This window comes from Mycobacterium sp. 1164966.3 (genome assembly GCF_001665395.1).
In the GTDB taxonomy this organism is placed as follows: Bacteria; Actinomycetota; Actinomycetes; order Mycobacteriales; family Mycobacteriaceae; genus Mycobacterium.
The window spans coordinates 1-56792 of record NZ_LZSG01000060.1; the positions used below are offsets into that span (position 1 = coordinate 1).

The window sequence follows — 56792 nt, forward strand, 5'->3', positions numbered from 1 at the left end:
AGCATGATGATGAAAATCAGTGTGGCCGCGGCGATTCCGGCGATCAGCAGGTCGATGTTGGAGCCGTCGTGCATGTCCTTGTACGTCGCGGCGGTGCCGCCGAGGTAGACCTTGGCGCCCTCCCAGGGTGTGCCCTTGAACGCTTCGGGCGGAAGGTAGAACGTGTCGTCGTTCTTCGCTCTGTCGAAGGCATCGCCGTGGGCGGTGGCGTTGTCGGACTGCGCTTTCGTCTGGTCGTTGAGGCCCTTGGTGATCGCGTAGTTCGACATGATGGTGTCGAGATTGCGCTGCTGGCTCTCGATCTGCGGCGGTATCAGCGCCACCAGCTCGGACTGGATCTGATCCAGCCTATCCAGGTTCGCGCTGAGGTTCACAATGTTCTCGGCCACTTGGTCGATGCCGTCGAGCGCGTTGAAGATCGACCGAAGTGCCCAGCACACCGGAATGTCGAAACAGTGCCTCTCCCAATAGAAGTAGCTGCGGATCGGCCGAAAGAAATCGTCGAAGGTCGCGATATCGTCGCGCAATGCCTCGGTGATCTGCACGGTTTCTTTTGTCTTGCTAACACCGCCCTGCCGCATCTCACTCCGGCGTCACCCCGAGGTCCGAGGGCGATTCGTATGCGTACCGAGGCCGTACCGTAATCGCGCGCCGGGAACGGTCAATTTCACTGTCTTACGGGCGATTAGATCCGTCTCAGCGAACTGTTTCTCCTGGTCGCGGTGACGCTGGCTAGGGGCTCAAAATCCGTTGGTCGCGGGTTCGAGCGCCGCCCGCCCCACCGCTTATGTGTATTGCCTCGGCTGATGCTTGACATTTCGGCTTCGGCTGATGCTTGACAGTTACTTCGCCTGATCCTTGACACTCCCTGACATTGGCCTGTAGGCCAGCACCACCACAGCGGCACAAATTTAGCAAACGTTGTCCAGTGGATCGACGGCCATCGAAATTAGGTTGAATTGGCTGCGCTCAAGTCAGCCGAAGACGTGGTCGGGCGGGTTCGCAGGGGCGGGAAGGCGTTGGGCAGATCGGGATGGCATAGCTGAACCACGCGCTCCGGGCGGGAAAGATCGCGAAGCGCATGGCGGCCAAAGTCGATCAACCACGCGTGCTCAGGAAGCGACTCATAAACGAGGTAACTTGTCGTGCCGGATAGTAGGGTTTGGCCTCCGTGCCCGAGCTCGCGCAATCGGGCGGCGCGGTTAATCGTCGGCCCCATGTACTTGCCCTTGTCGCGCAACTTAATCTCGCCGGTATGCAGGCCGATCCGCAGGCGGATGGGGGACAGGTCAGCCTGTTGTAGGGCCAACGCGCACGCCACCGCATCGCTAGCGCGGGCGAACGCCACCACAAAGCTGTCGCCCTCACCTTGCTCAATAGGGCACACGCCGTTATTTATATGCACAAGCTCGGCGAGCGTGCGATCCATGGTGGCCAGCGCGGCCGTCATTTCATCAGGCTGCGTTTCCCAGATCAGAGTTGAGCCCTCGATGTCAGCCATTAGCAGAGTCACGGTGCCGGTCGGCAATAACCGGTTTGCAGAGTGACCGGTGAAGTCGTTCAGTGCCACGTTGAATCGCGGCGGAAAGCTTCGCCTTTTCAACTCCGATGCCCACGACATTGGCCTGACGGTTATCGACATGCGTGCCCCCATTTTCTCGAAAGACCTCGCCAATCGAGGGGTTTGCGATGGCGACATTCATCCTGCTGCGCCGAATCCTGCTTGACTACCGTGTGCGCAACACGGTTGGCGTTGGTGCGTACACCCCAAAGCGCCCTAGAAGGCCTGCTAGAGGCGCGATGTGCACCTCGCCGGCTCGAAATCTATCGGTTGACGTACGCGGCGTGTACGCGAGGGGGCTGCGTAGTCCCCAATGCCCGCGGCCGGGTGATCGCCGAGGATGGGCGGCCGATCACAGGCGACTACGTCGCCAAATGGATCAAGCGTGGCGCTAATGGCACGATCGGTACCAACAAGCACTGCGCCCACGAGACGGTCGCAAATATCATGGAGGACTTCATCTCCGGCAGGCTCCGCCGCCCCGACGGCGACCGGCGCTCGCTGCAGCAACTGCTCGCCGTGCGTTAGCCGAAGCTGATTTCGGGCGACGGCTGGCACGGCATCGACCAAGCCGAACGTCGCCGCGGTCAAGCCTCCGGACGTCCGCGTTTCAAGTTCACCGACCCAGCCGAAATGGTCGAGATCGCCAGGAAGCTCTACCAGGTCGTCGTGCGGCCTGCGCCAGGCGTACACAGCGAATCGTAAATCTCACGGATTGGCCAATGGCCACTTCCGCGCGTCCAGGTAACTAGCTACGAATGGAAATCACTCGAAGGCAATGACGCCTCGGATATTCCTTCCGGCGCGAAGGTCTTTCATCGCTTCATTGATGTCATCGAGCTTGTACTTCTGCGTGATCAGCTCGTCAAGCTTGATCAGGCCCGCCTCGTACATGGACAGCAGTTTCGGCATGGCTTCGCGTGGGTTCATCTCGCCGTAGAGCACGCCTTTGAAGGTCTTGCATGAGCTAACCATGTCACCGAGACTCATCGGCACCATCAGGTCGCTCACCTTTGCCATGCCCGTCAGCACGCAAGTTCCGCCTTTGCGTAAGAGCATCATTGCCAACAGTATGAGATCAACCGGAACTACCCCGGCGGTCAGAATGACCCGGTCCGCCATCACCCCCCAGGTGATGTCTTTGACCAATTCGATTGCGGCTGCTGCATCTACGGCGGTATGCGTGGCACCGAACGACGGTGCGACCTCTCGCTTGAACTCGTTGGGATCGACCGCGACAATATGCTTTGCCCCAGCAACTTTGGCTCCCTGAACAGCGTTCATGCCGATTCCGCCGACACCGATCACCACGACGGTGTCACCAAGCTCGGTGCCCGCCGCGACGGAGCCGGAACCGAATCCGGTCGTTACCCCGCAGGAGACCAACGACGCTGCATCCAGCGGAATCCAATCGTGGATCTTGACCAACGAGCGTTCCGACGCGACAACGTATTCCGAGAAGGTCCCAACCTGCATCATCGCCATCAGGTCTTCATCACCCAGATGGCGTCGTCGGCTTCCATCGGTTGTCATGGCCTTGCTGTAGATATCGGCTCCTACGTCGCACAGGTATGTGCGGCCGGTGACGCACCAGCGGCAGTTGCCGCAGGCAGGCAGGAACGAAATCGCCACGTGGTCACCGGGTTTGAGTGTCTTGACTTCTGGACCGACAGATTCCACGACGCCTGATCCCTCGTGACCACCGAGCATGGGAAACCACTCAGGCACCGGAAGGCCGGATGCCCGCATCAGCTCTTCCATTTCCTTGCTGGGAACGCTGTCGCCGGTGTAGAAGTGCTCGTCGGAGTGACAGACGCCGGCGTACGCCATCTTGACCAGGACCTCGCCCGCATGTGGTGGATCCAGTTCGACCTCGGTGACTTCCCAGTCCACACCCACACCGCGCAACACGGCCGCTTTTGATTTCATCGCGGATTCCTTCAGATGTTCTTCACCACTGTCGAAGTTCCTTGACCGCGTCGGCCGGCCGGGGAGCAAGGGTCAGATAAGGAATGAAACTGCTACTGCCGCAATCGAGTACGGAGTGCACGACGCCGACGAGGTGGTCGGCGTTCACCAAGCCGCCCTGCATAAAGCCGTGGTCCATCCAGTACCTGATCGCGGCCTCCAGAGCTTGTGGATCCCAGTTCTTGTTGAACTCGGTCTGTGAGTCGCCGGAACCGCCGAAGCTGTCACCCACCGCAAGTCGGGTGAAGCCGATGTTCGGGTGCTCGATGCGCCATGCCTCGACGAGTTTGTCGAGCGCGGCCTTTGTGACGGCATAGGCGCCGAGCATTGGCCAGGGCGTCGAATACGACGCGCTCAAGGACGAGAGGTATACCGCGGATCCGGCCGACGCGGCGAGGTGCGGCGCCGCGGCGGCGGTGACGAGCGATGCGCCGGTCACGTTGGTGGCGAACAGTTGCGCCCATTGCTCGCCGCTGACGTCGGCCAGCGGTGCGAGAATGCCCATGCCGGTGGCGTAGACCAGTGCGTCCAAGCCGCCGAAATTGTCGACCACTTCCGCGACGGCACGTTGACAGCTCGGCGCGTCGGTGACGTCGCAGGCGACGGCCGCAGCACCGTTCTGGGCTTCTTTGGCCGCGTTGACCAACCGGTCGTGGCGGCGCGCGAGGAATGCCACCCTGGCACCGCGCTGGGCGAGGCCGATGCCGATGCAACGCCCCAGTCCCGCCGAGGCTCCGACAACGGCGACTCGCAGGGCGGGCTCGTCAGTCATGGTTTCCCTTACCCGAGGTCGAGAGCGAGGTTAACAGATAATAAGAGTGACTATATGCGATAGCCGATAACGATCATTTCCGCACTGCCTTTCGCGACTCTGCGGCGAAGCTCACCAGCAGACGATCAAGCACCTTGGCCGCTCGCTGGCGGGCCCGAGACGGTTGCCGGGCGTGCGCGACCAGAAGCGCGCCCTCCTCCAGCGCGGCGACGACCATGTGCGTCAACTCCCCGACGGGCTGGTCGTCGATGACGCCCTCGGCAATTGCTTCCCGAACCATTTCATTGATCAGTGCGATGCTGTTGTCCTCCTGGATGGCGCGCAATGTCTGCCAGCCCAGCACCACAGGGCCGTCAAGCAGCATCACGCGCTGAACCTCGGGTTCGAGTGCCGATTCGAGAAAGCCGTGCAGACCTGCCGAAAGCCGCGCCCACGAATCGCCGCCGCGCGGTGGCGAGGCCAGCGATCGCAGTGTCAGGTCGCGCTCGACTTCTTCGAAGACCGCGCGAAATAGTTCGGCCTTGTCCTTGAAATGGTGGTAGAAGGCGCCGCGGGTGCCGACGCCGGAAGTAGCGACAAGTTCGCCGATGCTGGTGTTGAAGTAACCCTTCTCCACGAACAGGATCCGGCCGGCGTCGACCAGATTCCGTCGGGTCTGGTCGCCTCGTGCCCGGCGCTCCGTGTCGGTGCCACCCCGTTTGGCCATGTTCGCATCCTAGCAACATGCATCCTGTATGTTGCCGGTATGTCTGACGAGAAGGTTCGCGCGTACGGATCGGTAGCGCCGTTGAAAGTGGGCTTGCTCAACGATTATCCGACCAAAGCCGGTACCGATAATGACACTCTCGACACCCTTCGGTTGGTCTTCGACGATGCCGTCGCCGCCGGACTAGTCGATCGGCCCATCGAGCTGGTGGAGCGCCATGTGATCGGCCTACCCAACGGCACCTACCATGCTGTGGAGACCGCCTACGACGAGCTGGTCGCCGAGGGGTGTCTCGCGATCTACGGTCCGTATGTCTCCGACAACGCGGTGCCATTGGCCGCGCACGCCGATCGAGTGGCCAAACTTCCCAACATCATCCTGTCGGGCTCCGAGGGGGCGCTCGGTGAATGGACATTTGCGCTCAACAACGGATCGATGCCCGAAGAGCCAGTGATGCTGGCTGCCGTGCTGCTCGGCGACGGCCGGACGCGGATAGCGATCGCCTACGAAGCATCGCTGATCGGCAAGGAATACCTGGCATTCGCCGAAAAGGCTTATTCGGCTGCCGGATTGAAGGTCGTTACCACGGTCGCGATACCGCAGGTGGAAGCCGACAAAACTAAGGTGGTCAACGAGCTGCGGGCTGCTGAGCCGGACGCGCTGGTGCACGTCGGGTTCGGCCACGGGCTGTGGGGCTTCACCGACGCGCTGGTGGCCGAGGGCTGGGATCCGCCGCGCTACACCACCACAGCCTTCGAGATGGCACACATCAACGCCGAGTGGATGCGGCAGCTGTCGGGGTGGATCGGGTTGGACAGCTATGACGAGCGCAACCTGGTCGGGCAGGCGTTTTTGGATCGGTTCGAGGCCCGGTTCGGCCGACGGCCGGCACATTCGATGCCCGGGCTCACTCACGATGTGGCAACGGTGATCGCGCGGGGCCTCGCGGCCGCGCGCCCGTTGACCGGCGAGGGCGTCAAGCGCGGCATCGAGCAGGTCAAGCTCGTGCCGTCGGCCAGTGGCGCGCCGGGGACGTTCTTGCGGTTCGGACGCTACATCCGGCAGGGCTGGATGGGGACGGACTACCTGATCGCCCGCCGTGTGCTGCCCGACGGCTCGGCGCATGTATTTCATGCGACACCCAGCGACCACATCTCACGCGCGGTGGGTGTCGGCTCCTGCTAACTGGATCGCCCCGAACACCGGCGCGGTGACAATGCCCGGTGGCTGCGCCAGCACATAGGGAATCGCCCGGACCGCGCCCATCGCGATCATCAGGTGTCCAGGCTGGGCGTGCTGCCCTGTCGGCGCATGGCCGTCCCACCCGACGTCGAGCTGCAATTCGAAGCTGGGGACGCCCTTGATGACGGCGCGGATCAGCGGCGCCTTCTCGTCGGGGGCCAGCGGTTTCAAACCCCACTGCGGGAGATCGCGAGTGAGCACCCATTCCTCGTGAATGGCGAGCAGTGGCCGGCCCGCCCAGTGGCCGACCCACGAAAAACGCTGTCCCACTATTGTTCCCGCCTCGATCGTGCCTGCGAGCACATCGAGGTCGTGGGCGAGCGTGGTTGCGTCCACTGACACCTCGATATGCGAGAGCGTGATGCCAAGGACGTCGGCCGTCGCGTTGAGGGCCTGCCGGTAGGCCATGTCGAGCTTCTTGATGATCGGCGAGTCGACGCTGACATCTTCGGGTGGCCGTCCCATGCCCATCAGGTCGACGAGCATGGGCCGACTGTCGACGGCGGACACGTCGGTCGCCTCGTACAGATCGATACGGTCGACCGTCTTGCTCAATCCCGTCACCGTGGCGACCAGGCGCTCGAACATGAAGCCCGGGTTCTCCCCGGCGGCGTGGAAACGCGACGCGCCCGCGCGGCAGGCTGTCACGAACGCCAACTCGGTCTCCGGCCCGTAGGTTGGCAAATGGTTGTACGACGTCGTGGAGATGACGTTGGTGCCCGCGGCAAGTAGCCGGCAGATGTCCTCGGCATTGGTCTCGACGGCGTGAGCCTTGCTGGCGGCATGCACGACGACATCAGCTCCCAACGCGACGATCTCCTCCTTGCTTGCGGTGGCCACCACTCCGGTGGTAGGCGGTAACCCGCACAGCGCGCCGGCGTCCCGGCCGGCCTTGGCAGGGTCGTAGACCAGCACCCCGACCAGCTGGTAATCAGGATTCTCAATCAGTTCCTGCAGGGCAGCGCGGCCAACGGCGCCGGTCGCCCATTGCACCACTCGAATCGTCAATCGAACGCTCCTGGTTGCTCTTTCGCGATTGACCCATTACGGCGTCCATTCAACCTACATCATGTAGGTTTTCAACCAGCAAGGTGTATGTTGAGCGAGCCGATGCACGAGTGAGGAGCCGTCACATGTCAGAGCCGGCGACTGTCGAGGAGCTCGAACAGAGCATTCGTGACGCGCAAGACAGATTCAACCAAGGCATGGGTGCCGACGGCGACGCATCGCCCTATCCGTTGCTCAAGAAGCTTCGTGCGCAGAGCCCGGTGCACGCGGGCTGGCCGGAGATGGGGATGGTCGGCAATTCGGGTGACGGCCCGCGAACCTTCACCGCCTACACGTTCGACACCGTCAAGGCAATCTTCACCGACAACATCACCTTCAGCACCCGCTGCTACGAAGATGTTGTCCGGCCGCTCCAAGGTCCGACGATCCTGGAGATGCAGGAACCTGAACACGCGGTCTACCGCAAACTGCATGAGTTCGCCTTCGCCCGCTCTTCGATGAAGCGCTGGGACGCCGAACTCGTCGGTCCCTTGGTGGACAAAACCATCGCGAAATTCAAGGACGCCAAGCGCGCCGACCTCGTCGATGCGGTGTTCATGCCGATCCCGGTGCGGGTGATCGCGGCGCTGCTGGGGCTTCCGGATGCCGATGTGTTGCAGTTCCACCGACTCGCCATCGACCTGCTGGGCTTCCGCGGGGACATGGAACGTGCGTTGCGCGCATCGGCCGAGATGAAGGAGTACTTCGTCGGGATACTTGCCGACAAACGCAAAGCCCCCAAGGACGACATGGTTTCGATCCTGGCCGGTGCCGAAGTCAACGGCGTGAAGATGTCCGACGAGCAGATCTTCGGTTTCATGCGCAACCTGCTGCCGGCCGGCGCGGAGACGACCTCGCGGTCGACCGCAAATCTTGCCCTGGCGCTCTTGACGCATCCCGACCAACTCGACGCCGTCCGCGACGATCGCACCTTGCTACCTCAGGCCATCGAGGAAGGAATCCGCTGGGAAACCCCGCTGCTCAACTTCATGCGCGAGGTCACCTCCGATACCGAGATGGGCGACGTACACCTTCCAAAGGGAGCGACCATGATGCTCAGCCTGGGCAGCGCGAATCACGACGAGACACGATGGGAAGAACCGGAGAGGTTCGACATCTTCCGGGAACGCAAGCCGCACATCGGCTTTGCTCACGGAGCGCATGTGTGTCTCGGTATGCACCTGGCCAGGCTTGAGACCACCAAAATTTTCAATGCGCTGTTCGATGAACTCCCCGGTCTGCGGCTCGACCCGGACGCACCGCCGCCGTACATCACCGGCACGATGTTCCGTTCGCCGCCCCGCCTCGACGTGGTTTGGGACTGAAAGCGGTATGCGATGACACGTGTGATTCAGTGGGCCACTGGCGTTACCGGGACGATCTCGCTTCGTCACGTCATCGAACGAGCGGATCTGGAACTGGTCGGGGTGCGCGTATACGACCGCGCGAAGGCAGGGGTGGACGCAGGCACGCTATGCGGTGGCGGCGAGATCGGACTTCGCACCACCGCCGATCGCGACGAGATCATCAGCATCGACGCGGACGTGGTGCTCTACATGGGCAAAGTCGAAACCGATACGCCCGGGTGTTTTGTTGACGTCTGCGAGCTGCTCGCGTCGGGCAAGAACGTCGTGGCCACCGGAAGCCGATTCATCCATCCCCGCTCGCTGCATGATTCTTTGGCTGATGGCATCGAGAACGCTTGTCGCACAGGGCGATCCTCGTTCCTCGGACTCGGTTTATACCCGGGATTCGTCGGCGAATCACTGGCGCCCATCTTGTCGCGGCTCACCGCACGTGTCGGGCGGATCAGCATCCGTGAAGTGCTCAATTACTCCACCTACGCCAGCCATGATCTGATCTTCAATGCCATGGGTTTCGGGCATGCGCCCGACGACACGACGCCGCTACTGAGTAACATCGATTATGCGGCGAGCGCCTGGATCGGCAGTGCCACGGTGCTCGCGCAGTCGTTGGGACTCAAGATCAGGTCGGTGCAGGGGTTCCGTGAAGTCGAGACCACGCCGCGCGCGCTGACGGTGGCTGCCGGGGAGATCCCCGCCGGCACGGTCGGTGCGATGCGGTTCGGTGTGGAGGTCGATTGCGGCGCAACCACATTAGCGGTCGAGCACCTCACCCGCATGGCCGATGATCTCGCACCGGACTGGCCGACGGAAATCGGCTACGAGGTGACCTTCGACGGCGAGCCCAACCTGAGGTGCCACCTGGTGATCGGTTCACACGACGAGGATCACTCCGAACAGGCCTGCTTGGCCACCGCCATGCATGCGATCAACGCGATACCGATGGTGATGGCGGCCGAACCGGGCCTGTACGACCTTTCCACGATCGCACCATTCGTCGCCCATTGGACACACGGCTAGAGCGCTTCTGGGGGCCGGTTGCCGAAACCCGTGTAACTGCGAATCAGTGGGAGGTCGGCCATTGTCGCGAACCCTGCCGGCGCGGCGCACACGGCCGGAATGGCGTTGACGACCTGCATGGCGACGGTGATCAGTCCAGCTCTCACGTGCTCCTCGATCGAGGCGGCCCGGCAAAAACTGGCCAACGGCAAAAAGTGCGTGCGCATGGATGGATCGCCCTCGATGGTCAGCGTCCAGCCGTCGAGAGGTTTGGGCCAGTGCTCCGGGTATTCACCGCCGACGGTCCACAGCGTCTCGAACTCGACCAGCGTCTCACCGTTGCGATGGCCGACGAAGTTCCATCGCTGCCCGGCGGTAGTGCCCTCCGCGACAACATAGTCGAAGATCTGCAAGTCCTTTGTCGCGGCGACGGTTTCGAGCGTGACCGAGACATCGTCGATGTCCGCATTCAGGGTGTCGGAGATGAACCAGGTCTGCTCGACGAACAGTCGTGTCAAGAAGCTGAGGTAGTCGTTGGCGGACGGCGTGATTTCGTCGGGTGGTCGACCGAACCACATCCCGTCGAAGGTGATCTCGATGCTCTCCCACAGCGTCCAGTCGGCCCGCTCCTGCAACGTGATCCGATCAATGGTGCGGCTCATCCCAGACAGCGCCAGCGGCAGCACCCCGGACAGGTTGCCGGGGTTCAAGCCGCTGCCATGGATGGTGCTGTTGCCTTTGTCGCATGCGGCCTGCAGGCGCACGCGGTCGGCTTCGGGGCTGCGTCGCGGGTGGAAGAGGAATGCCGGCGTTGCCACATTCTTTCCGCTCTCCAGCACCGCACAGACGTCGTCGATGCTGGTGAATGACGGCGCGTACAACACTAGGTCGGCGTCGAGCGCGAGGATCTGCGCGACGTCGGTGGTCGCGGTCACGCCGATCGGGTCTCTGCCGACAAGGGTCCCTACATCGACGCCGTTCTTGGCATCGGAATAGACCCGCGCGCCCACCAGTTGGAGGTCTGACCGGTGATCGAGGATTGTCCTGACCATCTCGGTGCCCACGGCGCCGGTGGCCCACTGAATGACTCGTAGCGGACGGGTGCTGGCGGTCAACCCTCGCTCCCTTCACGTCCCATAGCGGATCTCCAATGTCTCGGCAGTGCTGATGTATGTGAGGCAAAAAGCAGTTCCGGCAGTCGATAACGTCTATTCTCATCCTGTGACATACAGGGTGAAGGTTGACCCATACTACGACCCTTTCGACTTCAAGATCGATGACGACCCGTATCCCGCGTGGAAACAGCTGCGTGATGTCGCGCCGCTCTACCACAACGACAGGTACGGCGACAAGGCGAAACGCGCTTACCCCACGAGTGTCAGAGGCTGGGCCAGCCTGCCCGCGGGGGTGACATGACGAATACCGTGGACTTCGAGCCGGATTCCGGCGCCGGCGAGGTGGCCGAATGTTCGTCGTCAGCATGGCCCGCGCGGGTGGGGTGGGGGCTGTTCATCGTCGGCTACCTGGCCTTTGCGATCGTCACCGTCGCGACAATCCAATCCGGCCTGCATGGTGACCCGACGAGGACCAGCCCGGATCCGGGCCTGGCGCCCTATCCACCCTTCCTTGGCTTCGACAACTGGCCGCTCGCCGTGTCCATCAGCTCGATTCCGATGGCGATCGGCCTGATCGCCACGCTGGTATGGCTGTCTTTTAGACAACGGAAAGTGCACTGGGCGGTGGTGATCGCCTTCGCTGGATTGATCACTGGCGCGCTCGATCCTCTGGCCAACTGGGCAACGTTCGCGAGCTTCGATCCGCGCATGCTGCACTTCCCGCTGACCTGGCCGTATGTCAACATATCGCCGAATCTTGAACCGGCGCTGGCATTCCTGGGCGGCTATGCGGCCTACTATCTGCTCACCGGGCTCGTGATCCTGAAACTGCACAACCGGTTCGTCGCACCGCAGATCCCGCGCACGAGTTGGCTTGCGCGCCATCGGCTTGTCGCGGTGTTCCTCGGCGCGGCCGTCATCGCGATTCCCATCAACGGGCTGGTTCAGTTCACCTGGATGAGGTGCGGCATCTTCTTCTACACGGAAGCTGTCGGCCCCGTGCTGCACGTCGGGCACGTCTTTTTTCCGCTGATCATGGCGGTGTACGACTCGTTCATCTTCGCGATGGTCGCGGTGATGTGCGTGCGCGACGACGATGGCGAACTGGTGCTGATCAACCGGATTGCTCGCTGGTTGCCCGCGCGGCGAGGACGTCCGACGTTGACCCGACAGTTGCTGATCTCGGTGACGGTGGGTCTGGTGTCGTTCGCAGTGCCGCTGGCTGTGCTCGCGGGTTTGCGGGCGGCGGGCCTGAGCGAGCCTGCCTACGACCAGAATCCCTATCCGAGTATGAAGGTCTACGATCCGTACGGCCATCTGCAGGATGCGGGCAAGCCGGGGCCGTTCTACAGGTAATGCTTCGTGCCGAAAATACAAGGAGCAATGAGACATTGGAGACTCAAGGTAAGCGGCGCTACCGCGTGGTCCACGTCGGTACCGGGCTGACCGGCCGCGAGGCGCTGAGGGCAATCATCGACGATCCTGTGCTGGAACTCGTGGGCGTCAAGGTGTCGACACCGGAGAAGGTCGGGGTGGATGCCGGCCAACTCTGTGGGACGGCGGATGTCGGCATAGCGGCGACCGACGACATATCAGCGGTCTTGGCTTTGGCTCCGGACTGTGTCGCCTACTGCGCGACAGCAGTCCGACGCGAAGACGAAGCCATCGCCGACATTGCCTGCTACCTCGAGGCGGGCATCAACGTGGTGACGTTCTCCATCATCCCGATGGTCTATCCAGCCGCGGCCCCCGCCGAATGGCGCGACGTCCTCGAAAGTGCCGCAGCCAAAGGTAACTCGACGTTCTACGCGACCGGCAGTGAGCCTGGTTTTATCAGCCTGAACATCCCAACCGCTCTTTTCGCGGGGGCAGGTCAGGTCGACTCGTATCGAATGGACGAGTACGCGCTCGATCTGGACGAGGCCTATCCGATCTGGGACGTCTTGCACGAGTCGATGGGCTTCGGGAAGCCCGACGGTCATGTGCCGCTTCGCATCGCCTCGGGGAAGGTGAGCAAGGACTGGGACACGGTGGTGCGCTACATCGCTGACATCCTCGGTGTCGAGCTGGACCGGATAGAACTGGATTGGGAGACGCTGCTTGCACCGTCGGATCTGGCGACCGCGTTAGGTGTCATTCCGGAGGGGACGATTTGTGCCCACCGCTGGCAACTTGCCGGCATAGTCGGTGCGAGACCGGTTGTCGCCGTGCAATACTTCGCGACAGTCAGCAGCACGCCATGGCCCGATCGCTGGCCCAAGCCGGCCCGTGAGGGTGAAGGCGGCATGGTGTTCCGCGTTGAGGGCAGTCCGAGTATGAGCCTGGAGTTGCATTTCGAGCAGTCGGCAACCGACCGGGTAAACCCGGGTGTGGCCGTCACGGCGATGGCCGCTGTCAATGCGATTCCCGACGTCATCGACGCCCCGCCCGGCGTGATCGCCAATCCGCTGTCGGGACGTTCGATCGTGAGCCGTCAGTCGCGCGTCTAGCGGAGGTCAAATGCGTTGAGCGGTGCGGTGATCGGCAGATCCAGCGACGTCGCGATTCCCGGTGCGGCATCGATGACGTAGGGAATGGCGTTGACGACGCGCATGGCGGTCGCTTCCATTGCGTTGTCGTTGGCCGACTCCGGCGTGTCCTCGGTGCCGAGCCTCAGGTCGCACTGGATATGAGGTTGGCCCTCGATGATGAGGCGGTATGTGCCGTTGGGTGCCGTCGCCCACTCCGGCGCCAGGTCGGGAGCCATCCGGTTGATGTGTTCAATGGTGATCACCGGCTGGCCGTTGACCACGCCGGTGGCTTCGGCGCGAACGGCGCCAACCGTGCCGGCAGGAATGGTCCCGCATGCCACATGGAGATCACGTGGGGTGATCAGGCGTTCGTACTTCTCGGCGACCTCGTCGAGTTCGACGCCGAGCGCTTTGGCGACCAGGCCGATGGGCGGGCCCCAGGCGAATTGCTGGGCGCCTTCGAGTTCGAGCAGCGGAGTGAAGTCGAGCGGCTTGCCGAATCCCATCGCGGTGACCATCAGGTCCTGGTTCGGATAGGCCGAGTAGTCGAAGATCTCCTGCGCGCGAATCGACCGGATGGTGTTTGACAGTGTGGTCAGCAATACCGCGAACTGGTCGCCGGCGAAGCCGGGCTCGATACCTGAGGTGTAGATGGTCACCCCGGCGGCCAGGGCGGCTGCGCGTACCTGGTCGGCGAGTTCGGGAATCCATTTGTCGGGGAACATCATTCCGGGTGTGTTGGTGGTGACCACGTTGAGTCCGCCGCCGAGCAGACGCAGGTAGTCGCGCACCGCGGCGGCATCCATCTCAGCGCTGGCCGCGCCGTAGACGACGCAATCGGGCTTCAGCGTGATGATGTCGTCGAGATCGTTGGTGGTGGTGATGCCGAGCTGGCCTAGCCCGACGATTTCGCCGGCGTCACGACCGGTCTTGTCCGCGCTGTGCACCCACACCCCAACCAGCTTGAGGTGCGGCCGCCGCATTATCGCGCGTATCGCCAGACTGCTGATCCAACCGGTGGAAATGACGGCTACCCGTAACGGCTTGGCGTTCATCGTCTTTGCTTCTTCGCCGATCAGCTGCCGGTCGCAGCCGGCTGGTTCTTGATGATTCGGGGCGCGAGGTGCACGATTTCGCTGACCACCGTGGGGTTGGCGCGCGAAATGGCGATCAGAGAAAGCATGGCATTGGCCACGTCTTCGACTGTGGACATCTCGTCTGGAATCTGGCCGTGTGCCACCCAGCTACGGTACAAATCGGCCAGTAAGTCGCGGTCGGCTCCGCGCAGAATTTCGGTGTCTGCGGTAGGCCCGACGCTGACCCGGATCACGGCGAGATCGGGATGCTCGGCCCGCCAGGACCGCAGGATCTCGTCGAGTGCCGCCTTGCTGGCGTGATAGGCGGCCACACCTGCGCGAGGCCGGCCAACGTCGTGGCTCGACGCGACGATGATCACCGCGTCGTCGGCCAGATGGGGGAGGGTCGCACGCAGAACATGGGAGGCGCCAACGGCATTGACGGCGTACGCATGCAGCCAGGTCTCCACTTCAGTCTCTTCAATCAGCGCGAATGGCACTACGGCACTGGTGAACACCACCACATCGAGCTTGCCGAACATGGCCACGACGTCGCCGACGACGGATTCGATATTACGCGGGTCGGACACGTCGAGCTCGTGCGCCGATCCGTGAAGCTGATTGGCCAGTTCCGAGAGGAGGTCCATCCGCCGCGCGGCAAGCGCCACGGTAGCGCCCCGGGAGTGGGCGCTAACGGCCAATGCCTGTCCGATGCCGGAGGACGCGCCGATAATCAGCATTCGTGTCCCTGCAATGCTGGGCTGGCGGTCCCTCATAGTCGCTCCCTCTGCGGCGTAGTTGAGGTAATTCTGACATGTGAGAATCAGGATTCTCCGCGAGGGTATCGCGACCGCTCGTGGGCCTGGAGGCGACGTGCTAAACCTCGCCGCGCACCATCAGTCCGCTGAGCTGCTGCGCCAGCTCCACCTTCTTGACCTTCCCGGTCGCGGTGAATGGAAGATCCTGCTTCGAGGTAACCCAGATGAACTTCGGCACCTTGTATGCCGAAAGTCGGCCCCGCAGTTGCCGCTGCAATATCTCGTTGTCGAGCGTCGATTCGCCGCGCGGCACCACCGCGGCCGCAACCACCGTTCCCTCCTCGGGGCTCTCGGCACCGACCACATAGGCTTCGAGTACGCCGTCGCACTCGACAAGTGCCAGCTCGACTTCGCTCGGTGTGACGTTAGTTCCGCCGCTTGTCTTGATCAGATCGCCCAATCGGCCGGTGAATCTGATCCAGCCGTCGTCGTACTCGACGCCGCAATCACCGGTCCGGTAGTACCCCTCCGCGGTGAACACATCCTCGCGCTCACGCTTATAGAGGCGCTGCATCAATGAGTAGCCGCGAACCCAGATCTCACCTTCCGTCCCGAGCGGGACCGGTACACCGGTCCGAGGATCGACCAGGACGTGGCTGAGACCCTCGACCGAAAACCCTCCGGTCTCAGCTCGATCCGGCGGCTGCGGCGGATAAGGGTCCACGCCGATGTGATTGCCGCACAGTTCGGTCATGCCTAAGGCATTCGGTCCTTTGGGGCGCCTGTCGGGCGGCACCATCGCAGGCATGCTGGTGCGCTGCACCGAACTCAGGTCGCGTTTGATGAAATCGGGGTGCTCGGACACAGACTTACCCTGTTGTGGCCAACCCAGCGCGATGGTCGCGCGATACCGCTCCATCAACTCCAAGGCGTCCGCCGCATCGAACGCAGGCTGGGTGACAAGCGTGGCGCCGTGGTGAATCACGCCGTGCAATCCGGTGATCAGTCCGCCCACCCAAAAGAACGGCATGGCGGTGAACAGGACACTGTCGGGCCTTAAACCGTATTGGAAGGTGAGGTTGTAGGTGTGGCGAACCAACGTGCCTTGTGTATGCACCGGTGCCTTCGGGTCACCCGTGCTGCCCGAGGTGTAAATGATCATCGCCTCATCGGCCGGGGTTACGCAGGACTCGACATCGAGAAGGAAATCAGCATAGACGCCGGCCGGTACTTCCATGTCCTCGAATGCCGTCGCCCAAGACCGATCACACGGTCCCCACACCCTGATCGTGCGCAGAAAAGGCGTCTGGCGCAGGACGATGCGGCCCGGTTCACGCTGATCGGCGAGACCGGGTAGCGCCTCTTCGAGCCGCTCGACGAAATCGTGGTTGCGGAAGGCCGACCAGGCCAGGATCGCTTTCAGGTCTGCGTGACGGGCAGTCCATGCCAGTTCGGATGCCTTGTAGAACGTGTTGAGCGGAACGGCAACCGCCCCGATGCGGGTGGCCGCGAACCAGGTGAGCGCCCACTCCACGCTGTTGGGCATCAGAATCCCGACGTGGTCGCCCTTTACGATGCCCTCAGCGAGCAGCGCCATCGCCAACCGCGACGAACGCACGTCGAGATCGTGGTACGTCAGCGCCTGTCCGTCGGCGATGAGGAACGGCTTGTCGCCGAAACTCGCCGCGCACGATCTCACCAGTCGCGGGATCGTGGGGACGATGGTCGGGAAGGGCATGTGGTCGGGATCCTCGTGGGACGTTCATTGGGCCTCAACAGGATAGTTCCCTTTTCGTCAGACGAGAACACCGGTTCTCGTTCGACCTGCCTGCGAACTACACTGCAGCCATGGCATCGCCGGACCGTCTGGATCGGATCGAGTCCAGTTTGGCGATCAGTCAGCTGCCCAGCCGCTATGCCATGGCCTTGGATGCCCGCGACCTGAACACACTGGTGGCGCTTTTCGTCGATGATGTCGACGCCGGCGCGCAGGGCCGTGGCCGGGACGCATTGCGGCGCTGGTATGACGGGGTCTTGCGGCGGTTCTACCGCAGCATTCACCTGATCTGCGGACACCAGTTCGACTTCATCGACGCCGATCACGCGACGGGATCGGTGTACTGCCGAGCGGAGCACGAGGACGGTGACGGGTGGTACGTCATCGCGATGCGCTACGACGATGTCTACGAACGACGCGACGGCCGATGGTACTTCGTCAAGAGGCGTGAGCATCCGTGGTATTCCGTCGATGTGACCGAACGGCCCGGGCCGGAGTTCATCCGGTGGCCGAAGGAAGTACCGCTTCGCGCGGCCATGCCGCAGCGGATGCCGACTTGGCGGGCGTTCTGGGAGCACGGAGATCCCGAGCAACCCGGGCGGCTCTCACGGCGGCCGTAGCCCGTTTACAATGCAAAGCGAAAGTGACATTCTCATTTACGTAAATGCCAGTTATCGCAAGTTGGGGAGGGCGTCATTTCCGACGACAAGGTGCTCAGCGGGGTTCGTGTGCTTGAGGTCGCCGCGTGGACGTTCGTGCCCTCGGCCGGCGCGGTCCTTGCAGAGTGGGGCGCAGAAGTCATCAAGGTCGAGCCGCGTGACGGCGGTGATCCGCAGCGCGGCCTGGTCACGATGGGGATCGTCGACGCGGGCGGCGAGTCGGTCAACTACATGATCGAAATCCCAAATCGAGGAAAGAAATCCATCGGGGTGGATCTGAGCACGCCGGGCGGTCAGGAAGTAGTGCGCGAGCTGGCCAAGACGTGCGATGTGTTCTTGACCAGTTACCTGCCCGAGCGCCGCAAGAAGCTCGGCATCGACGTCGAGGACATCAGAGAGGCCAACCCGAGCATCGTTTATGTAAGGGGATCAGGGCATGGGCCGAAGGGGCCCGATGCCGACAAGCCCGGCTACGACGGCGTGTCCTACTGGGCGCGTGGCGGAATCGCCAACGTTCTGACCGAGGAAGCCGACGAGTTGGTGCGCTCGCGGCCCGCGTTCGGCGACCTGCTCGGCGGGATGACAATCGCGGGAGGGATCGCCGCCGCGCTCTACAAAAAGGCGACGACTGGGAAAGGCTCGGTGGTCGATGTTTCCCTCCTCGGGTTGGCCGCATGGAACCTCAGCCCCGACGTCGCGGTGAGCCAAATACACGGTGGCAGCGCCATTCCCAAGTACGGACACGCCGACTCTCCCAATCCGCTGGTGGCTACGTACCGCACGAAAGACCATCGCTACGTGCAGTTGATGATGCTGCAACTCGACAAGTTCTACGCCGAGGCGATGCGGGTGATCGGTCTTCCCGAATTGGTGGACGATCCGCGATTCGCGGATCCCGCATCGCGCTTCGAGAATCGAGTCAGTCTGGTAGCGCTGCTGGACGAGGGGTTTGCCAAACGCACCTTGGCCGAGTGGCGCGATACTCTGGCGGTGCTCTCAGGAGCGTGGGGAATCGTGCAGACGCCGGCCGAGCTTTGTCAGGACCCCGCCGTCGTCGCGAACGGGTACGTCGCGCATACCGAAACCATGAACGGGGTGCCATTTGTATTGCCCACCAATCCCGTTCAATTCGACGAACAGGCGGTCATCCCACCCGGAGCGCCCGAGCACGGCCAGCACACTGAGGAAATCTTGATGGACGCGGGCATCGACTGGGAGATGATTACGAAGTACAAGGAATCCGGGGCGATCCTGTGAACTCGGCGATATCCACCGAATTCGACCCGTTCTCGACCGAATTCTTCAACGGGGCCTATGACACCTATCGACGGCTTCGCGACGAGTCACCCATCTATTACAACGCGAAGTGGGATTTCTGGGCGCTCACGCGCTACGACGACGTAACACCCGCGACAAAAGACCACGAAACGTTCTCATCGGCCAAGGGTGCCACGCTGGACATGGTCAAGGCCCATGACGACGCCATCCCGGTGCCGAAGGTGATCATCTCGATGGATCCGCCTGAACATCAGAAGATGCGCAGGCTCGTCAGCAATGTGTTCACCCCCCGGGCGATCGCCGCATTGGAAGACATGGTGCGCGAGAAGGTTTTTGAGCGTATCGAGGCGTTGAATCCAGTGTCCTTCGACGTCGTGGCTGACTTTTCGGCCTTTTTCCCCAACGAGGTCATCACGACGATGCTCGGCGTGCCGAAACAGGACCGCGATCAGATCCGCGTCTGGCTGGATTTGCTCCTAGAGCGTCATCCCGGCGAGATCGCCACCACCAAGCGGGGTTACCAGGCGTCGGTTAACACCGGTCTCTATTACTACAACCTGGTGCAGCAGCGGAGGGCCCACCCCGAAGACGACATGATCAGCCGTCTGATCGAGACGGAGATCGAACGTGACGGCGTGGTGGAGAAGCTGACCGACGTTGACATCACCGGTTTCGCAACAATGCTCGGCGGGGCGGGCGCCGAAACGGTGACCAAACTGGTGGGCAACGCGATGGTCGCGTTCGCCGACTTTCCCGACCAGTGGCGCAAGCTTCGCAACGACCGCAGCAAAATCCCGGCCGCGGTAGAGGAGCTGCTGCGGTACGAGGCGCCCTCGCAGTATCAGGTCCGGACCGCCACACGCGATGTGACGTATTACGGGACAACGATTCCGGCGGGCAGTGCAGTGCTACTGGTTACCGGCTCGGCGACCCGGGACGAGCGAATGTTCGACGATCCCGACCGGTTGGACATCGATCGAGACCGCAGGATGGGTTTCAACCTCGCGTTCGGGTACGGGATACACAGTTGTCTCGGTGCGGCTCTGGCGCGCATGGAAAGTCGGATTGCGCTCGACGCGTTGCTGGACCTACTCCCCGAATATGAGGTCGACCGCGACGGGCTGCAGCGGGTGGCGATGACGAATGTCTGCGGCTGGTCCAATGTTCCCGTGCGTAAGGTCGGCTGAGGCCTGACGTCTAGCGGCGTCGCGAACGGCCGTCGAGGAATCCATTCACGACATAGGCCCGCACGAATTCGGCGACCGCGTCGTCGTCACGCATATCGATCGTCGGCGACGGAGTCGTGAACAGCGAGAACAGAATTCGAGCGAACCATTCGGTCGCAGTGGGTATGTCGAGGTCACTTCGGACCTCGCCGGTCAGCCTGGCGGCGGATACGTACGGCGCCAGGAACTCGGTGCATTCCTTGAGAAGCATGGCGGCGTTCTTCGTCATCATCAGGTTGACTTCCGCCTCGTCGAAGTACGCCTCGGGCTCGACGACCCGGCGTGCCTGGGTGACGAAGACGGCGGCTTCCACGAGCCGGCCCTCCAGCGTGCTACCGCCGCGCCGGTCGATCGCCTTGGCCATGTTGCGGTAGAACCGCTGCGATGCCGCCTCGGCACAGGCCTCGACGATTGTCTCCTTGTCCCGGAAGTATTCGTAGAACGTGCTGCGGGACACATCGGCGGCCCGCGCGATGTCGACGATGGTCGTCTTGGCCAGGCTCTGGGTCCGGAAGCAGGCGAAGGCCGCCGCGATGATGGCAGCGCGGGTGTCGGTCGCCGTTGCCTGCGTCATTGAGGACCCCTTTCTAGTTCCCGATCAGAGTAGCCGGGGCTACGGCTCACCTGTCGGGCGCGAGGATCAGTCCGCTGGTCGGGACGCCGGTGCCCGACGTGACCAGTACGTGTTCGACGTGATCGACCTGGTTGTGGGACGTGCCGCGTACCTGTCGCACTCCTTCCGTGATGCCGTTCATCCCGTGGATGTAGGCCTCGCCGAGCAGTCCGCCGTTGGTGTTGATCGGCATCCGCCCGCCCAACGACAGCTCGTCGATCGACACGAAATCCTTGGCCTCGCCGCGTCCGCAGAACCCGAGTTCCTCGAGTTGAGTGAACACGAACGGCGTGAAGTGGTCGTAGAGGAACGCCGTCGAGATGTCATTCGGTTTCAGTCCGGAGTCGCGCCACAACTTGTCGCCCACCACGCCCATTTCGGGTAGTCCGGTGATCTCTTCCCGGTAGTAACTCGTCATCACTTCGCCGTCGTAGGCCGCGCCTTGGGCGGCCGCGGTAATCACAGCAGGAGGGTTGGGCAGATCTCGCGCCCGCTCGACGGTGGTCACCACCATCGCGACGCCGCCGTCGCTTTCCTGGCAGCAATCCAGCAGGCGCAGCACCGGCTCGATGATCCAGCGCGACTGCTGGTGGTGCTCAAGGGATATCGGCTTGCCGTAAAACCAGGCGTCCGGATTATTGGCGGCATGTTTGCGGTCGATGACCGAGATTTTGCCGAAGGCGGCGTTGGTGACCCCGTACGTCGACATGTACCGCTGGGCGTGCAAGGCGACCCACGCGGCCGGCGTCATGAACCCGAACGGGGCATACGGAGCCATCCACAACGGCGTCACACCGGGTTGGCGTCCAGCCCCGCCGAAACGGAAGCCGGAGCGCTCGTTGAACGCGCGGTAGCACACCACTGCCTCGGCGGCACCGGTCGCGACCGCCATCGCGGCCTGCATCACGGTGCCCGCTGCTGCCCCGCCGCCGTGCGGCACCCTGGTGAAAAACGTGAGGTTCTCGATGCCCACGTTGCGCGCGACCTCGATCTCCTCGTTCTCATCGACGGTGAACGTCACCATGCCGTCGATATCGTGCGGCCGCAGGCCCGCATCGTCGATGGCAGCCTTGACCGCCTCGCAGGCAAGCTGCATTTCGGTGCGGCCAGACTCCTTTGAGAATTCCGTCTGGCCGATACCGACGAGAGCGGTTTTCCCGCCGATGCCTGCGCTCATGCATCGACCCCGTCGAGAAGACTGAGCACAGCGGTGCCGGAGACGTGGTCACCCAAACTGTTGCTGCCCTTGAAGGTAACCTCCACCAAGCCTTCGCCGTCGGCCGACGATTTGTCGGTAACGCTGCCTTCGAAGTGCAAGGGATCGTTTGGGTATGCGGGAACACCGAGGCGAACAGAAAGCTTCTTGATCATTGCTTCGGGTCCGGCCCAGTCGTGCAGAAATTTCACACATAGCCCGTTGGTGGTCAGGATGTTGAGGAAAATGTCCTTGGAGCCTTGGGAATTGGCGAAGTCGCGGTCGTGGTGCACTGGCATGTAGTCGCGCGAGGCGATGGCGCCTGCGACGATCAGTGTGGTGGTCACGGGCACGTCCATCGGTGTGACCTCGTCACCCACATTGATGGCGTTCCACGCCAGGGTCGTGGTGCGCTTGATGGTGGAGGTCATTTGCCACTTCCTTCCGCATATGCGTTGCCGAGCCGGGCCAGCTGCTGCGACGCCGAGCCCAGTGCAAGTTCATTCTGCTTGGCCCACAAGAAATAACGGGACAGCGGGTAGGTGATGTCGATCCCCATGCCGCCATGCACCTGCTGGGCCGAGGCCGCGACGCGGGCGCCTGCCTCGGCGGCCCAGAACTTGGCGATGGCGGCCTCGCGATCAGCCGGTCGTCCCTGGGCGATCAGCCATGCCGCGTGCCACGTGGTCCACCTGATGGCTTCGACGTCGATGAATGCGTCTGCGAGGCGCTGCTGCACGGCCTGGAAGGACCCAATGGGGCGGCCGAACTGTTCACGCTCGCCGGTGTAGGAGGCTGCCAGTTTCAAAGCCCTTTCCACGACGCCGATTTGGATTGCGGACAAGCCGACGAGCGCCCGGATATAGAGCGAGCCGACTATATTCCCGGCGTCGTGTTCGGCGAGCCGGCGGCCGGACGCTCCCGTCAACTCCACATCGGCGTGGGGTTCACCGTTGGTAGTGGACACCGGTGTGATGGCCACGCCATCGCTTCCGCTGTCGACGATGAAGAGTCCCGCACCGTCCTCGGTACGCGCCGACACCACGATGGCCGATGCGAGTTGTGCCGCGGGCACAAGCTCCTTGCGGCCGTCGAGCCGCCAGGCGTCGCCGTCGGATCGTGCGGTGGTGCGCGGTATTGTCGGGTCGGAGTTGCCCGGTTCGACGAGCGCAGCGGTGAGGATCGTGCTGCCGTCGACCACGCCCGGCAGATACCGTTGCTGCAACACGGAATCACCGTGCCGTGCAATCGTATCCGCGCCCAGAACAAGCGTGGCGTAGACCGGTACCGGTGCGACGCTGAACCCGACCTCGCTGAGCAGGACACCCAACTCCAGGAATCCACCGCCGCTGCCGCCCACGGATTCGGGCAGTGCAATGCCGAGCAGGTCGGCGGATGCGAGTTCGTTCCACAGCGCGGCGTCGTAACGCACGTCGCCGGACTCATGTTCGGTCAGATGTTCGGGCGTGGCGCGGTGCTCGAACAGCTGACGCGCCACTTTGCCGACTGTCTCTTGTTCTTCGGTGAAGGTGAAATCCATTGCTTTCCCTCGCCTTTGCTCAGCCAGCCGGCCGGAATTGGTGCAGCACCAACTCGTCGCCACTCGGGAGAGCTTCAAAAGTCTCGTAAAAGACTTCGACGGGCATGCCGACCTCGATGGCGGAGGGCTCGATGTCGCGGAGGTTCGAGACGATGCGGACACCCTCTTCGAGTTCGATGAGCGCAACGACATATGGGTACTGGAGGAACGGCAGCGGCGGGTACTGCGGCATCACGAAGCTATACACCGTGCCGCGACCCGATGCGACGACATGGTCCCACTTTAGCGACTGGCAGTTACCGCACATCGGTCGTGGTGGGACGCGCAACCTCTGGCAGTCTGCGCAGCGCTGGATGCGAAGTTCGTTGTCTTTCAAGCCCGACCAGAAGAACTCGGTGTCGGGACTGATTGAAGGGGCGAGTCTGCTGGCCATCAGTCCCCGGCCGTTCCGGCGGGGGCCCCACTCGTCTTGAATCGCAGGGTGCGGAACCACTGGCGGCCGATGATCTCGTCATTCTGGTCGCGGTAGGTGGTCACCCAGGTGACGAAGAAGCCGTCGCCCATCGCCGTCTTCTTTTCGTCGGAGATCGAATCGAACACCGTTTCGGCGGTGATCTGGTCTCCGACTCGGGGATAGCGTTCGATCTCGAACTCGGAGTTCGTTGCGATGATGCCGGTGTAGCCCGCGTCGGACAGGAACTGCAGTGGGTTGCTCTTGATTTCGATCGGCACACCGCCGCGCTCGCGAATGCCGGCCAGCTTCGGTGGGGGCATCGTCCAGCTCTGCAGCATCACCGGCGGCGAGACCAAGCCGCCGTGGCGAGAGTTGCGGGCGAACTCCTCGTCGAGGTAGGCCGGGTTCATGTCGTCCAACGCATGCGCCCAGTGCCGGATCATCGCGGGGTTCACCGGATCGGGTGCGCGGGCAGGTTTGCCGACTCCGTCGGTGGGCGTGCCGATCAGCGCGTCGAGTCGCTGGCGCAGTTCGCCTTTGGCCATTTCGGTCATAGGTGCCGACATTCCTTTCAGGAGGCTCGCATGTCGCGGGGCGCGCGCGGCATTCCGAGACCAGCCATGGCGATGATGTCGCGTTGCAGTTCGTTGGCGCCGCCGCCGAATGTGTTAATGACGGCGAGTCGGTAGGCGCTCTCGAGTTCGCCCTTGAGCGGGGCCGACGCATCCTTGCGCAGGCCGGCCTGGCCCACCACGTCGAGCAGCTCGCGGGCCACCTGCTGGGTGAGCTCGGTACCGAAAACCTTTGCGGCCGAGGCCTCGCCCATACCCAGACCGCCGGAGCTGATGTTGGTGTTCACCCGCAGGTTGAGCAGTCGGTAGGCCGCGACCTGTGCCTCTACCCGTGCCAATGCCTGTTGCACCCACGGCTGGTCGATGACGAACCCGTCGTCGAGTTCCGTGGTCTTGGCCCACTCCAACGTCTTGTCGAACAATGGCTCCAGCGCACCCAGGTTGCCGAGCGCCGCACGTTCGAGGTTCAGCTGGTTGGTAATGAGCTTCCAGCCCTGGTTCTCGCCGAGCACGATAGCGCTCTCCGGCACCCGCACGTCGTCGTAGAAGGTGTAGTACGTCGAAACACCGGGCATCGTAGGCAGGGGCTTCCAGGAAAAGCCGGGCGAGTCGGTGGGCACGATGAATACCGTGATGCCCTTGTGCTTCTTGGCGTCTGGATCGGTGCGGGCGGCCAGCCAGATGTAGTCGGCGAATTCCGCGCCGCTGGTGAACATCTTGGAGCCGTTGATCACGAATTCGTCGCCGTCGCGCACTGCGCTGGTCCGCAATGAGGCCAGGTCGCTTCCCGCGCCGGGCTCGGAGTAGCCGATTGCGAAATCGACGGTGCCCTTGAGGATCGCGGGGAGGAACTTCTGCTTCTGCTCCTCGGTTCCGTACTGAATCAGCGTGGGCCCGACAGTGTTCAGCGTGATCATTGGCAGCGGTGCGTGCACGCGTCGTGCTTCCTCGCCGAAGATGTACTGCTCAAGCGCCGTGAGGCCGCTACCGCCGTATTCGACCGGCCATGCGACACCGAGCAATCCTGCCTCGCCGAGCGCACGCCGGCACTCGGCGACCGCCGCGCCGCCCTCCAGCATCCCCGCGACGGCCTTGCGCCGTTCGGGAGTCATGACAGCCTCAAGGCGTTCGCGGTAGTTCTGTCGCAGCTGCTTCTGTTCAGGGGTGTAGTCGAAATCCATCAGACACCAGCTCCCATCCGTACCGGCATGCGCTTGACGCCCGGCACCATCGTGGCGCGCAGCCGCGTCACATCGCCGGTCAGTTCGATGCTCGGATAGGCGCCTAGGAGCACCTCGAACATCACCCTTGCCTCCAGCCGTGCCAGTTGCGCCCCCAGACACGCGTGTTCGCCGGCGCCAAAGGCTATGTGGGGGTTCGGGTTTCGGGTGATGTCGAACTCCTCGCTGGTGGGGCCGAAGATCTCCTCGTCGCGGTTGGCCGCACCGTAGAGCATGACCACCGTTTCGCCGGCCATGATCTGCTGGCCACGAATTTCGACGTCCTGGGTGGCTTCGCGCGCCATGTGGGTCACCGGGCTGGTGAACCGCAGCATCTCTTCGACGGCCAGCGGCAGAAGCTCGGGCTTCGAGCGAAGTAGGGCGAACTGATCGGGATGGTCCAGCAGCGCCAGCGTGCCCAGCGCGATCAGGTTGCGTGTGGTCTCGTTGCCGGCAACCAGCAGCAGGAACGAAAAGTTGAGCAGGTCGGCATCGGTGAGGTGCTCGCCGTCGACCTCGGCGGCCGCCAAGATGGACAGCAGGTCGTCTTGGCCGGTGACCTTGCCGGAGCGCCGCGCGTCGATCAGCTTGGTGAAGTACTCGTACAGCTCACCGAGTGCCACCATGTTGTCCAGCTCGATGTCGGGGTCGGCGGTACCCACCGCCGCGTCCGACCATGCCCGGAACTGCTCCCAGTCCTCGGCCGGCGCGCCGAGCATCTCCGCGATCATCCGGGTCGGCAGCGGCGCGGCAATCTCCTCGGCAAACTCGTAGTCCCGTGACGGGTCGACGCCGTCGAGAATGCCCTTGACGATCTGCCGCACCTTGGGTTCCAGCAACGTGACTTGCCGCCGGGTGAAGCCCGAGTTGATCAGCTTGCGTAACTGCCGGTGCCGCGGTGGATCGGTGAAGATCAGATTTCCCTCCTGCACCGGGCTCGGCATCGCGGGATCTGGAATCGAGATGCCCTTCGTCGACGTGAACGTCATGGGGTGACCGGAGACCTGTCGGATGTCCTCGTACTTGGTCAGGGCCCAGAAGTTCGTCACGTCATTCCAGACGACCGGCGTGCTGTTGCGCAGCTCCCGATAGCCCGGGTACGGATCGCCGGCGTAGAAGTCCGGAGAGTGCAAAGGCAACGTGGACGTTGGCCTGGGGGTGGAGTTAGCGGGCACTACGGGCCTTCCTCGACACCGACGACTTGGACAGATATTTCAAAAATGTCCGGTAGTGCTGTGTCTACAGCACAGGCAGCATTCATGTCAATCACTATTCACCCAGTTGAAATCGATATCGTTGACGGTGATGTATTAGTGGGTGTACACAATTGGAAGAACTGTCGGGCATCCTCGTATCCACATCCGAGGAGTGCGCAGTTCGGCGACCGACCAGGAAGGTCCAGTGATGTGATGGCCGAGTCGAGTCTCATCGACAGCTATGGCGTCTACATCGACGGTCAATGGGTCGAACCGGACAGCGGGCGATACGACGTCCTCAACCCGGCAACAGAGCATGTGATCGCCTCGGCGCCGAACGCCGGCGCTGCACAGGTCGAGCGGGCGATTGGCGCAGCGCGCACCGTCTTTGATTGCGGGCCGTGGCCGGCGGCAGATCCCGCCGAGCGGTCTCGCTGCCTCCAACAGCTCAGCGACGCGCTGCTCGCCCGGGGCGACGAGATCTACGCGCTGGCCCAAGCCGAGTGGGGCTGCACAGCAAACGAGCGGCTGATCCACGTCGAGGGGCCCGCGTTCATGGTCGGCCGCGTGATGGGGCTGCGGACATACATGGAACCCAAGGCGATCGGAGTGCCTGCGTGACCGGATCCCTGTCGGGGCTTCGAGTCGTCGAGGTCGGAACCGACATTGCGGCGCCGTATTGCACGAAATTGCTCGTCGATCTGGGCGCCGACGTGTACAAGGTTGAGTCGCCGGCGGGGGATCCGCTGCGAAGCTGGGGCCCGTCGAGTGGGCTGTTTGAGTATTTGAACGCCGGAAAGCGCGGTCTGACAATCGATCTCGAGACGCATCCCGATGCGCTCGGTGGGTACACTGCTCAAGCAGACGTGGTCGTCGAGGATCTGCCAGCCGGATCCGCCGACAGGTTCAACTGGGGGCTCGATCGTGAGGCTCTCCAACGCCTCAATCCGAATCTCGTGGTCGTCCGGATCTCCGACTACGGCCAGGAGGGCCCGCGCCGGAATCGCCAGTCGACGTCGCTGACCCTGCAGGCCGCGTCAGGGTGGGTCAACGCTCGCGAATTCGGCCGGCCGCCGGTGCAGGCCGGCGCCCGTATTCCCGAGTACATCGCGGGCAGCTACGCCGCACTCGGGGCGCTGACGGCCCTGCGGGTCGCGGATGCCGGCCTTGAGCGCGTGATCGAGGTTGATGTCTCGGCGTTCGAGTCGCTCTTGTCGACTTTGGCGTATCCGATGCTGATGGCTGAACGCTTGAAAAGCCTTGGTCTTCCGCCGAATTCAAAGGCGGGTCCGATGCTCGGCATAGTGCGCGCCGCCGACGGTTGGGTCGGGATCAACTGCTTGACCGGGCAGCACTGGCTGGACGTCTGCGCGATGGTCGGACTGCCGGAATTCGGAGATCACCAGATAGCCATCATGCTGGGACGCCCTGAACGCGAGGAGTTTTTCGCAAAGGCGCAGCCCTGGCTCGATTCGATGACTGTGGCCGATCTGGTCGAGTTGAGCCAGGCGATGCGCATCCCCGCGGCGCCGGTCAACGACGGAGCATCCATCCTCGACTGTCCCCAGTACCGCGAACGGGGATTCTTTATCGCAAGCGAAGTGGGGGGCCAACGCTTCCTGCGACCGGGCGCACCGTTCCGGTTGGCCCGCACGCCGGTTGAGCCACCGAAACCAGCGCCGCAGCTCGGCGACAGAGCGGCAGCTTCTTCGCACGATCGCCGGACGATGCCCGCCGCATCCGCAGTCGACGATGTGACAATGCCGTTCGCAGATCTGAAGGTCTTCGACCTGAGCACATTCTGGTCCGGCGCCTACCTCACCTGCTATCTGGGTGCATTCGGCGCTGACGTCGTTAAGGTCGAATCGATCCAACGTCCGGACGCACACCGGTATTCGGGCTCGCTGCTGCGCAGCAGCGATGACTGGTACGAGATAGGACCGATGTGGCAGGGCACTAACCTGAACAAGCGCGATATCACGTTGAATCTCAGCACCGAAGCCGGCCGTGAATTGGCACTGAAGCTGGCCGCCGAGGCGGACGTCGTGGTGGAGAACTTCTCACCGCGCGTGGTCGAGCAGTTCGGTTTGGATTACGCGTCGCTGTTGACGGTGAATCCGGACGTCATCATGGTCCGTATGCCGGGCTTCGGGCTCGAAGGTCCATGGCGCGACTACGTCGGATGGGCACTGAACTTCGAGCAGTTATCGGGGATGTCGGCAGCCACGGGCTACCCCGATGGTCCACCGTGCAACCTGCAGGGGCCTGCCGATCCGATCGTGGGTGTACACGCCACCGTCGCACTGCTGGCCGCACTCGAGCACAAGCGCAGAACCGGTGAAGGCCAACTGATCGAGGTCGCACAGATCGAGGTCGGCGCGGCCGTCACCGCCGAGCCCGTCATCGAATACTCACTGGCCCATCAGGTGCGCGAACGAGAGGGCAATCGACACCGCAGCTACGCACAAGGTGTCTACCCGGCCAGTGGCGATGATGAGTGGGTGGCCATTTCGGTGCGTGATGATCCCGACTGGGCCGCCGTCGTCGAGGTGATTGGTCGACCCGAGCTACGCGACGACTCCCGGTTCGCCTCACCGGAGGCACGGCTGCACAACCACGACGCACTCGACGAGGTGCTCGCAGAATGGACTGTGGCCCGAACCTCGGACGAAGCCGCCGACTGTCTGCGGCGGGCCGGAACACCCGCGGAGCGGATCCTCACTGCGGACCGGATGTACGACGTCGACCAGCTTGACGCGCGCGGCTTTTACGAGGAGCTCGACCATCCGCTCTCTGGGCGACATCGGTTCCCGGGCTGGCCATTTCGGATCGCGCCGGGACCCCTGCGGCATCACCGCGCACCATCGCCGACGCTCGGTCAACACAATGACGAGGTGCTAGGCGCCCTCGGACTATCGGCCGACGAGTTGGCGAAGCTGCGTGACGATCAGGTTATCGGCGAACGGCTGCTGAACGCATAGGTTCAGGCATCGACCATGGCCGCGATGGTGTCCACCACGCATGCCGGTCGGTCGGACCCCTCAACCTCGACGGTGACCCGCACGGTGGCCCGGCCGCCCTTGTCGTTGCGCTCCACCTTGATCAGTTCGGCTCCGGCGCGGATCCGGGAGTCCACGGGCACTGGGGCCGGAAAGCGAAGCTTGTCCGAGCCGTAGTTCACCTGCATCGACAGTCCCGTCACCCGGTAAATCTGTTGCACCAGAATGGGAACCAGCGACAGCGTGAGATATCCGTGCGCGATCGTCTTGCCGTACGGTCCTTTGGCCGCCCGCTCCGCGTCGACGTGAATCCACTGGTTGTCACCGGTCGCCTCGGCGAACAGGTCGATCTCTTTCTGCGTGACCTCGTGCCACCCGCTGTAGCCGAGGTGCTGGCTGACGTGCTTCTCGAACCCGGAGATGCCCTCGTAGACGGTGGGGGAGGCCTGCGTCATACCGGGACCTTGAGCCCCAACTGCTCAATAGCGTTGCCGCCCATGATCTTCGCCTTCGCCGTATCGGAGATGCCGTCGAGCCGGTCGACGAAGCTCAACGGATCGCCGATGCCCTCGGGGTGGGGAAAGTCGGAGCCGAACATCACGTGATCCTCGCCCATGATGTCGACGATCCCCTTGACGTCGTCCTCGAGGAACGGGTGGATGTAGATGTTGCGTTTGAACACCTCGACAGGGTGCTCGTCGAACTCCTTGGGCATGATCTTGTACGCCGTGTTGAGCTGTTCGAGAAGGTTACGCACCCAACCGCTGCCATTCTCGACGCAGAAAATCTTCAGGTCGGGGAAGCGGGACAACGCACCATGACAGATCATCGCGGCCAGGGTGTCCTCGATGGCGCGGTGGCCCATCACCACCTCGCGCAGCGCGCTCGGCTTGAACGAGAGGTATTCGTCGCCACCCTCCCATTCCATGAGGTGCTTCTGGTATCCGCTGTCTGACGCGTGCATGGTCACCGGAATGCCCGCGTTGACCACTTCTCTCCAGAACGGGTCGAACTCGGGCAGACCCATCGACCGGGAGCCGCCGAAGCGGCTGGGCACCGGAGCGGGCCGCACCAAGAACGTCTTCATTCCCCTTTCGAGGCACCAGTGCAGCTCCTTGATGGCCTCGTCGACCAGGGGCAGACAGATGACCGGCGTCGCGAAGATGCGGTCGTGGTAGTTGAACGTCCAGTGTTCGTGCATCCACTCGTTGAGGGCGTGGATGATTGCGTGGGTCAAGATGACGTCGTCGGTGGTGCGCTCCTCGATGAGACTGGCGAGGGTGGGGTACATGACGCACTGATCGATGCCAAGCTCATCCATCAGCTCCAGCCGAGGACCCGGATACTGGTATGCGGGAATGACATCCATTGCTTCACCGATGAACTCGCGAAAATTGAGCCCCTCCGGATTGTTGCCCAAGAAGTAGTCCTCGGCGCTGCCCGGCCTCGCGACGCGCGCGAACGTCGGGTTGGGAATCATGTGGCTGATGTGGTCCTTGACGACAAGCTTCGGCCGTCCGTGGACCTCGACGTAGCCGACCTTGCCACGGTGCTCTTTGGGCAGGTACTTGGTGAGCGCGTCCGTCGTCTCGTACATGTGGTTGTCGATGTCGAAGACCGGATAGGGCAAGGACCGGGTAGACATGTGACTGATCCCTCCAGAGCAGCGAATATGGCCGTTTACGCTATATGGAAATGACGTTATCACCAACGCTCCGGCACATCTATCGGGGGCCGGGTCCCGAGAGTTCGTTCCACGCTTTCACGACCGCTTCGGTGGTGGTCACCGTAGCCAGCAGGGCCAGCGTGTTGTCGATGATTGATTCCGCATATTCGCGTGGGTAGCCACTCACCGCATCACGGGGAAGCACGAACTGGTAACTGCGATTGACCGCGTCCATCACAAAGTTCTGAATCGCGATGTTCACCGAGACACCCACGCCCACGATGGTTTGAACTCCGAGGTTACGCAGTACCGAGTCGAGGTCGGTGCCTGTCATCGGTCCGACACCGTGCGTGCGGGTCAAGACGAGATCGCTTGGATCCGGGCCGAACTCAGGCAGTAGCGAGCCGCCCGGGCTGCCCGGCGTCAAATCGGCGGTAAATGACTTTCCCGCCATGAACAGCCTGGCGTTGGTGTTGGACCCACGGTTGTCTGGGCGCTTTTGCATCAGGCAATGGACGACCGATACGCCAGCATTGCGAGCGGCCTTGAGGAGCGTGGCGATGTTCGGGATCGCTTCTCGTCTGGCTTCTTCGGCGAGCATGGGCAGACCGGCCTGGGGACCGATCACGCCTCCCTGGCATTCCTGGGTAACCAGGGCGGTGGTGGCGGGGGTCAACAGATCAAGCAGGCTGGGTTGCGGCATGAGAATAGACGTTATCGTGTGCGAGAACGCAATTTCCAGCCAAGTCTTGAGGGAGAGCAGATGGATACCTGGGAGCTTGCGATCCGTGAGTCGGTACGCCAGACGCTCGCCGATTACACAGCGGCCACCGACCGGTTTGATCTGCACGGTCTGGCGGCCTGCTTCGGGCCCGATGGTGTGCTCGAATTCACCGGAGGAGCGCAACCGCTCACCGGGCCCGCAGAGATCGAGACCGGGCTCGGCGCTGCCATGGCCAAAAGTCCCGATCTGGCGAGACCGGTGCCAACACATGTGCGCCATCACGTTTCGAGCATCCGGTTCGGGTCTGTTGCCAAGCACCGGGTTGAGGTCAGTAGCTATTTCGCCGTCCATACTGACATCGGTCTCGACCACTGGGGACGCTATCGCGACGTTCTCGTTCCGCTGGACGGGCGCTGGCTGTTCGCGCATCGGCGCATCAGCGTGGATGCCTTCGCAGCCGACAGCCTTATGCGATGAACTCCGCTGCGAAGGCCTGCGCGTGATCGATGACCTCGGACCGGGTAGCCCCCTGAGGTGCGATGGTCAGCCAGGTCACGCCCATCGCTTCGAGCTTGGCGATCGTGGCGTGCCGTTCGTCGGTCGACTTGCTTTCGTCCAGCAGGTTGCCTGCCGAGAAACAGATGTCCAGAGGTTCCGTACGGCCGATCTCGGCCGCGTACTTCCTCGCCCACGTGATTGCTGCCGCTAATTCGTCGAGCGTCGAGATCTCTGCGGTCCGTGACGCGGTGGCGTAGCCGAACGTGTTAAAGGGCGCCCACCCTTGCCCACGGCCAACCGCGCGGCGGACGGCGGGCTTGCTGTTGCCGCCAACCCAGATCGGAGGGGGAGTCGCCGGTACGGGATACAGGCGTACACCGCGGGCGGCGAACGAGGTGCCCTCATAGGCGACATCCTCACCGGTGAGCACCTTGACCAGTACATCCAGCGCCTCGTCGAGCAACGCGCCGCGGTTGTGGAAATCTATTCCCAGCGCTCTGAATTCGGGCTTGAGGTACCCCGCGGCGGTGCCGAGTATCAGCCTGCCACCAGAGAGGACATCAAGGCTCTGGATCGACTTCGCGCCCAGGAAGGGATTGCGGTAAGCGGCAATGTAGACGTTGGTGAGCAGCTTCACGTTCGTCGTGGCGGCTGCTGCGAATGACAGCGCGACGAACGGGTCCAAGGCATGGTGTCCGCCGTAATCGAGCCATTTCGCATCGGGGGCGGGGTGGTCGGTGACATGCACGGCGGCGAATCCGCTGGCCTCGCCGACGCGGGCGATTTCGGAGATCGCTTCGGCGGTGACGAATTCAGATACGGCGTCGACACGGTGGGTCGGCAGTTCCAGGGAGTACGAGATGGTCACGATTGTCCTTTCAGGTGCTGACGAGTGATGCCAAGCGCTGGGCATGGTGGTCGGGGCTGCCGAAGATCATTTCGGTGACCTTGGCCCGCCGAACGTAGAGATGTGCGTCGTGCTCCCAGGTGAATCCGATGCCGCCGTGGATTCGCATGTTGTCCAACGCGACTTGCAGAAAGGCTTCCGAGCAGGCCATCTTCGCCACTGACGCAGCGATCGGCAGGTCGTTGCCGTCGGCGGTTTCCGCAGCATGGACGGCGGCTGAGCGGGCGCCCTCGACGAGCACCAGCATGTCGGCACACCGGTGTTTGATGGCCTGAAAGCTGCCGATGGGTCGCCCGAACTGGATTCGCTCCTGGGCGTAGCCCACGGCCATGTCGAGGCAGCGTTGGGCGGCACCGACCTGCTCAGAGGCCAGTGCAGCGATCGCGAGGTCGCAGGTGCGGGCCAAGCCCGCGGCTGCGTCACCCTCGGTTCCGATCAACCGGGCGGGGACGTCGTGGAACTGTAAACGTGCGATTTTTCGCGTGCGGTCCAGAGTCGTGAGCGGTGCACGGGTGAGCCCGTCGGCGTCCCCCGACATCGCGAACAGCGACGTGCCTGCGCTCGTATTCGCCGCGGCCAGAACAACATCGGCGCTGTGGCCGTCGAGGACGAGAGCCGTTTCGCCCTGAATCCGATGACCGGGACCGTCGGTGTGTGCCGTCAGCGTGACGGCTTCCGCATCCCAGGCATCGAGCTGGCCGTTAAGGACGAGCGTCGCGGTCGTGGATCCGTCGACGAAACCCGGTAGGTAGTCGCCCATTGCGCTGGTGTCGCCACTGCACAGGATCGCTTGCGTGGCCAGTGCGACGGTGGAGAAGAACGGTGCACATAACAGCGCGGCGCCCATCTCCTCGAACACGACTGCGAGTTCGGACAACGTGGCACCGGCGCCGCCGAACTCCTCGGGAACGGCGATGCCGTGCAGTCCGAGCTCGCCGGCCATTTGACGCCACTCGGCCTGGTCGTATCCCGGCTCGGTGGCCATCAGTTCGCGAACCCGCCCGGTCGGCGACGTGACCTCCAGAAACCCCCGCACCGCCTGCCGGAGTTCGTCGGTCTCATCGATCGCCATGCGCTGCCTTCCGGTGCGCCCAGCCCGACCCGGGATAGGCATTCCCGGACGAGGATAGTATCTTTTCTGAAATAGGAGAATCATCATTCTCGCATGAAGGAGCCGCGCGGTGACGACCAAACTCGACTACGGGATCATCGACTGCGATACGCATTGCTACGAGACTCGGGATGCGTTTACCCGCCACCTGCCCAAAGAGTTCCAGGATCGCGCCATCACTACCGTGCGCGGAGCGGACGGGGTCGAGGTGATCCTCGCCGGCCATCGTGTCGCAACCTTCAACAGTGAAGGGGGGCTGGGTCTGGACGTCGCATACCGCCCCGGATCGCTGAAAGAGATGCTGAGGCAGATGGGAACCGGCAACCCGGAGGAGTCCTACGAGCCGCAGCCGATGCAACCCGAATACATCGAGCGTTCAGCACGGCTCGCGGTGATGGAGAAGCAGAACGTCGAGCGGATGGTGATCTATCCGAGCGGCATGGCCCTGTCTGCCGAGCACTACGTTGATGACACCGCGGCGCTGTATGCCAATCTCCGGTCGTTCAACCGATGGTTCGACGAGGAGTGGGGGTTCAACTACCAGGACCGCATCTACGCGACCGGGCTGCTTTCACTTCGCGACCTCGACTCGGCCGTCGCCGAAACGGACGCATTGATCGCGCAGGGCGCAAAGTTTGTCCTGCTGCCAACGGGCCCGGCATACGGTAGGTCTCCAGGCGACCCCTACTTTGACCCGATTTACGCCAGGCTTCAGGAAGCCAACTGTGTCCTGGTGTTCCACATCATGCCTTTCTGGTACTTCGATGCGATCTCACCTGCTTGGGGCCACTGCGCAGATCCTGCCTCGTGGCACATGTCGGCCTGGCAGTGGATGAACATCTACGGCCAGCGCCCAATCGAGGACACCCTGTCAGCCCTGATCTTCGACAACCTGTTCGGCCGATTCCCACGGTTGAACGTGCTTGTCGCCGAACACGGTGCAGAGTGGGTGCCGTTCTTCACCAAGCACATGGACAAAAGCCGCGGCATGGGCCGAAATGGTCCATGGATCGGCGGGAAACTGACGGAAAAGCCGTCCGCCATCTTCCGGCAGCACGTTCGGGTGGTGCCGTATCCCGAGGACGACACTCCCGCGATCGTCAACAGCCTGGGCTACGACGACTGCCTCGTCATGGGCTCCGACTACCCGCATGCGGAAGGGCTGGCCGAGCCCGCCGACTTCGTCAAATTGCTCGACCCGCTCGACGATGCCACCAAGAAACGGATCATGCGTGACAACGCTGACCAGTTGATAGGGCGGAGCTAAAACTCCATGGCTGACGCAGACGGGGTGGACGTCGACCTCGTTCTGCTGCGCGCATCGGCACGCGATTTCCTGACTGGCCGGGTCGCCCAGGACTCCGTCAAAGAGCTCGCGGCGACGGACTGGACGGGGCTGCTCGTCGAGGAGAATCTTGGTGGCAGCGGATGGCGCCCGGTTGAGACGACAGTTATCGCCGAGGAACTCGGCCGCGCGCGGAACTCCTCGACGTGGTTCGGCTGCGTGCTGGCAGCTGCGGCATTGACTTCGGCCCCCCGCGACGTGCGGGACCGATGGCTGCGTGCGATGCTCGACGGAACCGCGACCGCAGGCTGTGCGCTGTCCGGCGACACCGTTCGGGTTGCGCGCGGCGACGCGATCGATATCTTGATCACGCTGGGGCACAACGGGATCCATGTATTCGAGGCGTCTCAAGCAATGCCGAGGAGCGCCGACGACGAACTGCTGGATGTCGACCGCGCCGCATGGCGTGTCAATGTCGCTGGGACACAGGGTGTTCTGATCGCCGGTCCGCAACGAGCCGCTCAGCTGCTAGCGGTGGCCAGGGTTCTGCTCAGCGCGGATTCGCTAGGAGCGCTATCGGGCACATTCGAGCGGCTGGTCGGCTACCTGAAGGGGCGCACCGCCTTCGGTGTGCCGATCGCGAGTTTCCAAGCGGTGCAACACCGGCTGGTGGATCTATTGATCTTCGAGGTGAAGGCCCGCGCGGTCGTCATGAAGGCTGCCCGCGCCCTGGCGGCCGGTGACCTTGCGGATGACGCCGTCGCTTTGTCCGCGGCGGCGCACGCGTTCGTCACTGCAAAGGCGACCGCTGCCGTCGACGAATGCATGCAACTGTCCGGGGGCATCGGTTTCACCTGGGAGTACCCGCTGCACCATGAGCTGCGCCGGGTCTTCACCAACGCCTATCTGCTCGGCACGGCTCGTTCCAGTCGGGCGCTTTTTGCGGAAAGGACGGGCTGGTGAGCGCCGCAGTTGTCCGACCAAGCGACGCGCAGTTGACGGAGTTCAGACAGCGCGTCAGAGCGCATATCGCTGAATACGCGCCGACATTCGAAGCGAGGGAAGGGCGCCGGGCACCGGAAAACGCCGAGGAGGAAGCGCAGTTGCGTAGATGGTTCGCCACGTTGTTCGCCGCGGGCTTCGTGGGCGCAGACTGGCCCGTCGAGCATGGCGGCCGCGCCGATCATCACCCGCTGCATGACCGCATCGTCAGCGAGGAAATCCTGCGTGCCCGTGCTCCGCGGCCCGTCGACCAGGTGAACCTTGCGGCCCACGTGCTGCTGCATTTTGGGTCGGTCGACCAGAAGGCCGCATGGCTCTCACCCATTCGCCGCAGCGAGCATATCTGGTGCCAGTTGCTCAGCGAGCCTGACGCCGGCAGCGATATCGCCGCCATCCGCAGCAAGGCTGTCCAGCAGCCCGACGGAACGTGGGTGATCGACGGTCAAAAGATCTGGATCACCGACGGACATTGGGCCGACATGGGGCTAGCGCTCATCCGCACCGACCCGAATTCATCGCGACACCACGGCCTTTCGGTGTTTGCGGTGCCGATGTCGACGCCTGGCGTCGAGGTTCGTCCGATCCGGACGATCAACGAGGCGATCGAGGTGAACGAAGTGTTCCTCGACGGCGCGACGGTGCCCGCAGCAAGCCTGATCGGCGAGGTCGGCCAGGGTTGGTCGATCATCATGGCGGGCTTGGACTTCGAACGCTTCGGGATCGGCGCCAACGTCATCTTGCTCGAGCTGCTGATCGATGATCTGGTGATGGTGGCGCGCAACGCCATTCTTGACGGCACCCCAGCGCTCCAACACGATGACATCCGCCATGCAGTTGCCGAGCTCGCGGTCGAAGTCGAAGTGGCCAAGTCTTTCATCGATGACCATGTCGAACGTCTCGTCACCGGTGCCGAGCAACCGGGTGACGGTTCAATCGCCAAGCTGAGTTTCGCCGAGACCTACCACCGGGTTTCGGCATACGGCGCCGAACTCGCGGCGACGGTGTGCACGGTAACTGCCGATCCGAGTGTCGAACAGGCCAAACAACGTCTGCGAGAATGCTGGCTGTGGTCACGCGCCTATACGATTTCCGGCGGAAGTTCCGAGATGATGCGTAACATCCTCGCCAAACGTCGGCTTTTGTTGCCGAGCCGGTGAGTACGGAAGTGCCCGACGGAACGTACTGGGGTCTCGTCGACGCGGTGGCGCAAGAACATCCGGACCGAGTTGTTCTCGCGGACGACTTCGGTCGCAGCCTGACCTGCGGCCAACTTCGCGACGAGGCATTGCGGACGGCAGCGGCGCTGGCCGCTTTCGGGGTGGGAGAGGGCACTGTGGTGTCGTGGCAATTGCCGACCACATTGGAAACGATGGTGGTGATGGTCGCACTTACCCGATTAGGTGCCGTGCAGAATCCCATCCTGCCGATTTGGCGTCAACGTGAAGTTCGCTTCGCGACCGGACAACTCGGGACTGAGGTTTTGGTCGTGCCCGGTCAGTGGCGCGGTTTCGACCACACCGCGCTTGCCCGGGAACTAGCGGCGCAACAGCCGATGGCCGTCGTGCTTATCGACCATGACGCGCCGATCACCGCGGCGCTGCGGTTGCCGACCGGCGATCCGGCCACGCTGCCTGCGCCGCCGGCATCCGCTGAGGCCCCACGCTGGGTCTACTACTCCTCGGGTACCACGGCGGCGCCGAAAGGTGCTCGGCATTGCGACCGTTCGGTGATCGCGGGTTCTGCGGGGGTGGTCGGCATCGTGGGGGCATCGAGTAGTGACGTCAACCCAATCGCATTTCCGATCTCGCACATCGGTGGCGCGGCGATGCTCGCGGGCAGCTTGCGGACCGGCATGCGGTTGGTGCTGTTCGACACGTTCGATCCCGCGACCACACCGCAGGCGATCGCCGCACACCGGCCAACTCTGTTAGGCACTGCGACGCCGTTTTTTGTCGCGTTCATGGCCGCGCAGCGCGCCCACGGAGCCCAACCGCTCTACCCGGATCTACGTGGGTGCGTCGCCGGTGGCGCGCCGATCACGGCAGAGTTGGGACGGCAAGTGCGGGAAACGTTTTCGGTGAACGGCGTCGCCAATTCCTGGGGTTTGACTGAGTTCCCGGTCGCGACGTCGCAGCAACCGGAAGCCGCCCCGGATCTCCTCGACCGGACGGTGGGACGTCCGGTTGCGGGAGTGTCTGTGCGCGTCGTCGACGACAGCGAGCGCGAGGTTAGCGTCGGTCAGGAAGGTGAACTTCGGCTCAAGGGACCGCAGTGCTTCCTGGGATATGTCGACGGTTCGTTGGACGCCGGCGCATTTGACAACGACGGGTGGTTCCGCAGTGGCGATCTCGGACGCATCGACGGCGACGGTAACGTCACCATCACTGGCCGCGTCAAGGATGCGATCATCCGCAACGCCGAGAACATTTCGGCGCTGGAAATCGAGGACCTACTGGCCGCCCATCCCGCAGTGGCCGACGTCGCGGTCATCGGGGTCCCGGATCCTCGCACGGGTGAACGGGTTTGCGCGGTCGTTGTCGCTGAGCCCGGACGCGAACTGACACTCGACGTGTTGGCCGGACACTGCCAGGCGCACGGCTTGAGCCGGCACAAATTTCCGGAGCGACTCGAAGTGGTGGGAGCGCTGCCGCGAAACCTTACTGGGAAGGTGCTGAAGAACGAACTGCGTGCGCGGTTCGGTTCCTGACTCGCTACAGGCCGATGAGCTGCTTCAAATTTCCGCCCATGACGCGTGCCGTGGTGTCGGCGGGAAGGTTCGCGAGTTCCTTGACGAATTCGGCGGGCTGGGCAAGTCCCTCTGGATGCGGGAAGTCCGAACCGAACATCACCCGGTCGGCGCCGAGCACGTCGATGAGGTGTGACATGTCCTCTTCATGGAACGGGTTGACCCAAACGTGCCTGCGGAAGACGTCACATGGGTGTTCGCTGAAGTCCTTGGGCTTCTTGCGATATACCCGGTCGAACACCTCCATCAACCGCTGAGCCCACGACCCGCCGTTCTCGACCACGCCGATGCGCAGGCCGGGGAAGCGCTCGAACACGCCATGGGCGATGAATGCCGCAAGCGTGTCGAAGATGTGGCGGCTCTCTTCGTAGATGAACCCGCGAAGCTTGGTGAGCTGAAACCCCTGGAACTCGTCGCCGCCTTCCCAATCGTCGACGTAACGGTCGTACCCGGAATCCGAATTGTGCATCTGCACCGAGATACCCGATGACTCGATGAGCCGCCAGAAGTCGTCGAACTCGGGTAGCGCCGGCGAGCGAGAAGTTCCGTCTGCACGCGGTACCGGGGCCGGCCGGATCAGCACCGTTCGGGCGCCGTTCTCCAGGCACCACTCGAGTTCCTTGACCCCTCCGGCTGGATCGTTGAGCGAGATCGCGGGCACGGGGAAGATGCGGTTCTGGTAGTTGAACGTCCAGTCGTCGAGCAGCCAGCGGTTAAAGGCATGCGTCACGCCGTGGGTCAGTTCGGTGTCGGACTTGGTGCGTTCCTCGAGCATGCCCGCCGTGGTCGGGAACATCACCGCGCCGTCGACACCTTGCTTGTCCATTAGCTCCAGCCGCAGGTCCGGGCGCCGGAACGCGTCGGGGCAGCGGATGGGCTCGGCCAGTTCACGCAGAGACTTGCCCTCGGGATTGATGCCGCGGTAGTAGTCGGCCCACGCACCAGGGGTCGGGATCACCTCGTAGGTCGGGTTCGGGATGCACTCGGTGACTACGCCGAGGATCTGCAGCTTCTTGCGTCCGTTCACGTCGACGAATTTCAGCGCCTCGGAGTACTTCTCGGGTAGATACCGTGTGTAGGCATCGATGGTCTCGTACATGTGGTTGTCGGCGTCCCAGACCTCGAATGCTTTTCCGTCGGTCACCAGCGCCTCCACCATGTGTGAGAATGTTTATTCTCAAGATAGCAAACGGCTGTATACGGCCGCTACCGGCCCTAGAGGTTCCTGAAGTGGCCGATGCCATGCGCAGCGGCCGACTCAGATATCAGGCGCTAGCCATCCCGGCCAGCTCGCGTCTGACGACCTTGCCGACATCGTTGCGCGGCAGCTCTTCAACGAATACCACCCGCACGGGTACGCGGTAGGGCGTCAGGCGTTCACGGCACCAGGCGATTAGGTCGTCTTCGGACAGCGCGCGGTCGTGACAAGCGACGAACGCCCAGGGCACCTCGCCGAGGCGCTCATCGGGAATCCCGACCACCGCCGCTTCGCGTACTCCCTCGGCGGCCAGCAGTACATCTTCCACCGTGCCCGGGAAGACCTTCAGGCCACCGCGGTTGATCATGTCCGACACTCGGCCGTCCAGCCACAGGAATCCGTCGTCGTCGAACCACCCGAGGTCGCCGGTGCGAAACCAGCCATCATCGGTGAGCCTGTCGAGGAACGCCGGGTCGATCTGGCGAGACGCCGTGGTGGGCGTGCGGACCATCACCTCGTCGTCGGCGATCGTGACATCAATGCCGGGCAGCGGACGTCCCACCGAACCGAGCTTGGTCTCGCCCCATTCCCGCGCGTCGGCGGCCGACCATCCGACGACTTCGCCACCCAGTTCGGTTTGGCCATAGGAGTTGAGCACGATCACACCGAACTTGTCGCGAAACCGACCGGCTTGCACGGGGGACAGGGGAGCGGTGATCGATCGCACGATTTTCAGCGGTGACAGGTCGGTGACTGACTCGTCGTGCAGGACCATCGTCAACGCCGCGGGAGGTAGCACCGTGGAGCGCAACTGATGCCGCTTGACCAGTGCGGCGAACTCGGAAGGCGAGAACTTGTCCATCAACACGACACCCGAACCCGCCCGAAAGGCGAACAGCACTTGGTAGATCCCGGCCCACAAGGACAATGAGAGCGGCACGAGGTTCGGCATCGGCGTCCGGTTTGCCTTGGCCGCCACCGGTTTTGCGCCGCGGAGCTTTGCCAACAGGCGGTCGATCAGGTCGAGCACGGTGGCATGACGCAGCGGCACCGGCTTCGGCGGCCCAGTGGTTCCCGACGTGAACTGCAGAAGCGCCACGTCCGCGTCGTATTGCCGCGGTTCGGGCGACGGCTCTGCCGATGGCGACAGTGACCACATCAACTTCGACCCGGCCACGACGGGCAACGTAGATTCCGAGAACCGATGGGCCAGTTCGGGTGTCGTGATCACAGCGACCGGCCGCAAGGTGGCGAGTTGGGACGTCAGCTCCGCATCGGCGGCGCGCGGGTTGAGCGGCGTGTAGACCCCACCCCCTTTCCATGTCCCGAACAGAGCGGCCACCGTGGTCGCGTCATTGGGCAGCATGGCGGCGACGACTTGTCCGGTTACCAAACCAGCTTCGGCGAGTACGGCGGCCAGGCGGTCCGCACTCGCGACCAGGTCGTCGCGCGAGACATCGACGGTCAAAGTGTGCACGGCCGTACCGGGCAGGTCGGCCAGCAATTCGGCGAGACTCACGAGTCAGGCTCCAGCGGTTGCCAATTGGGTGTGCGTTTGTCGGCGAATGCCTGCGGCCCTTCGTTCTGGTCGGGATGACCCCACATCGACGTCAAGTGCTTGGCGCCCGCTCGGCACGCATCTGTCAAGCCGTGTTCGAGCGCCCCCCACAACGCGCGCTTGGTCGCCCGCATCGCTGCGGGTGAGTTCATCGCGATTTTCTCGGCCAGTTCCTGTGCGACGTCGCGCAGCTTGTCGGGCGGGTCGACGATCTGACTGATCATCCCGAGCTCGTACGCGCGTTGGGCGGTCAGACGTTCGTGGCTGCCGACGAGCGCCATCCTCAACACCGCCTCGGCGGGCATTTTTCGCATCAGCGCAATGGTCTCCAGCGCGCTGACCTGACCGATGGAGACGTGCGGGTCGACGAAGGTTGCGTCCGACGACGCGATGACGACATCGGCGTCGGCAACCCAGTGCAATCCACCGCCTGCGCACACCCCGTTGACGGCCGTGATGACGGGCTTTCCTACATTGCAATGCCAACCGGTCAACTTCAGGTCCAGGGTGCGCATCGACTCCTGGAACTGCTGCACCGCCTCACCGTCTAGATCCTCAACGTCGGCGCCGACCTGAAAGGCCCTGCCATTGCCGGTGTGCACGATGACCCGCACGCTGGGGTCCGCATCCAATTCCGCCCACGCCCTGGGGAATTCCGCACGCATCGTCGCGTCGTATGCATTGAGTCGATCGGGTCGGTTGTTGATGATCCAGCCGACTGGGCCGCGCCGCTCAACGATGAGCCTCTGGTAGGTCATAAAATCTCCACGGGGTCAAGCGGCTGCCAGCGAGCGGGCCGCTTATCGCGCCACGCGCGTGCGCCCTCGGCATGGTCGGCGTGATTGCGCAACCGCCAGATCTCTTCGCTGGCCGAGTGTTTGGCTGCGGACAGGCCGACTTCGAGGGCATGCCACAATGCCTTCTTGGTGGTGCGCATTGCGGTGGGGGAGTTGGTTGCGACCGCGGCGGCCAGCCGGCCGGCGGTTGCCCGAAGCTGATCGCCCGGCACCACATCCGAGACGATGCCGAGCTCGTATGCGCGTTGCGCCGAGATACGCTCGCCCTTACCGCTCAACGTCATTCGGGTGATCGCCTCCATCGGCGACTTACGCAGCAGTGTGATTGCCTCGTACGCGACGGCCTGACCCACCGAGACATGTGGGTCGACGAACGAAGCCTCCTCGGCGGCGACGACGATGTCGGCGTCGGCGACCAAGTGCAGACCCCCGCCCGCACACACCCCATTGACCGCCGCGATCACCGGCTTCCACACCTCGCAGTGCCACGACGAAATCTTCAGCTCGGCGTCCCTTGTGCGGCGTGAGTGCCGCCGCATGGCGGCCTTGTCGTGAGCCACCTGCACGACGTCCATTCCTGTGCAGAACGCCTTGCCGTTGGCGGCATTGACGATCACATGCACGTCGCGGTCGGCATCCAGCTCGGCCCAGGCAGCCTCGAGTTCGTCGAGCATCAGTGCATCGAACGCGTTGTCGGCATCTGGCCGGTTCAGGATGAGCCAGCCGACACCGTCGGTCTTATCGACGATCAGTCGCTCGTAGCCGGTCACGAGCGTGGAATTTCCTTCCAGGGCTTGCCCTTCCAGGGATCCGGCTCTTTGGGCAGACCGAGTACCCGCTCCCCGAGGATGTTCTTGTTGATGTCGGTCGTGCCGCCCTCGGTAGCGTTGGCCAGACTGCGCATCATGCCCTGCACCTCGCGGGGCAACGCGTCAGGATCGCCGCTCGCCGGCCACGCCACTGCGGCAGTGCCCAGCAAGTCGACCATCAGATTCTGGATCTGCTGATTGAGCGTGGCTTGGTGGACCTTGCCGATCGAGGACGCCGCACCGGGCGACTGGCCGGCCGAAAGTGCCGCGCGGACACGCGCATTGGTCCAGCCGCGGATCTGCTCCTGCGCCCACAATCGCATGATCTTGCTTCGCACCACGGGGTCGTCCCAGCGCCCGGTTTCTCGGGCCAGGGAGATCAAGCGCTCAGCGCTGGAACCACCCAGGCGGCCCATGCCGCCCGATCCGGATCCGGAAACCATCTGCCGCTCGCTGGACAGGGTCGACGCGCTGACTCGCCAGCCGTCATTGATTTCTCCGACCCGTTGCTCGTCGGGCACCTGCGCGCCATCGAGGAAGACTTCATTGAACTCCGCTTCACCGGTGATCTGGCGCAGCGGTCGCACGTCGACGCCCGGTTGGTGCATGTCGAGCAGGAAGTACGTAATGCCCTTGTGCTTGGGCTGGTCCGGATCGGTGCGCGCCAGCAGGATCGCGAAGTCTGCCTCATCGGCCCACGTGGTCCACACCTTCTGTCCGGAGATCACCCAGTGATCGCCGTCGCGTACGGCCCGGGTTGCCAACGACGCGAGATCGGAACCTGCCCCGGGTTCGCTGAAGAGCTGACACCATTTCTCTTCGTTGCGGACGATGGGCGGCAGGAAGCGCCGTCGCTGTTGTTCGGTGCCGTGACTTAATAATGCCGCCGCGGCGTTGTTGAGCCCCAGGGGATTCAGCCGCGCGAGCCGCAACGGGGCGAGAACGGCCTCGATGGCGCGTGCAACGTCGTTGTCGACGCCGAGGCCACCGTGCTCCGGAAGCCAGGTCGGTGCAACCAGTCCCGAGTCGGCGAATGTCGGATACCAATCCCGGTAGTCGGCAGCGGTGCGGACGGCCCGCAACGCAGCGTGCCCCTCGGCGGCGGCCGAGCGCCACGCCGCGGGCACCTCCGCGGCGATCCATTGCCGCACCGCCTCGACGGCGTCGGCGGCGGAGGTGTCGGCGGTGATCGGCAAGCGCGTCATGATCCGTCCACTTTGTTTAGCGGCCCTGGAACTTCGCGTCGCGCTTGTCGCGGAAGGCCGCCAGACCCTCCTTGAAATCATCGCTGCGGCTCGATAATTCCAGCGCCAGGGCCTCGTTCTGGAGATGGCGGTCGAGATCGAGTCCGTTGCCGCTGTGTAGCAGCCACTTGGTGAGACCGAGGGCAACGGTGGGTGCCTCACCAAGTTGCGTAACGAGTTCCTCTGCAGCAGAGGCCAATTGCTCGGGTGCGTAGGCGCGGTGGATGATGCCCCAGTCCGCAGCGGTGGCGCCGGAGATCTCCTCGCCGAGCATCAGCAACTGTCGGGTGCGCACCATCCCGATTAAACGTGGCAGCAGCCAGGCGGCGCCGCTATCGGGTGTGAAGCCGCGGGCCATGAACGGTTCCCAGAACCGAGCGTCCTTGGCGGCCACGCAGAAGTCGGACGCCAACGCGATGTGGAACCCCAGGCCGGCCGCCCAGCCGCGGACCACCGCGACGATCGGCACCTGCGTCTCCAGCATCAACGGAATGAGCCGGTTGGCCTTGTTCGGTAGCCGGCGCTGTGTACTGCCCACTCGCGGTTTGCGCTCGGATTTGGCGTTGTTCGCGATGAGATCCGAACCCGCGCAGAAGTCAGGACCGTCGGCGTCGATGCGGATGACGCGCACCGCCTCATCGATGCCTGCGGCGGCGAGGTGTTCGATCAATGCGTCGAGCATCGTGTCATTGACGGCGTTGCGCCGCTCGTCGCGGTCCAGCGTGAGGCACAGAACCGGGCCTTGGTGCTCGGCCCGAAGTCCGGGAACGCTCGCATATCTCACGGCAGCGGTCACCGTTCTGCGAATTCAGCTGATACGGCGGTGAGCAGGTCCGTCAGGTTCGTCGCTCCGCCGGGTGGATCGGGCAGCCGGACCGGGCCGCGGTCCCGGCTGGGTAACAAGATGGTCGCGTGTCCCGGCGCGGTGATCTCGTTGCGGTGGTTGGTCGCCGCGAGTTCGACATCGACCGCGGTGCGCTGGCCTTCGGCGAGGTACTTTCGAGTCACGGTTCCGGTGATGGTGTGCAGATCGCCCACGTAGTTGAACAACCGGAACTCACAATCCAGCTTCCACAACCAGGCGTCATCGCCCATCCAGTCCGTACACAGATGGATCAACCACGTCTCCCGCATCCGGCCGTAATCGAAAGTGGTGGGGTTGCCGGCATTTCGGGCCGCGTCCGGTTCCCAGTGCACGCGTTGCTGGACATCGGGTACGCCATGGTCGTTCGGGGTGTAGAAGCGGGGAATGCGTTGCCGGTTGCGCCACGCCAACCGCAGGGGACGCACCCCGTACATACCGGTGCCCATGCCGACATGCCAGCAGACCATGTCGGTCACGGTGAGAGGTCCCTTGGTCAATGTGCCGAGTGCGTCGCCCTCGTTGACGTCTTCCCACCACCGCGGTTCGGCGCCACGCGGAGATTCCCGCGCGTAGCGTTCGTCGATCTCGGCGATCTCCTGGGCTGTCCAGGTCTTGAGTTCGATCGACTCGTATTTCTTGCGGCCGCGGGCCTTGCTGCGCTCGGTGCGGATCATGTTGCGGTACTGCCCGCCGAGAGTGGTGCCTTCGTCGTCCCGGAAGACTTGTGCCGACCACTCGTGAATCGCCCGACCGGCGAACTCACTGCTTTTGTCGAGCGCAGCGATCAGCGCGTTGCGCCTGAATACCCGGTGGTTGGCCCGCAGCGGAGCCCACCACTCTCGTGCGGACGACGCGTAGAACGCGTGCACCCCGCGCAGTGGGTCGCCCTTGGTGAGGGAGCGGTCGTTCTCGGAGAGCTCGGTGATTTCGTCTTCGCCGATCAACGTGTCACCTCCCACCAGAGCGGGCGGCGCGATCGATTCACCCCATACCGACTTTGCGGCATAGTCCGGATCGGCCCACAGGGGATTGGCGTCACCGTAGGCTTCGGCGACGTGGCGGAAGGTGTCCTCGTTGGGTCGGAGGTAGTGGGGTGGCTGCGTATGCGGAACGGCGATGCCGATGGTGGCACGCAACCTGGCCAGCCCCTCATCAGTGATGAGCCCCGATTGAGAGGAGCGGGTCATGGCGCGCCTCCTCAGTTCTGGCGAATATCGTGGCTCCGGCAAGTGTGGAAATTAAGATACCCGAAAAGCGGAAACGCCGTTAACGGCAGGGGTGAGTGAGTTGAGCGAGGAGCAGGCAGGAATCCTGGCGGATGTTGGTGCCGACGGTGTTTGCCGCATCACCATTGACCGGCCCGAAGCGGGAAACTCCTTGTCCCCGTTGGCTCGTGATGCGTTGACTGAGGCTTTCCAACGCGCCGGCGACGACCCAACGGTGCGTGCGGTGTTACTGGGCGCGACTGGACAGCGGCACTTCTGCGCAGGAGCTGGGTTGCCCGCTGGAACAGCGCCCCAGCCGCCCGTGGCCGACAAGCGGTCAGGGGACGTCGCTCGGATGCTGCAGAAGGGCTGGCAACGGTTGGTCTCATCAATCCTCGACTGCGACAAGCCGGTGGTCGCTGCGGTGAAGGGCACCGCGGCCGGGGCAGGAATCAGCCTGGTTCTCGCCTGCGATCTGGTCGTCATGTCCACGGAGGCAAAGCTTGTCGCGGCCTTCGTGCACCGCGGCGTGCTTCCTGATTCCGGCGCCATTCATTTGCTGACGAGGATCGTGGGACTGCGCAAGGCCACGGAGCTGTTGATGCTCGGCGAACCCGTCGACGCTGCCACCAGTGAGCGGCTGGGACTGGTCAATCGCGTGGTCGCACCGGAGGTTGTCGATGAGGTCGCCGGTGAGCTGGCCGGCCGGCTTGCGGCTGGGCCGACGGTGATGCTCGGACACACCAAGCGACTGCTGTTGGTGTCCTCGGAGTCCGGCCGTGACCGCGCTTTCGAGCAGGAGGCATGGGCGCAGGAGGCGGTGTCGCGAACCACTGACCTTCAGGAGGGTCTGCGGTCGTTCGCGGAGCGGCGCGAACCGCGATTCTTGGGCCACTGACCCTCACTCCTTCGCCGTCCCACCGCGGATCGTGAACGTTCCGGCGTCGTCGATCTCGTCGATCGCCTCAGCGACTAATTCCGCAGTGAGCGAGGTGTTCTCGATCCCTTTGGTCACACCGATGAACACCCGCGACACCTTGCCCGCACCCACTGAATAAATGTGGGCAGTGCGGTCACAGTCGCGATGCGACAGATAAATCACGACCGGAGTCACCAACTCAGGGTCCATCGCCTTGCCTGCTTCGCCCATGATGGTCTCGGTCATCCGCGTCCGTGCGATCGGTGCGACCGCGTTGATCGCGATGCCGTTTCGTGCTCCCTCGATGGCGAGCACGTGCATCATTCCGACCAGCCCCATCTTGGCCGCGCCGTAATTGGCCTGCCCGAAGTTTCCGAACAAGCCGGTACCCGAGGTCGTTTGGACTATTCGTCCGTAGTTCTGCTCGCGCATGACCGGCCATACCGCGCGGGTGACGTGGAACGCCCCGGACAGGTGAACTGAAATGACCGCCTCCACCTGTTCGGCGGTCATGTTCTTGAATGCCGCGTCACGCAGGATTCCCGCGTTGTTGATGAGAATGTCGACCCGCCCGAATGTGTCCATGGCCGCGGCCACGATGGCCGCGCCGGCCTCCTCGGTAGCGACCGAGTCGCCGTTGGCGATCGCCGTGCCGCGCGCCGACGTGATCTCGTCGACTACTGCCTGCGCAGCCGATATGGACGCACCGGTGCCGTCCACCGCACTTCCCAGGTCGTTGACTACGACGCGCGCACCCCGGCGGGCGAGTTCGATGGCGTGACAGCGGCCAAGGCCGCCGCCTGCACCGGTGACGATTGCAACCTGATTGTCGAAATTCATTGACGGCATTCTGAGAGGTTACATTTACTCTGAGTGAGAACCATCATTTGCATCGGAGGACATCGATGAACGGGCCGCCGGAGCTGTTGCAGTGTGCGCATCGGCGCGCCGCGGCCTTGCGGGACCGATACCGCGAGGCGGGCTTCTGGTCGGATCAGCCGGCCGACGTCGTTCGAGCCGCTGCGGCACGACATCCGGAGAAGCTGGCTCTGTGTGCCCGGGGGGCGGAGCTTAGCTACGCCGAACTCGACTCGCGCATCGATGCGGCCTCTGGCACTTTGGCGGCTTCGGGCGTCGGAGCGTCGACGCCGGCCGTTGTGGTCGTGGGTAACGACGTGGATTCAGTCATTGCCGTCCATGCAACGTTGCGCCTCGACGCCGTGGTCCTGCTTGTGCCCCACAACGTCGGTGCGGCACAGCTAACGGACATCGTCACGCGCACGGGAGCTGAGTTTGGCGTCGCGCCGAATTGGCCTGCAGCCCTGCGGAAAGCGATGTCCACGCAGTTGGCATGGATCGCTTTGGACGGCGATTTTGCACCGCAAACTGCGTACCGGCCCCAGCGTGCGGCCGACGAGCCCTGCCTTGTGTTGTACACGTCGGGAACCACCTCGGTGCCCAAGGGAGTCATCCACTCGCAGAGCACGCTGATCAAGGCGTCGTCGAATTACATCGCGGCAGCCGGACTGGGCCCGGCGGACCGGATTTTTCTCATCAGTCCACTGGCGTCGGTGACTGGAGTGCTGCAGGCGTTGTTCATCGCGCCGATGCTGTGCGCGCCCGTCGTCCTCGAGGACAACTGGGATGCCGCCGAAACCTGTGAGCTGCTGGTCTCGTCGGGTGCGACTTGGTACGGCGGACCCGATCGCTTGCTGGACAGGCTGCTCGACGAGGCGGTGGCGCGCGGGCTGCATGTGCCGCTAAAAGCGGTCTATTTGGGCGGGACCATGCTGGACCGGCGCATCGTCACCCGCATCGAAGACGATTTCGGGATTATTGTGATGCGCGCCTACGGTTCGTCCGAAGTACCGGTGAGCACCTCTGGTCTTCGGTCTGAGTCCGCGGCGGTGCGTCACGCCGATGACGGTGTCGCGCTGGACGACGTCGAGGTGAAAGGCGGATCCGCAGCGGATCGGACAGAGTGCTGCATAAGGGGGCCGCACACATTCCTCGGCTATACCGACGCCGATGCCGACGCGCAGGCATTCGATGGCGAGTGGTTTCACACCGGCGACGTGGCCGAAATCTCCGATGGCCGGGTGCGCATCGTCGGGCGCCTGAAGGACATCATCATCCGCAACGGTCTGAAGATCGCGGCTGTCGAGGTGGAGGAGGCCGTCGCCAGGATCGCCGGGGTGCGCGACTGCGCGGCATACTCGGTGGCCGACGCCACGACCGGCGAACGACTTGCCGTCGCAATGGTTCTCGACGCCGACGCCGACATGACGCTCGCGAAGGTCACCGACGCGCTCATCTCGGCGGGACTGCCCAAGTACAAGTTGCCCGAGGAACTGGTGTTCTGGAACGAGCCGCTGCCGGTCAATGCCAACGGCAAGGTCGAGCGCAACAAGCTTGGTGCGTGCTCGGCGGGGAGGCCGCGGGTGCTTGCCGACCGGCTCGCTGCCACTGGCTGAGTGTCAGTCCTCTGTTTTGCCAGCCGTGTTCATGGTCAGCTTGCTCAGCTGATCCTGCCAGCCGGACCCTTTGCCGTGGTCGTGCTTCGACAGCGCCTGGATCGAGACGTCGTGCCCTTCGGCGGCCTTGCGCAGGGCGCCCACGGTGGCCTGTTCCTTGGCGATGTGAGAGGTGAACGGATCCCAGTGATACCAGCGCATCGCGTTCTGGTAGGTCATTTTGTTGACCTCGTCATCGGGCACGTTGTTCCGCTGCAGCACCTCGTGCAGTTGCTCGGGGGCACCGGGCCACATGCTGTCACTGTGCGGGTAATCGGCTTCCCAGCAGATGTTGTCGATGCCGATCTCGTTGCGCAGCGCCACCCCGGTGTGGTCGGAGATGAAACAGGTCAAAAAGTGATCGCGGAAGACCTCGGACGGCTTCTGCTTGCCGAAGTCCTGACCGGTCCAGGTGGAGTGCATCTCGTAGGTGCGGTCGGCACGCTCGAGGAAATAGGGAATCCAGCCTGTCCCGCCCTCCGACAACGCGATCTTGAGGTCCTTGTACTTCTTGATCGGCTTGGACCACAACAGATCCGCCGCGGCCTGCACGATGTTCATCGGCTGCAACGTGATCATCACATCCATCGGCGCATCCGGCGCAGTGATCGCCAACTTGCCGGATGACCCGATGTGGACGTTCATCACGGTGTCGGTGACGACCAGTGCTTCCCACATCGGTGTCCAGTAGTCGTCGTGGAAGCTGGGATATCCCATGGCCGCCGGGTTTTCCGTGAACGTCAGTGCGTGCACACCACGTTCGGCGTTACGCCGGATTTCCTTAGCGCACAGTTCGGCGTCCCAAATCACCGGCAGCGTCATAGGAATGAAGCGAGCCGGGTAGGCCGCGCACCACTCCTCGACGTGCCAGTCGTTGTACGCCTGAAGGAGCGCCAAACTGAATTCGGGATCCTCGGTGACGAACAGTCGGCCGGCGAATCCGGGAAACGACGGGAAGCAGATCGAGCCGAGGATGCCGCCGGCGTTCATATCTTTGATCCGCTCGTCGACTTGCCAGCAGCCGGGCCGAATCTCATCGAGACCCTGCGGTTCGATGCCGTATTCCTCTTTCGGCCTGCCCGCCACGGCGTTGAGCGCCACGTTGGGGATCACCACGTCGCGGAATCGCCAGGTGTCAGAGCCATCGGGATTGTGCACCAACCGCGGGGCCTCGTCCAGATACTTCTGGGACAGATGGTTTTTGAACATGTCGGGCGGCTCCACGATGTGGTCGTCGACACTGATCAGGATCATGTCTTTTTTGTTCATCTTTGTTCCTTTCCCACATCTCTTGCGATGGGCCGGAAGACCGGGACAATAAAGCCGTCATCGTCTTCGCGAAATGCGACGGTGAGTTCCATTTCCGCACAGAGGGTTTCGACCGGGCAGTCTTCCAGAACGGTCATCAGCCGGGGGCCCTCAGTGAGATCGACCATGGCGACCACATACGGTGTACGGGTATCGAAGGGCGCCGCATTCTGGTGCACCACGGTCCACGTATAGAGCCTGGCTCGCCCGGACGCCGGTGCCTGCGCGACGTTTTCGCTCCAGCAGTGCGGGCAGAACGGACGCACGTAGAGCGAGTTCTGGCCGCACCCGGCACACGTGTTGATCAGCAGCCGTCGATCCTGGATGGCCTGCCACCACGATTCACTGTCGCAGTCGATCGTGGGCCGGTTCGCGGCCACCGGCACATCCATCACTGCCTCCCGAGAATCATCGTGGCGCTGTGGGTGAAAAAGCCACCCATGGCATGCACGCATGCCAGACGCGCGTCGTCAACCTGTCTGGGCCCGCATTCGCGACGCAGCTGCCTCGTCGCTTCGACCATCAGAAAGATTCCCCGCATGCCGGGATGGCACGAGGCTAGACCGCCGCCGTCGGTGTTGGTCGGTAGCGCCCCACCCGGACGTAGCGCACCTGATGCGATGAACGGCCCGCCCTCGCCTTTAGCGCAGAAACCCAGATCCTCCACCGTGAGCAGCACCGTGGAGGTAAATGAGTCATAGAGCTGACACACATCGATGTCGGCCGGTCCGACGCCGGCTTGCGCGAACGCGCGAGGGCCTGACAGCGCGGCCGCCGAGGTGGTGAAGTCGGCCCACTCGCTCATGCTGACGTGCGATGTCGAGTCGGCGGCACCGAGAATCCAGATGGGCTCCTTGGCGCAATCCTTCGCCACCCGCTCGCTTGCCAGCACCACGGCGCCGCCACCGTCGGTGCGCAGGCACACGTGCTTGGAGGTAAAGGGATCGGCCAGCATCGGTGCTGCGGCAACATCGGCGGCGGTTATCCGGTCGCGCTCAAATGCGTTGTCGTTCATCGCCGCCCACTCGTGGGCCGCAACCGCGATTTCGGCCAGTTGCTCTGGGGTGGTGCCGTACTCGATCATGTGGCGCCTGGCGACCATCGCATACTTTGCGATCAGAGTCGCGCCGTACGGCGCCTCGTACTGCATGGCGCCGCCGGTGCTCATCGCCGCCGCTGATGCACGTACGCGACGCTTGACGTCCGAGCGCGCCGTCGACCCGTACGTCAGCAACGCCACGTCGATGGCGCCGGCGGCAATAGCGTCGGCGGCGTGTCCCGCCATCACCTCCCAAGACGACCCGCCGACGTTGGTCGCGTCGACCCAGGATGGTCGCAGACCCAGGTACTCGCTCACTTCAACCGGCGGCAGCAGGGTCCCATGGCCGCCGAAACCGTCGATGTCGTCCTTCGTCAGACCGGCGTCGGCGATGGCGCGGCGCGCGGCTTGGGCCATCAGGGTCATCGCGGTCTTGTCGGGTACCCGTCCACAATCCGACAGGGCGGCGCCCACGATAGCGACCCGGTTGGCTGGCATATGTCATGGTTACCACATTGATAATGCCATTCACGACTTGATGGAATGAACGTTCTCAGTGGACTACCGTGAGCGTGTGCGGAAACCACTACGGGAGGCATTGCGGGGTGACGACCTGGTGCTGTGTCTGGCATTGATGAGCGCGCGCACTCCCGATGTCCCCGCGATCGTAGCAGCATGCGGATACGACGCGGTCTACGTCGACCTCGAACACACCTCCACGTCGCTGGAGACGGCCGCGATGCTCTGCGCAAGCGCCTTGGGAGCAGGCATCTCGGCGCTGGTTCGCGTGCCGTCCCACGACCCGAGTCTCATCGCTCGCGTGATCGACAACGGCGCAATTGGAGTCATTGTGCCGCACGTGAATTCGCGAGATGAGGCGGCAGCTGTGGTCGAAGCGGCACGGTTTCCTCCGATCGGCCATCGCTCGATCTCCGGACCGAATGCGGTGAGCGGGTACGACCCCAGATCGGCGGCCGAACTCACCGACGTCCTCGAGCGCCGCACGGTGGTTGCGGTGATGATCGAAACGCCGCAAGCGGTCGACGACGTCGACGCTATCGCGGGTGTCGATGGTGTCGACATGCTGCTCGTTGGTCCGAGCGATCTGACAGCCGAAATGGGCATCCACGGCGACTATGAGAATGCCCATTTCCACCATGCAGTAGAATCGGTCGCGGCGGCTTGTCGTGCACACGGCGTGGCGCTGGGAATAGCCGGCATTAAGTCCGTTGACCTGCTGAAACGCTTCACAGATCTGGATCTGCGTTTCATTTCGGCCGGTACGGACATCGGGATGATGACCGAGGCGGCGACCGCCCGCGCACGCGCGTTGCGAGAGCTCGACGGCCGCCGCACACGTAGCACCGACGGATAACCCGATAGCCGAAAGCCTCGCCACCACAACAGGAGGACGGATGCCCACCGCGATCTACCAACAGCAAGTCACCGACTCGATGTCCTGGACCGGCGCGGACTTTACGGGCAAGGACGATTTCGCCTTCGACCTATCGGCGCGCAACGTGGCTGCCCTGGAATCGATCTTGGCTAAGACTTCAAAAAAGGGTCGCGACGACATCACCCCCGAGGATGCCCGCCACTCCGATCTTGATGATGACCTGGCGCGGCTGTATCGCGACCTGATGTTCGGTAAGGGCCTGGCGTGCGTGCGTGGGTTTCCGGTCGAACAGCACTCGATCGACGATCTCGAGCGAATCTACTGGGCATTCTGCACGCACCTCGGCTACCTCGTGTCGAACAACTCGTTCGGACACCGGATGGTGCGCGTTCAGGAGGAGGTGCTGCCCAACGGCGTGCAGCCCGCGCGTGGCACTAAGTCTCGTGCCGAGCTGGCCATGCACAACGACGCGGCTGACATCCTGTCGCTTTTGTGCGTCTACCCGGCGGCCACAGGCGGCGAAAGCCAGTTCGCGAGCGGACCGGCGGCGCACAACCGGATTCTCAACGAGCGGCCGGACCTGCTTCCAGTGCTGTATCAAGGATTTCCGCACCACCGGCGCAGCGAGCAGCCCGACGACCAGCCAGACGTGACACCGTACGACGTCCCAGTGTTCTCCCAGATCGACGGCAGGATCTGCATTAACTTCACCTACAGCAGCATCCTGCCGGCAATGCACGCACTCGGCCGGGAGTTCACACCCGAACAAACCGAGGCGATCGAATTGCTGCGCACCATTCTGGTCGAGCAGCAAGTTGAGTTCCGGCTCGAATCGGGCGAGGCAGCGGTGGCGAACAACTTCGCTATGTGCCATTCGCGTTCCGATTTCGTCAGCAGCAACGATCCGAAGAAGGCCCGCTGCTTCTTGCGCGCATGGATGGAGGTGCCGCGGAAAGACCGACGACTGCCGATCGGGCGCGAGTACTTCCACATGGAGAACAAGGACCTGCGGCTGGGGTATGACGTAGTCCCCGGCCGGGACGGCTCGATTGCGCGCAACGATTACAAGAATGTCAACGCCGAACTCGCCGACATGTTCAAGGCCGCACAGGCGAAACCCAAGCTGAAGCAATGAGCCAAAGCCCAACGCCGAGGCTTGTCTACGAGCGATGGACCGACCCCATCGCCGGGGAAGTTCTCGAGTCGGCCGACATCGACGTCGTCAAACTCGACCTGAATGCGCCGACTGAGGACGGTTGGGCGGTAATGGAATCCGCTCACGGATACCAAGTCGCCACGCGCACTGATGTGGCGTCCCACCCCGAGGGCGAACAGTGGTTGGTGGGTCCTGCCCTGGTCCAACGCTGCGCTGAGCTGATCGCTGTCTGTTCGGCGGGCGCCGGTTACGACGTGATCGACGTCGAGGCGTGCACCAGGGCCGGAATCGCGGTGTGCAACAACTCCGGTCCCGGTGCGGAGGCCGTCGCCGAACATGCGCTGGGCTTCATGCTCGATCTTGCCAAGAAGATCACCGTCTCCGACCGCGCACTACGTAGCGGACCGCTCGGCGACCGCTTGGCCCTGCGGGGCAGTCAGTTGCTCGGAAAAACACTCGGGGTGGTCGGTCTCGGTGCCATCGGTGGCCGCCTGGTCGAGCTGTGCGCGCCCTTCGGGATGGACATTCTGGCCTACGATCCGTATGTCGACCAAGCGGCCGCCGCCGCGCGCGGCGTGACGTTGGTGGAACTCGCCGAGCTGGTCGGGCGCTCCGATTTTGTTCAGGTCACCTGTCCGCTCACGGCTGAGACACGTGGCTTGTTCGGGCCCGAACAGTTCGCCGCGATGAAGCCCTCCGCGTTCTTCATCACTACCGCGCGCGGTCCCGTGCACGACGAAGACGCGCTGTACGACGCCTTGGTCACCGGAGGCATCGCAGGGGCGGCCCTCGACGTGTTCCACGACGAGCCGCCGCGGCCAGACAATCCGTTGCTGGGCCTCGACAATGTCATTGCGACACCGCATGTCGCAGGCATCACCGTGGAAGCCGCCCGCGACATCGCCGTGGCCACCGCGACCCAATGGCAAATGATCTTCGAGGGCCGCATGCCGCCCCGGCTGCTGAATCCCGATGTCTGGCCGCGCTACTGTGAGAGAT

Annotated in this window: 53 protein-coding genes and 3 pseudogenes (1 of these 56 running past the window's edge); 22 read left to right on the top strand and 34 right to left on the bottom strand. The window is 63.4% G+C overall.

Annotation, left to right across the window (positions count from 1 at the left end; translation table 11 throughout):
- Window positions 1–557 (bottom strand): annotated as a pseudogene (locus A9W99_RS20595) (MMPL family transporter); the annotation flags it as partial.
- Window positions 558–970: 413 nt separating this feature from the next.
- Window positions 971–1501: pseudogene (locus tag A9W99_RS26255) on the bottom strand (adenylate/guanylate cyclase domain-containing protein); the annotation flags it as partial.
- Between the two features lie 387 nt (window positions 1502–1888).
- On the opposite strand from A9W99_RS26255, the gene A9W99_RS20605 reads away from it, so the two are divergent.
- Window positions 1889–2089, top strand: coding sequence for a hypothetical protein (locus A9W99_RS20605; protein ID WP_067382485.1), 201 nt, complete (start codon window positions 1889–1891; stop codon window positions 2087–2089).
- Between the two features lie 237 nt (window positions 2090–2326).
- On the opposite strand, the gene A9W99_RS20610 is transcribed toward A9W99_RS20605, so the two are convergent.
- The 3 genes from A9W99_RS20610 to A9W99_RS20620 all read right to left on the bottom strand — a co-directional run bounded on the left by A9W99_RS20610 (window position 2327) and on the right by A9W99_RS20620 (window position 5007).
- Window positions 2327–3490 carry an NDMA-dependent alcohol dehydrogenase gene (locus tag A9W99_RS20610; protein WP_067382488.1) on the bottom strand — a complete coding sequence of 388 codons (1164 nt, stop codon included), beginning with the start codon at window positions 3488–3490 and terminating at the stop codon, window positions 2327–2329.
- 22 nt (window positions 3491–3512) lie between these two features.
- Window positions 3513–4301 carry an SDR family oxidoreductase gene (locus A9W99_RS20615; RefSeq protein ID WP_067382491.1) on the bottom strand — a complete coding sequence of 263 codons (789 nt, stop codon included), beginning with the start codon at window positions 4299–4301 and terminating at the stop codon, window positions 3513–3515.
- Between the two features lie 73 nt (window positions 4302–4374).
- A complete protein-coding gene (locus A9W99_RS20620; RefSeq protein WP_067382494.1) occupies window positions 4375–5007 on the bottom strand; it encodes a TetR/AcrR family transcriptional regulator in 633 nt (210 codons plus the stop codon).
- Window positions 5008–5046: 39 nt separating this feature from the next.
- Between A9W99_RS20620 and A9W99_RS20625 the strand changes: the two genes are divergently transcribed.
- Window positions 5047–6192, top strand: coding sequence for an ABC transporter substrate-binding protein (locus tag A9W99_RS20625; RefSeq protein WP_067382498.1), 1146 nt, complete (start codon window positions 5047–5049; stop codon window positions 6190–6192).
- Here A9W99_RS20625 and A9W99_RS20630 read toward each other — a convergent pair.
- Entirely contained in the window at window positions 6163–7242 is a 1080-nt protein-coding gene (locus A9W99_RS20630; protein ID WP_067382637.1) for a dihydrodipicolinate synthase, read from the bottom strand. The genes A9W99_RS20625 and A9W99_RS20630 overlap by 30 nt on opposite strands.
- Window positions 7243–7382: 140 nt before the next feature.
- On the opposite strand from A9W99_RS20630, the gene A9W99_RS20635 reads away from it, so the two are divergent.
- Both A9W99_RS20635 and A9W99_RS20640 read left to right on the top strand, forming a co-directional pair.
- The gene (locus tag A9W99_RS20635) at window positions 7383–8621 is read left to right on the top strand and encodes a cytochrome P450 (RefSeq protein WP_067382501.1); all 1239 of its coding nucleotides are present in this window, start codon (window positions 7383–7385) and stop codon (window positions 8619–8621) included.
- A gap of 12 nt (window positions 8622–8633) precedes the next feature.
- Window positions 8634–9680, top strand: a complete 1047-nt coding sequence (locus tag A9W99_RS20640; protein WP_067382503.1) for a dihydrodipicolinate reductase — start codon at window positions 8634–8636, stop codon at window positions 9678–9680.
- Here the strand turns inward: A9W99_RS20640 and A9W99_RS20645 are convergent.
- On the bottom strand, window positions 9677–10711 hold the full coding sequence (locus A9W99_RS20645) for a dihydrodipicolinate reductase (protein ID WP_067382639.1): 1035 nt from the start codon (window positions 10709–10711) through the stop codon (window positions 9677–9679). The genes A9W99_RS20640 and A9W99_RS20645 overlap by 4 nt on opposite strands.
- A 115-nt stretch (window positions 10712–10826) precedes the next feature.
- On the opposite strand from A9W99_RS20645, the pseudogene A9W99_RS27855 reads away from it, so the two are divergent.
- The 3 genes and pseudogenes from A9W99_RS27855 to A9W99_RS20660 form a co-directional block, all read left to right on the top strand.
- Window positions 10827–11006, top strand: a pseudogene (locus tag A9W99_RS27855) (hypothetical protein); the annotation flags it as partial.
- Between the two features lie 65 nt (window positions 11007–11071).
- Window positions 11072–12130, top strand: coding sequence for a spirocyclase AveC family protein (locus A9W99_RS20655; RefSeq protein WP_067382509.1), 1059 nt, complete (start codon window positions 11072–11074; stop codon window positions 12128–12130).
- 35 nt (window positions 12131–12165) lie between these two features.
- Complete coding sequence (locus tag A9W99_RS20660) at window positions 12166–13263, top strand: dihydrodipicolinate reductase (RefSeq protein ID WP_371514975.1); 1098 nt, start codon at window positions 12166–12168, stop codon at window positions 13261–13263.
- Here the strand turns inward: A9W99_RS20660 and A9W99_RS20665 are convergent.
- From A9W99_RS20665 to A9W99_RS20675, 3 genes are all read right to left on the bottom strand, one after another.
- On the bottom strand, window positions 13260–14294 hold the full coding sequence (locus tag A9W99_RS20665) for a dihydrodipicolinate reductase (RefSeq protein WP_082930131.1): 1035 nt from the start codon (window positions 14292–14294) through the stop codon (window positions 13260–13262). The genes A9W99_RS20660 and A9W99_RS20665 overlap by 4 nt on opposite strands.
- A gap of 65 nt (window positions 14295–14359) precedes the next feature.
- Window positions 14360–15136, bottom strand: a complete 777-nt coding sequence (locus tag A9W99_RS20670; protein WP_067382516.1) for an SDR family oxidoreductase — start codon at window positions 15134–15136, stop codon at window positions 14360–14362.
- 100 nt (window positions 15137–15236) lie between these two features.
- A complete protein-coding gene (locus tag A9W99_RS20675; RefSeq protein WP_067382519.1) occupies window positions 15237–16856 on the bottom strand; it encodes a class I adenylate-forming enzyme family protein in 1620 nt (539 codons plus the stop codon).
- A gap of 128 nt (window positions 16857–16984) precedes the next feature.
- Here A9W99_RS20675 and A9W99_RS20680 point away from each other — a divergent pair, with 128 nt between their 5' ends.
- From A9W99_RS20680 to A9W99_RS20690, 3 genes are all read left to right on the top strand, one after another.
- Window positions 16985–17515, top strand: a complete 531-nt coding sequence (locus A9W99_RS20680) for a nuclear transport factor 2 family protein (protein WP_067382644.1) — start codon at window positions 16985–16987, stop codon at window positions 17513–17515.
- Window positions 17516–17590: 75 nt separating this feature from the next.
- Window positions 17591–18811: a CaiB/BaiF CoA-transferase family protein gene (locus tag A9W99_RS20685; RefSeq protein WP_067382522.1), complete on the top strand. Its 1221-nt coding sequence runs from the start codon at window positions 17591–17593 to the stop codon at window positions 18809–18811.
- On the top strand, window positions 18808–20019 hold the full coding sequence (locus tag A9W99_RS20690) for a cytochrome P450 (protein ID WP_253870146.1): 1212 nt from the start codon (window positions 18808–18810) through the stop codon (window positions 20017–20019). Before A9W99_RS20685 ends, A9W99_RS20690 begins: the two co-directional genes overlap by 4 nt.
- Before the next feature lie 10 nt (window positions 20020–20029).
- Here A9W99_RS20690 and A9W99_RS20695 read toward each other — a convergent pair whose 3' ends face one another.
- From A9W99_RS20695 to A9W99_RS20730, 8 genes are read right to left on the bottom strand one after another with little or no spacing between them, the layout of a single operon-like run.
- Window positions 20030–20632: a TetR/AcrR family transcriptional regulator gene (locus A9W99_RS20695; RefSeq protein WP_067382527.1), complete on the bottom strand. Its 603-nt coding sequence runs from the start codon at window positions 20630–20632 to the stop codon at window positions 20030–20032.
- A 46-nt stretch (window positions 20633–20678) separates the two neighbouring features.
- Window positions 20679–21848 (bottom strand): lipid-transfer protein, encoded by a 1170-nt coding sequence (locus tag A9W99_RS20700; protein WP_067382530.1) that lies wholly within the window; start codon window positions 21846–21848, stop codon window positions 20679–20681.
- A complete protein-coding gene (locus tag A9W99_RS20705; RefSeq protein ID WP_067382533.1) occupies window positions 21845–22297 on the bottom strand; it encodes a MaoC family dehydratase in 453 nt (150 codons plus the stop codon). The genes A9W99_RS20700 and A9W99_RS20705 overlap by 4 nt, the downstream gene beginning before the upstream one ends.
- On the bottom strand, window positions 22294–23406 hold the full coding sequence (locus tag A9W99_RS20710) for an acyl-CoA dehydrogenase family protein (RefSeq protein WP_067382536.1): 1113 nt from the start codon (window positions 23404–23406) through the stop codon (window positions 22294–22296). The genes A9W99_RS20705 and A9W99_RS20710 overlap by 4 nt, the downstream gene beginning before the upstream one ends.
- Before the next feature lie 19 nt (window positions 23407–23425).
- Entirely contained in the window at window positions 23426–23839 is a 414-nt protein-coding gene (locus A9W99_RS20715) for a Zn-ribbon domain-containing OB-fold protein (protein ID WP_067382538.1), read from the bottom strand.
- Window positions 23839–24414, bottom strand: a complete 576-nt coding sequence (locus A9W99_RS20720) for a MaoC family dehydratase N-terminal domain-containing protein (RefSeq protein WP_067382541.1) — start codon at window positions 24412–24414, stop codon at window positions 23839–23841. Before A9W99_RS20720 ends, A9W99_RS20715 begins: the two co-directional genes overlap by 1 nt.
- Window positions 24415–24431: 17 nt before the next feature.
- Complete coding sequence (locus tag A9W99_RS20725) at window positions 24432–25613, bottom strand: acyl-CoA dehydrogenase family protein (RefSeq protein ID WP_067382544.1); 1182 nt, start codon at window positions 25611–25613, stop codon at window positions 24432–24434.
- The gene (locus A9W99_RS20730; protein WP_067382547.1) at window positions 25613–26785 is read right to left on the bottom strand and encodes a cytochrome P450; all 1173 of its coding nucleotides are present in this window, start codon (window positions 26783–26785) and stop codon (window positions 25613–25615) included. Before A9W99_RS20730 ends, A9W99_RS20725 begins: the two co-directional genes overlap by 1 nt.
- A 276-nt stretch (window positions 26786–27061) precedes the next feature.
- Between A9W99_RS20730 and A9W99_RS20735 the strand changes: the two genes are divergently transcribed.
- Together A9W99_RS20735 and A9W99_RS20740 are read left to right on the top strand one after the other, a co-directional pair.
- Entirely contained in the window at window positions 27062–27469 is a 408-nt protein-coding gene (locus tag A9W99_RS20735) for an aldehyde dehydrogenase family protein (RefSeq protein WP_067382550.1), read from the top strand.
- Window positions 27466–29829 carry a CaiB/BaiF CoA-transferase family protein gene (locus tag A9W99_RS20740; protein ID WP_067382552.1) on the top strand — a complete coding sequence of 788 codons (2364 nt, stop codon included), beginning with the start codon at window positions 27466–27468 and terminating at the stop codon, window positions 29827–29829. Before A9W99_RS20735 ends, A9W99_RS20740 begins: the two co-directional genes overlap by 4 nt.
- Before the next feature lie 2 nt (window positions 29830–29831).
- Here A9W99_RS20740 and A9W99_RS20745 read toward each other — a convergent pair whose 3' ends face one another.
- The 3 genes from A9W99_RS20745 to A9W99_RS20755 all read right to left on the bottom strand — a co-directional run bounded on the left by A9W99_RS20745 (window position 29832) and on the right by A9W99_RS20755 (window position 32216).
- Window positions 29832–30302, bottom strand: coding sequence for a MaoC family dehydratase (locus A9W99_RS20745; protein WP_067382555.1), 471 nt, complete (start codon window positions 30300–30302; stop codon window positions 29832–29834).
- The gene (locus A9W99_RS20750) at window positions 30299–31492 is read right to left on the bottom strand and encodes an amidohydrolase family protein (RefSeq protein WP_067382558.1); all 1194 of its coding nucleotides are present in this window, start codon (window positions 31490–31492) and stop codon (window positions 30299–30301) included. Before A9W99_RS20750 ends, A9W99_RS20745 begins: the two co-directional genes overlap by 4 nt.
- Before the next feature lie 79 nt (window positions 31493–31571).
- Window positions 31572–32216: a cysteine hydrolase gene (locus tag A9W99_RS20755; RefSeq protein WP_067382560.1), complete on the bottom strand. Its 645-nt coding sequence runs from the start codon at window positions 32214–32216 to the stop codon at window positions 31572–31574.
- A gap of 60 nt (window positions 32217–32276) precedes the next feature.
- On the opposite strand from A9W99_RS20755, the gene A9W99_RS20760 reads away from it, so the two are divergent.
- Window positions 32277–32714, top strand: a complete 438-nt coding sequence (locus A9W99_RS20760; protein WP_067382563.1) for a nuclear transport factor 2 family protein — start codon at window positions 32277–32279, stop codon at window positions 32712–32714.
- Here the strand turns inward: A9W99_RS20760 and A9W99_RS20765 are convergent.
- Together A9W99_RS20765 and A9W99_RS20770 are read right to left on the bottom strand one after the other, a co-directional pair.
- A complete protein-coding gene (locus A9W99_RS20765) occupies window positions 32704–33603 on the bottom strand; it encodes a TIGR03619 family F420-dependent LLM class oxidoreductase (RefSeq protein ID WP_067382566.1) in 900 nt (299 codons plus the stop codon). The genes A9W99_RS20760 and A9W99_RS20765 overlap by 11 nt on opposite strands.
- Before the next feature lie 10 nt (window positions 33604–33613).
- Window positions 33614–34714 carry an acyl-CoA dehydrogenase family protein gene (locus A9W99_RS20770; RefSeq protein WP_067382569.1) on the bottom strand — a complete coding sequence of 367 codons (1101 nt, stop codon included), beginning with the start codon at window positions 34712–34714 and terminating at the stop codon, window positions 33614–33616.
- A gap of 109 nt (window positions 34715–34823) precedes the next feature.
- On the opposite strand from A9W99_RS20770, the gene A9W99_RS20775 reads away from it, so the two are divergent.
- Genes A9W99_RS20775 through A9W99_RS20790 form a run of 4 tightly spaced genes read left to right on the top strand, consistent with a single transcriptional unit; the run spans window position 34824 to window position 39747 of the window.
- A complete protein-coding gene (locus tag A9W99_RS20775; RefSeq protein WP_067382572.1) occupies window positions 34824–36020 on the top strand; it encodes an amidohydrolase family protein in 1197 nt (398 codons plus the stop codon).
- Window positions 36021–36026: 6 nt separating this feature from the next.
- The gene (locus tag A9W99_RS20780) at window positions 36027–37001 is read left to right on the top strand and encodes an acyl-CoA dehydrogenase (protein ID WP_067382575.1); all 975 of its coding nucleotides are present in this window, start codon (window positions 36027–36029) and stop codon (window positions 36999–37001) included.
- Window positions 36998–38197: an acyl-CoA dehydrogenase family protein gene (locus A9W99_RS20785; RefSeq protein ID WP_067382578.1), complete on the top strand. Its 1200-nt coding sequence runs from the start codon at window positions 36998–37000 to the stop codon at window positions 38195–38197. Before A9W99_RS20780 ends, A9W99_RS20785 begins: the two co-directional genes overlap by 4 nt.
- Window positions 38198–38241: 44 nt before the next feature.
- On the top strand, window positions 38242–39747 hold the full coding sequence (locus A9W99_RS20790; RefSeq protein ID WP_371514976.1) for a class I adenylate-forming enzyme family protein: 1506 nt from the start codon (window positions 38242–38244) through the stop codon (window positions 39745–39747).
- 4 nt (window positions 39748–39751) lie between these two features.
- Here A9W99_RS20790 and A9W99_RS20795 read toward each other — a convergent pair whose 3' ends face one another.
- The 7 genes from A9W99_RS20795 to A9W99_RS20825 all read right to left on the bottom strand — a co-directional run bounded on the left by A9W99_RS20795 (window position 39752) and on the right by A9W99_RS20825 (window position 47444).
- Window positions 39752–40945: an amidohydrolase family protein gene (locus tag A9W99_RS20795; RefSeq protein WP_082930129.1), complete on the bottom strand. Its 1194-nt coding sequence runs from the start codon at window positions 40943–40945 to the stop codon at window positions 39752–39754.
- Window positions 40946–41051: 106 nt separating this feature from the next.
- Window positions 41052–42503, bottom strand: a complete 1452-nt coding sequence (locus A9W99_RS20800; protein WP_067382583.1) for a class I adenylate-forming enzyme family protein — start codon at window positions 42501–42503, stop codon at window positions 41052–41054.
- Window positions 42500–43300, bottom strand: a complete 801-nt coding sequence (locus A9W99_RS20805) for an enoyl-CoA hydratase/isomerase family protein (protein WP_067382586.1) — start codon at window positions 43298–43300, stop codon at window positions 42500–42502. The genes A9W99_RS20800 and A9W99_RS20805 overlap by 4 nt, the downstream gene beginning before the upstream one ends.
- Window positions 43297–44109 (bottom strand): enoyl-CoA hydratase/isomerase family protein, encoded by an 813-nt coding sequence (locus A9W99_RS20810; RefSeq protein ID WP_067382589.1) that lies wholly within the window; start codon window positions 44107–44109, stop codon window positions 43297–43299. Before A9W99_RS20810 ends, A9W99_RS20805 begins: the two co-directional genes overlap by 4 nt.
- Window positions 44106–45353, bottom strand: a complete 1248-nt coding sequence (locus A9W99_RS20815; protein ID WP_067382592.1) for an acyl-CoA dehydrogenase family protein — start codon at window positions 45351–45353, stop codon at window positions 44106–44108. Before A9W99_RS20815 ends, A9W99_RS20810 begins: the two co-directional genes overlap by 4 nt.
- A 16-nt stretch (window positions 45354–45369) precedes the next feature.
- Complete coding sequence (locus A9W99_RS20820) at window positions 45370–46176, bottom strand: enoyl-CoA hydratase/isomerase family protein (protein WP_067382650.1); 807 nt, start codon at window positions 46174–46176, stop codon at window positions 45370–45372.
- 8 nt (window positions 46177–46184) lie between these two features.
- Entirely contained in the window at window positions 46185–47444 is a 1260-nt protein-coding gene (locus A9W99_RS20825) for a hypothetical protein (RefSeq protein ID WP_067382595.1), read from the bottom strand.
- A gap of 91 nt (window positions 47445–47535) precedes the next feature.
- Between A9W99_RS20825 and A9W99_RS20830 the strand changes: the two genes are divergently transcribed.
- Window positions 47536–48360 (top strand): enoyl-CoA hydratase/isomerase family protein, encoded by an 825-nt coding sequence (locus tag A9W99_RS20830; protein WP_067382599.1) that lies wholly within the window; start codon window positions 47536–47538, stop codon window positions 48358–48360.
- 3 nt (window positions 48361–48363) lie between these two features.
- Here A9W99_RS20830 and A9W99_RS20835 read toward each other — a convergent pair whose 3' ends face one another.
- Window positions 48364–49230, bottom strand: coding sequence for an SDR family NAD(P)-dependent oxidoreductase (locus A9W99_RS20835; protein WP_067382601.1), 867 nt, complete (start codon window positions 49228–49230; stop codon window positions 48364–48366).
- A gap of 56 nt (window positions 49231–49286) precedes the next feature.
- Between A9W99_RS20835 and A9W99_RS20840 the strand changes: the two genes are divergently transcribed.
- The gene (locus tag A9W99_RS20840) at window positions 49287–50855 is read left to right on the top strand and encodes a class I adenylate-forming enzyme family protein (protein ID WP_067382604.1); all 1569 of its coding nucleotides are present in this window, start codon (window positions 49287–49289) and stop codon (window positions 50853–50855) included.
- A 3-nt stretch (window positions 50856–50858) separates the two neighbouring features.
- On the opposite strand, the gene A9W99_RS20845 is transcribed toward A9W99_RS20840, so the two are convergent.
- Genes A9W99_RS20845 through A9W99_RS20855 form a run of 3 tightly spaced genes read right to left on the bottom strand, consistent with a single transcriptional unit; the run spans window position 50859 to window position 53739 of the window.
- The gene (locus A9W99_RS20845; RefSeq protein ID WP_067382607.1) at window positions 50859–52163 is read right to left on the bottom strand and encodes an amidohydrolase family protein; all 1305 of its coding nucleotides are present in this window, start codon (window positions 52161–52163) and stop codon (window positions 50859–50861) included.
- Window positions 52160–52594: a Zn-ribbon domain-containing OB-fold protein gene (locus A9W99_RS20850; RefSeq protein ID WP_067382609.1), complete on the bottom strand. Its 435-nt coding sequence runs from the start codon at window positions 52592–52594 to the stop codon at window positions 52160–52162. Before A9W99_RS20850 ends, A9W99_RS20845 begins: the two co-directional genes overlap by 4 nt.
- Complete coding sequence (locus tag A9W99_RS20855) at window positions 52594–53739, bottom strand: acetyl-CoA acetyltransferase (RefSeq protein WP_067382612.1); 1146 nt, start codon at window positions 53737–53739, stop codon at window positions 52594–52596. Before A9W99_RS20855 ends, A9W99_RS20850 begins: the two co-directional genes overlap by 1 nt.
- A gap of 76 nt (window positions 53740–53815) precedes the next feature.
- On the opposite strand from A9W99_RS20855, the gene A9W99_RS20860 reads away from it, so the two are divergent.
- The 3 genes in view from A9W99_RS20860 to A9W99_RS20870 are tightly spaced (at most 40 nt apart) and all read left to right on the top strand, a layout consistent with a single transcriptional unit that may run on beyond the window.
- Window positions 53816–54616, top strand: coding sequence for an HpcH/HpaI aldolase/citrate lyase family protein (locus A9W99_RS20860; RefSeq protein WP_067382653.1), 801 nt, complete (start codon window positions 53816–53818; stop codon window positions 54614–54616).
- A gap of 40 nt (window positions 54617–54656) precedes the next feature.
- Window positions 54657–55772: a TauD/TfdA family dioxygenase gene (locus A9W99_RS20865; RefSeq protein ID WP_067382615.1), complete on the top strand. Its 1116-nt coding sequence runs from the start codon at window positions 54657–54659 to the stop codon at window positions 55770–55772.
- On the top strand, window positions 55769–56792 hold the 5' portion of the coding sequence (locus tag A9W99_RS20870; protein ID WP_067382618.1) for a hydroxyacid dehydrogenase. 68 nt of this gene lie beyond the right edge of the window; 1024 of the gene's 1092 nt are visible here — the first part of the coding sequence; its start codon is at window positions 55769–55771; the stop codon falls past the right edge of the window. The genes A9W99_RS20865 and A9W99_RS20870 overlap by 4 nt, the downstream gene beginning before the upstream one ends.

What these genes read in the sequence shown, in the direction of transcription:
- A9W99_RS20610 (WP_067382488.1), bottom strand. Translation starts at nt 3,490, where the DNA reads ATGAAATCAAAAGCGGCCGTGTTGCGCGGTGTGGGTGTGGACTGGGAA.
- A9W99_RS20615 (WP_067382491.1), bottom strand. Translation starts at nt 4,301, where the DNA reads ATGACTGACGAGCCCGCCCTGCGAGTCGCCGTTGTCGGAGCCTCGGCG.
- A9W99_RS20620 (WP_067382494.1), bottom strand. Translation starts at nt 5,007, where the DNA reads ATGGCCAAACGGGGTGGCACCGACACGGAGCGCCGGGCACGAGGCGAC.
- A9W99_RS20625 (WP_067382498.1), top strand. Translation starts at nt 5,047, where the DNA reads ATGTCTGACGAGAAGGTTCGCGCGTACGGATCGGTAGCGCCGTTGAAA.
- A9W99_RS20635 (WP_067382501.1), top strand. Translation starts at nt 7,383, where the DNA reads ATGTCAGAGCCGGCGACTGTCGAGGAGCTCGAACAGAGCATTCGTGAC.
- A9W99_RS20640 (WP_067382503.1), top strand. Translation starts at nt 8,634, where the DNA reads ATGACACGTGTGATTCAGTGGGCCACTGGCGTTACCGGGACGATCTCG.
- A9W99_RS20645 (WP_067382639.1), bottom strand. Translation starts at nt 10,711, where the DNA reads ATGGTCAGGACAATCCTCGATCACCGGTCAGACCTCCAACTGGTGGGC.
- A9W99_RS20655 (WP_067382509.1), top strand. Translation starts at nt 11,072, where the DNA reads ATGACGAATACCGTGGACTTCGAGCCGGATTCCGGCGCCGGCGAGGTG.
- A9W99_RS20670 (WP_067382516.1), bottom strand. Translation starts at nt 15,136, where the DNA reads ATGAGGGACCGCCAGCCCAGCATTGCAGGGACACGAATGCTGATTATC.
- A9W99_RS20675 (WP_067382519.1), bottom strand. Translation starts at nt 16,856, where the DNA reads ATGCCCTTCCCGACCATCGTCCCCACGATCCCGCGACTGGTGAGATCG.
- A9W99_RS20695 (WP_067382527.1), bottom strand. Translation starts at nt 20,632, where the DNA reads ATGACGCAGGCAACGGCGACCGACACCCGCGCTGCCATCATCGCGGCG.
- A9W99_RS20700 (WP_067382530.1), bottom strand. Translation starts at nt 21,848, where the DNA reads ATGAGCGCAGGCATCGGCGGGAAAACCGCTCTCGTCGGTATCGGCCAG.
- A9W99_RS20705 (WP_067382533.1), bottom strand. Translation starts at nt 22,297, where the DNA reads ATGACCTCCACCATCAAGCGCACCACGACCCTGGCGTGGAACGCCATC.
- A9W99_RS20710 (WP_067382536.1), bottom strand. Translation starts at nt 23,406, where the DNA reads ATGGATTTCACCTTCACCGAAGAACAAGAGACAGTCGGCAAAGTGGCG.
- A9W99_RS20715 (WP_067382538.1), bottom strand. Translation starts at nt 23,839, where the DNA reads ATGGCCAGCAGACTCGCCCCTTCAATCAGTCCCGACACCGAGTTCTTC.
- A9W99_RS20720 (WP_067382541.1), bottom strand. Translation starts at nt 24,414, where the DNA reads ATGACCGAAATGGCCAAAGGCGAACTGCGCCAGCGACTCGACGCGCTG.
- A9W99_RS20725 (WP_067382544.1), bottom strand. Translation starts at nt 25,613, where the DNA reads ATGGATTTCGACTACACCCCTGAACAGAAGCAGCTGCGACAGAACTAC.
- A9W99_RS20735 (WP_067382550.1), top strand. Translation starts at nt 27,062, where the DNA reads ATGGCCGAGTCGAGTCTCATCGACAGCTATGGCGTCTACATCGACGGT.
- A9W99_RS20745 (WP_067382555.1), bottom strand. Translation starts at nt 30,302, where the DNA reads ATGACGCAGGCCTCCCCCACCGTCTACGAGGGCATCTCCGGGTTCGAG.
- A9W99_RS20750 (WP_067382558.1), bottom strand. Translation starts at nt 31,492, where the DNA reads ATGTCTACCCGGTCCTTGCCCTATCCGGTCTTCGACATCGACAACCAC.
- A9W99_RS20755 (WP_067382560.1), bottom strand. Translation starts at nt 32,216, where the DNA reads ATGCCGCAACCCAGCCTGCTTGATCTGTTGACCCCCGCCACCACCGCC.
- A9W99_RS20760 (WP_067382563.1), top strand. Translation starts at nt 32,277, where the DNA reads ATGGATACCTGGGAGCTTGCGATCCGTGAGTCGGTACGCCAGACGCTC.
- A9W99_RS20770 (WP_067382569.1), bottom strand. Translation starts at nt 34,714, where the DNA reads ATGGCGATCGATGAGACCGACGAACTCCGGCAGGCGGTGCGGGGGTTT.
- A9W99_RS20780 (WP_067382575.1), top strand. Translation starts at nt 36,027, where the DNA reads ATGGCTGACGCAGACGGGGTGGACGTCGACCTCGTTCTGCTGCGCGCA.
- A9W99_RS20795 (WP_082930129.1), bottom strand. Translation starts at nt 40,945, where the DNA reads ATGGTGGAGGCGCTGGTGACCGACGGAAAAGCATTCGAGGTCTGGGAC.
- A9W99_RS20805 (WP_067382586.1), bottom strand. Translation starts at nt 43,300, where the DNA reads ATGACCTACCAGAGGCTCATCGTTGAGCGGCGCGGCCCAGTCGGCTGG.
- A9W99_RS20815 (WP_067382592.1), bottom strand. Translation starts at nt 45,353, where the DNA reads ATGACGCGCTTGCCGATCACCGCCGACACCTCCGCCGCCGACGCCGTC.
- A9W99_RS20825 (WP_067382595.1), bottom strand. Translation starts at nt 47,444, where the DNA reads ATGACCCGCTCCTCTCAATCGGGGCTCATCACTGATGAGGGGCTGGCC.
- A9W99_RS20835 (WP_067382601.1), bottom strand. Translation starts at nt 49,230, where the DNA reads ATGCCGTCAATGAATTTCGACAATCAGGTTGCAATCGTCACCGGTGCA.
- A9W99_RS20840 (WP_067382604.1), top strand. Translation starts at nt 49,287, where the DNA reads ATGAACGGGCCGCCGGAGCTGTTGCAGTGTGCGCATCGGCGCGCCGCG.
- A9W99_RS20845 (WP_067382607.1), bottom strand. Translation starts at nt 52,163, where the DNA reads ATGAACAAAAAAGACATGATCCTGATCAGTGTCGACGACCACATCGTG.
- A9W99_RS20850 (WP_067382609.1), bottom strand. Translation starts at nt 52,594, where the DNA reads ATGGATGTGCCGGTGGCCGCGAACCGGCCCACGATCGACTGCGACAGT.
- A9W99_RS20855 (WP_067382612.1), bottom strand. Translation starts at nt 53,739, where the DNA reads ATGCCAGCCAACCGGGTCGCTATCGTGGGCGCCGCCCTGTCGGATTGT.
- A9W99_RS20865 (WP_067382615.1), top strand. Translation starts at nt 54,657, where the DNA reads ATGCCCACCGCGATCTACCAACAGCAAGTCACCGACTCGATGTCCTGG.